This is a genomic window from Mycobacterium gastri (assembly GCF_002102175.1).
Lineage (GTDB): Bacteria > Actinomycetota > Actinomycetes > Mycobacteriales > Mycobacteriaceae > Mycobacterium > Mycobacterium gastri.
Map to the genome: position 1 here is coordinate 1 of NZ_LQOX01000128.1, position 57,671 is coordinate 57,671.

The 57,671-nt window shown below is 65.7% G+C and carries 43 protein-coding genes, 3 tRNA genes and 2 pseudogenes (1 of these 48 running past the window's edge); 34 read left to right on the plus strand and 14 right to left on the minus strand.

Going from position 1 to position 57,671, the window contains the following annotated elements:
• Positions 1-502: 502 nt before the first annotated feature.
• Genes AWC07_RS19510 through AWC07_RS19530 form a run of 5 tightly spaced genes read left to right on the plus strand, consistent with a single transcriptional unit; the run spans position 503 to position 4,654 of the window.
• Complete coding sequence (locus AWC07_RS19510) at positions 503-1,618, plus strand: aromatic ring-hydroxylating oxygenase subunit alpha (protein ID WP_425271262.1); 1,116 nt, start codon at positions 503-505, stop codon at positions 1,616-1,618.
• A 1-nt stretch (position 1,619) separates the two neighbouring features.
• Positions 1,620-3,200: an AMP-binding protein gene (locus tag AWC07_RS19515; RefSeq protein WP_036408993.1), complete on the plus strand. Its 1,581-nt coding sequence runs from the start codon at positions 1,620-1,622 to the stop codon at positions 3,198-3,200.
• A 60-nt stretch (positions 3,201-3,260) separates the two neighbouring features.
• Entirely contained in the window at positions 3,261-3,686 is a 426-nt protein-coding gene (locus tag AWC07_RS19520; protein ID WP_036408995.1) for a nuclear transport factor 2 family protein, read from the plus strand.
• A gap of 57 nt (positions 3,687-3,743) precedes the next feature.
• Entirely contained in the window at positions 3,744-4,217 is a 474-nt protein-coding gene (locus tag AWC07_RS19525) for an FAS1-like dehydratase domain-containing protein (protein ID WP_051507766.1), read from the plus strand.
• Positions 4,214-4,654 carry a MaoC/PaaZ C-terminal domain-containing protein gene (locus AWC07_RS19530; RefSeq protein ID WP_036409000.1) on the plus strand — a complete coding sequence of 147 codons (441 nt, stop codon included), beginning with the start codon at positions 4,214-4,216 and terminating at the stop codon, positions 4,652-4,654. The genes AWC07_RS19525 and AWC07_RS19530 overlap by 4 nt, the downstream gene beginning before the upstream one ends.
• On the opposite strand, the gene AWC07_RS19535 is transcribed toward AWC07_RS19530, so the two are convergent.
• Positions 4,626-6,116 carry an aldehyde dehydrogenase gene (locus tag AWC07_RS19535; protein ID WP_036409003.1) on the minus strand — a complete coding sequence of 497 codons (1,491 nt, stop codon included), beginning with the start codon at positions 6,114-6,116 and terminating at the stop codon, positions 4,626-4,628. The two genes, AWC07_RS19530 and AWC07_RS19535, sit on opposite strands and share 29 nt — an antisense overlap.
• A 90-nt stretch (positions 6,117-6,206) precedes the next feature.
• Here AWC07_RS19535 and AWC07_RS19540 point away from each other — a divergent pair, with 90 nt between their 5' ends.
• Positions 6,207-7,571 carry a secreted hydrolase gene (locus AWC07_RS19540; protein WP_036409007.1) on the plus strand — a complete coding sequence of 455 codons (1,365 nt, stop codon included), beginning with the start codon at positions 6,207-6,209 and terminating at the stop codon, positions 7,569-7,571.
• Between the two features lie 37 nt (positions 7,572-7,608).
• On the opposite strand, the gene AWC07_RS19545 is transcribed toward AWC07_RS19540, so the two are convergent.
• The gene (locus AWC07_RS19545) at positions 7,609-8,757 is read right to left on the minus strand and encodes an aromatic ring-hydroxylating oxygenase subunit alpha (protein ID WP_036409010.1); all 1,149 of its coding nucleotides are present in this window, start codon (positions 8,755-8,757) and stop codon (positions 7,609-7,611) included.
• Positions 8,758-8,922: 165 nt separating this feature from the next.
• Here AWC07_RS19545 and AWC07_RS19550 point away from each other — a divergent pair, with 165 nt between their 5' ends.
• The 3 genes from AWC07_RS19550 (at position 8,923) to acpS (ending at position 19,840) form a co-directional block, all read left to right on the plus strand.
• A complete protein-coding gene (locus AWC07_RS19550) occupies positions 8,923-9,645 on the plus strand; it encodes a DUF1906 domain-containing protein (protein WP_036409013.1) in 723 nt (240 codons plus the stop codon).
• Between the two features lie 525 nt (positions 9,646-10,170).
• Positions 10,171-19,419 (plus strand): type I polyketide synthase, encoded by a 9,249-nt coding sequence (locus AWC07_RS19560; protein ID WP_085105195.1) that lies wholly within the window; start codon positions 10,171-10,173, stop codon positions 19,417-19,419.
• A 28-nt stretch (positions 19,420-19,447) separates the two neighbouring features.
• A complete protein-coding gene (gene acpS, locus AWC07_RS19565) occupies positions 19,448-19,840 on the plus strand; it encodes a holo-ACP synthase AcpS (RefSeq protein WP_036416114.1) in 393 nt (130 codons plus the stop codon).
• A gap of 33 nt (positions 19,841-19,873) precedes the next feature.
• On the opposite strand, the gene AWC07_RS19570 is transcribed toward acpS, so the two are convergent.
• Both AWC07_RS19570 and macS read right to left on the minus strand, forming a co-directional pair.
• A complete protein-coding gene (locus tag AWC07_RS19570; protein WP_036416113.1) occupies positions 19,874-20,530 on the minus strand; it encodes a response regulator in 657 nt (218 codons plus the stop codon).
• A complete protein-coding gene (gene macS / locus AWC07_RS19575; protein WP_036416111.1) occupies positions 20,527-21,669 on the minus strand; it encodes a MacS family sensor histidine kinase in 1,143 nt (380 codons plus the stop codon). The genes AWC07_RS19570 and macS overlap by 4 nt, the downstream gene beginning before the upstream one ends.
• 30 nt (positions 21,670-21,699) lie before the next feature.
• On the opposite strand from macS, the gene AWC07_RS19580 reads away from it, so the two are divergent.
• The gene (locus AWC07_RS19580) at positions 21,700-23,034 is read left to right on the plus strand and encodes a dipeptidase (RefSeq protein ID WP_036416120.1); all 1,335 of its coding nucleotides are present in this window, start codon (positions 21,700-21,702) and stop codon (positions 23,032-23,034) included.
• Here the strand turns inward: AWC07_RS19580 and bcp are convergent, their stop codons facing one another.
• On the minus strand, positions 23,035-23,508 hold the full coding sequence (gene bcp, locus AWC07_RS19585) for a thioredoxin-dependent thiol peroxidase (RefSeq protein ID WP_036416109.1): 474 nt from the start codon (positions 23,506-23,508) through the stop codon (positions 23,035-23,037).
• Positions 23,509-23,599: 91 nt separating this feature from the next.
• Here bcp and AWC07_RS19590 point away from each other — a divergent pair, with 91 nt between their 5' ends.
• Positions 23,600-23,827, plus strand: coding sequence for a DUF3618 domain-containing protein (locus AWC07_RS19590; RefSeq protein ID WP_036416107.1), 228 nt, complete (start codon positions 23,600-23,602; stop codon positions 23,825-23,827).
• Between the two features lie 240 nt (positions 23,828-24,067).
• Here the strand turns inward: AWC07_RS19590 and AWC07_RS19595 are convergent.
• Positions 24,068-24,140, minus strand: a tRNA-Lys gene (locus AWC07_RS19595).
• Between the two features lie 208 nt (positions 24,141-24,348).
• Between AWC07_RS19595 and AWC07_RS19600 the strand changes: the two genes are divergently transcribed.
• Positions 24,349-25,545, plus strand: a complete 1,197-nt coding sequence (locus tag AWC07_RS19600) for a L,D-transpeptidase (protein ID WP_036416106.1) — start codon at positions 24,349-24,351, stop codon at positions 25,543-25,545.
• A gap of 22 nt (positions 25,546-25,567) precedes the next feature.
• Here AWC07_RS19600 and AWC07_RS19605 read toward each other — a convergent pair whose 3' ends face one another.
• Positions 25,568-26,317 carry a YcaO-like family protein gene (locus AWC07_RS19605; RefSeq protein WP_051508113.1) on the minus strand — a complete coding sequence of 250 codons (750 nt, stop codon included), beginning with the start codon at positions 26,315-26,317 and terminating at the stop codon, positions 25,568-25,570.
• On the opposite strand from AWC07_RS19605, the pseudogene AWC07_RS19610 reads away from it, so the two are divergent.
• A pseudogene (locus tag AWC07_RS19610) lies at positions 26,254-26,874 on the plus strand (SAM-dependent methyltransferase); the annotation flags it as partial. The gene AWC07_RS19605 and the pseudogene AWC07_RS19610 sit on opposite strands and share 64 nt — an antisense overlap.
• A 109-nt stretch (positions 26,875-26,983) precedes the next feature.
• Here the strand turns inward: AWC07_RS19610 and AWC07_RS19615 are convergent.
• A tRNA-His gene (locus tag AWC07_RS19615) sits at positions 26,984-27,059 on the minus strand.
• 51 nt (positions 27,060-27,110) lie between these two features.
• A complete protein-coding gene (orn, locus tag AWC07_RS19620; RefSeq protein ID WP_036416104.1) occupies positions 27,111-27,758 on the minus strand; it encodes an oligoribonuclease in 648 nt (215 codons plus the stop codon).
• A 107-nt stretch (positions 27,759-27,865) separates the two neighbouring features.
• Between orn and AWC07_RS19625 the strand changes: the two genes are divergently transcribed.
• A complete protein-coding gene (locus tag AWC07_RS19625; protein ID WP_036416103.1) occupies positions 27,866-29,461 on the plus strand; it encodes a helicase HerA-like domain-containing protein in 1,596 nt (531 codons plus the stop codon).
• A gap of 3 nt (positions 29,462-29,464) precedes the next feature.
• Here AWC07_RS19625 and cmrA read toward each other — a convergent pair whose 3' ends face one another.
• Entirely contained in the window at positions 29,465-30,271 is an 807-nt protein-coding gene (gene cmrA, locus AWC07_RS19630) for a mycolate reductase (protein WP_036416117.1), read from the minus strand.
• Positions 30,272-30,414: 143 nt separating this feature from the next.
• Here cmrA and AWC07_RS19635 point away from each other — a divergent pair, with 143 nt between their 5' ends.
• The gene (locus tag AWC07_RS19635) at positions 30,415-31,755 is read left to right on the plus strand and encodes an MFS transporter (RefSeq protein ID WP_036416102.1); all 1,341 of its coding nucleotides are present in this window, start codon (positions 30,415-30,417) and stop codon (positions 31,753-31,755) included.
• Here AWC07_RS19635 and AWC07_RS19640 read toward each other — a convergent pair.
• A complete protein-coding gene (locus AWC07_RS19640) occupies positions 31,752-32,543 on the minus strand; it encodes an MmpS family transport accessory protein (RefSeq protein WP_036417369.1) in 792 nt (263 codons plus the stop codon). The two genes, AWC07_RS19635 and AWC07_RS19640, sit on opposite strands and share 4 nt — an antisense overlap.
• A 435-nt stretch (positions 32,544-32,978) precedes the next feature.
• Between AWC07_RS19640 and AWC07_RS29875 the strand changes: the two genes are divergently transcribed.
• On the plus strand, positions 32,979-33,458 hold the full coding sequence (locus AWC07_RS29875) for an LLM class flavin-dependent oxidoreductase (RefSeq protein ID WP_425271264.1): 480 nt from the start codon (positions 32,979-32,981) through the stop codon (positions 33,456-33,458).
• Positions 33,379-33,795, plus strand: a complete 417-nt coding sequence (locus AWC07_RS29400) for an LLM class flavin-dependent oxidoreductase (protein WP_279628911.1) — start codon at positions 33,379-33,381, stop codon at positions 33,793-33,795. Before AWC07_RS29875 ends, AWC07_RS29400 begins: the two co-directional genes overlap by 80 nt.
• Here the strand turns inward: AWC07_RS29400 and AWC07_RS19655 are convergent.
• Entirely contained in the window at positions 33,792-34,433 is a 642-nt protein-coding gene (locus AWC07_RS19655) for an SACE_7040 family transcriptional regulator (RefSeq protein WP_036417372.1), read from the minus strand. The genes AWC07_RS29400 and AWC07_RS19655 overlap by 4 nt on opposite strands.
• 108 nt (positions 34,434-34,541) lie before the next feature.
• Between AWC07_RS19655 and AWC07_RS19660 the strand changes: the two genes are divergently transcribed.
• The 11 genes from AWC07_RS19660 to AWC07_RS19710 all read left to right on the plus strand — a co-directional run bounded on the left by AWC07_RS19660 (position 34,542) and on the right by AWC07_RS19710 (position 47,566).
• Positions 34,542-36,185 carry an AMP-binding protein gene (locus AWC07_RS19660; RefSeq protein ID WP_036417363.1) on the plus strand — a complete coding sequence of 548 codons (1,644 nt, stop codon included), beginning with the start codon at positions 34,542-34,544 and terminating at the stop codon, positions 36,183-36,185.
• Between the two features lie 122 nt (positions 36,186-36,307).
• On the plus strand, positions 36,308-37,051 hold the full coding sequence (locus AWC07_RS19665; protein ID WP_036417360.1) for a CoA transferase subunit A: 744 nt from the start codon (positions 36,308-36,310) through the stop codon (positions 37,049-37,051).
• A 101-nt stretch (positions 37,052-37,152) separates the two neighbouring features.
• A complete protein-coding gene (locus tag AWC07_RS19670) occupies positions 37,153-37,800 on the plus strand; it encodes a CoA transferase subunit B (RefSeq protein ID WP_036418339.1) in 648 nt (215 codons plus the stop codon).
• Entirely contained in the window at positions 37,797-39,377 is a 1,581-nt protein-coding gene (locus AWC07_RS19675; RefSeq protein ID WP_036418336.1) for a carboxyl transferase domain-containing protein, read from the plus strand. The genes AWC07_RS19670 and AWC07_RS19675 overlap by 4 nt, the downstream gene beginning before the upstream one ends.
• A gap of 3 nt (positions 39,378-39,380) precedes the next feature.
• Positions 39,381-41,354, plus strand: coding sequence for an acetyl/propionyl/methylcrotonyl-CoA carboxylase subunit alpha (locus AWC07_RS19680; protein ID WP_036418358.1), 1,974 nt, complete (start codon positions 39,381-39,383; stop codon positions 41,352-41,354).
• A complete protein-coding gene (locus AWC07_RS19685) occupies positions 41,351-42,517 on the plus strand; it encodes an acyl-CoA dehydrogenase family protein (RefSeq protein WP_036418333.1) in 1,167 nt (388 codons plus the stop codon). Before AWC07_RS19680 ends, AWC07_RS19685 begins: the two co-directional genes overlap by 4 nt.
• Positions 42,514-43,071, plus strand: a complete 558-nt coding sequence (locus AWC07_RS19690; protein ID WP_139829795.1) for a MaoC family dehydratase — start codon at positions 42,514-42,516, stop codon at positions 43,069-43,071. The genes AWC07_RS19685 and AWC07_RS19690 overlap by 4 nt, the downstream gene beginning before the upstream one ends.
• A complete protein-coding gene (locus AWC07_RS19695; protein WP_036418331.1) occupies positions 43,068-43,889 on the plus strand; it encodes an HpcH/HpaI aldolase/citrate lyase family protein in 822 nt (273 codons plus the stop codon). Before AWC07_RS19690 ends, AWC07_RS19695 begins: the two co-directional genes overlap by 4 nt.
• Positions 43,890-44,207: 318 nt before the next feature.
• Entirely contained in the window at positions 44,208-45,299 is a 1,092-nt protein-coding gene (pdhA, locus tag AWC07_RS19700) for a pyruvate dehydrogenase (acetyl-transferring) E1 component subunit alpha (protein ID WP_036418328.1), read from the plus strand.
• Between the two features lie 9 nt (positions 45,300-45,308).
• The gene (bkdB, locus tag AWC07_RS19705; RefSeq protein ID WP_036418325.1) at positions 45,309-46,364 is read left to right on the plus strand and encodes a 3-methyl-2-oxobutanoate dehydrogenase subunit beta; all 1,056 of its coding nucleotides are present in this window, start codon (positions 45,309-45,311) and stop codon (positions 46,362-46,364) included.
• Entirely contained in the window at positions 46,361-47,566 is a 1,206-nt protein-coding gene (locus AWC07_RS19710) for a dihydrolipoamide acetyltransferase family protein (RefSeq protein WP_036418324.1), read from the plus strand. The genes bkdB and AWC07_RS19710 overlap by 4 nt, the downstream gene beginning before the upstream one ends.
• Before the next feature lie 46 nt (positions 47,567-47,612).
• On the opposite strand, the gene AWC07_RS19715 is transcribed toward AWC07_RS19710, so the two are convergent.
• Positions 47,613-48,884, minus strand: a complete 1,272-nt coding sequence (locus AWC07_RS19715; protein ID WP_036418323.1) for a PPE family protein — start codon at positions 48,882-48,884, stop codon at positions 47,613-47,615.
• Between the two features lie 769 nt (positions 48,885-49,653).
• On the opposite strand from AWC07_RS19715, the pseudogene AWC07_RS29880 reads away from it, so the two are divergent.
• Both AWC07_RS29880 and AWC07_RS19720 read left to right on the plus strand, forming a co-directional pair.
• Positions 49,654-49,728: pseudogene (locus AWC07_RS29880) on the plus strand (hypothetical protein); the annotation flags it as partial.
• A gap of 328 nt (positions 49,729-50,056) precedes the next feature.
• Positions 50,057-51,844 carry a PE family protein gene (locus AWC07_RS19720; protein ID WP_036418321.1) on the plus strand — a complete coding sequence of 596 codons (1,788 nt, stop codon included), beginning with the start codon at positions 50,057-50,059 and terminating at the stop codon, positions 51,842-51,844.
• A gap of 254 nt (positions 51,845-52,098) precedes the next feature.
• On the opposite strand, the gene AWC07_RS19725 is transcribed toward AWC07_RS19720, so the two are convergent.
• A tRNA-Arg gene (locus tag AWC07_RS19725) sits at positions 52,099-52,172 on the minus strand.
• 184 nt (positions 52,173-52,356) lie between these two features.
• Between AWC07_RS19725 and lipQ the strand changes: the two genes are divergently transcribed.
• The 4 genes from lipQ to AWC07_RS19745 form a co-directional block, all read left to right on the plus strand.
• Entirely contained in the window at positions 52,357-53,610 is a 1,254-nt protein-coding gene (gene lipQ / locus AWC07_RS19730) for an esterase LipQ (RefSeq protein WP_036418320.1), read from the plus strand.
• Between the two features lie 214 nt (positions 53,611-53,824).
• Positions 53,825-55,297 (plus strand): WS/DGAT/MGAT family O-acyltransferase, encoded by a 1,473-nt coding sequence (locus AWC07_RS19735; RefSeq protein WP_036418353.1) that lies wholly within the window; start codon positions 53,825-53,827, stop codon positions 55,295-55,297.
• Positions 55,294-57,069: an HAD-IB family hydrolase/lysophospholipid acyltransferase family protein gene (locus tag AWC07_RS19740; protein WP_036418319.1), complete on the plus strand. Its 1,776-nt coding sequence runs from the start codon at positions 55,294-55,296 to the stop codon at positions 57,067-57,069. The genes AWC07_RS19735 and AWC07_RS19740 overlap by 4 nt, the downstream gene beginning before the upstream one ends.
• A protein-coding gene (locus AWC07_RS19745; protein ID WP_036418317.1) for a glycerol-3-phosphate 1-O-acyltransferase crosses the window boundary here: on the plus strand, positions 57,066-57,671 show its 5' portion. It continues 1,785 nt past the right edge of the window; only the first 606 of its 2,391 coding nucleotides appear in the window; its start codon is at positions 57,066-57,068; its stop codon lies beyond the right edge, outside the window. Before AWC07_RS19740 ends, AWC07_RS19745 begins: the two co-directional genes overlap by 4 nt.

The following is a 57,671-nucleotide window of genomic DNA, read 5'->3' on the forward strand; positions in this document are numbered from 1 at the left end:
AAGAGCCGGATGAATCGAGAGGTTCACGTCCGGATCTGTGGGAGCCGGAGGGTGCAATCCCCTCCGGCCACCCGACCTTTGACTGTGCATGTGGGGCGGGAACGCCCGCGATCGGCCGCCCGGACGGCACAGTCGGCGCCCTCAGCGCGCACTCGGTGCCTTCAGCCACCGACCCAACCGCACCAGCACGCGATTTCCATCTCCCACGCCGGGGCGCAGCCCCACGACCGCTTCGAGCGACAAATGCATCGGGCGCGTCTGAGTCCGTGCCGAAGGGGCTCACGCCGCAAATCGGCGAACATGCTTGCCAAGGAAAGTATTGCGCCACAGGGGGAAATCAGAAGATCGATCACGATGTCCGTCAGCGGCACGCCCGCTTTGCCTGGATATTCCCGCACCGCGTTTGACGTTCGATGTCTAAAATAGTAAAAATAGAGGTCAGTCGTCGAACCGCGGGGAGTCAAACGCGGCCTGGTTGCCGCTCGGTCGCGTGGGATACGGAGTGCACGTGACGTATACAGCATCGGCCCAAGATCCGTCGGAACGAGAGTTCGGTTCGAGCGGGATTGCGCTGTCGCCGTACCGGTTCCCGACGGGTTGGTTCATCGTCGCGTTCGCCTCCGACCTGGCTCCCGGCGACGTCAGGCGTGCGCATTATTTCGGCGAGGAGCTGGTGCTCTTCCGCACCGCTTCGGGACAGGTGCACGTGCTGGATGCCTACTGTCAGCACCTCGGCGCCAACCTGGGTGTCGGCGGCAGCGTGGAGGGCGAAAACATCGTCTGCCCGTGGCATGGCTGGCAATGGCGCGGCGACGGCACCAACGCGCTGATTCCCTACAGCAAGATCGGCTGCAAAAACAACGTCCGAATTCGCAGCTACCCGAGCATGGAATGGTACGGCTTCATCTTGGTGTGGCACGAGCGCCACGGCCGGGCGCCGTACTGGCAGCCGCCAGTGCTGCCGGAGCTGGAAACCAACGAGTACTACCCGCTGCACCCGCACAGCCGGATGCTCAACCGGGTCAAGGTGCACCCGCAGATGATCATCGAGAACGCCGCCGACCCCTATCACGTTCAATACGTGCACAAAGCCGCCAGCCCGGCCACCACCGCGTCGTTCGAGGTCTCCGGCTACCACCTGCACGCCACCGTCAACGCCCACTTCGGCGGCGGCAGACCCGCGACCTGGTTGACCCCGAACGGCCCGGTTGACGCCAAGATCGTCTACGACAACTACTCGCTGGGGCTGGGGTTCGTGCGCTTCCCCAGCGAGTTGGTGGGTACCGTCCAGGTCACCGGGCAGACGCCCGTCGACGAGGACTACACCGACTACTTCTACACCCAGGCCTCCATCCGGGAGCCAGGCGACACCGGCGACGTGCCCACCGGCCGCGCCGCCAAATTCCTTGCCTTGCAACAGGAAGTGATCAAACAGGACTTCTTCACCTGGGAGAACATGAAGTACCTGGAGAAGCCGAACCTGGCGCCTGAAGAAGCGCACGACTACGCGGCTCTTCGTCGGTGGGCGCACCGCTTCTACCCGGGTGCACAGCCCGGCGCCAACGATTTCGGTTATACCGCCGACGGCCAGCCCGACCCGGCGGCTGCGAAGGCGTGATGTGAGCAGCCCCCTGGGGCCCTCCGATTTCGGAGTCGATCGCTTCACCGTTGCCGATGTGCTCGACCGTCGCGCAGCACAGCATCCCGATCGGGTGATGCTCACGGTAGCCGGCGTCGACGTCACGTTTGAGGACCTGCGACGGCGGTCGTGCGCAGCGGCGAGCATGCTGACCGACCTCGGTATCGGCCGCGGCGACACCGTGGCGTTGTTCACCGCAACGTGTCCGGAATGGATCTACTTCTGGCTGGGCGCAGCGCGAATCGGTGCGGTCAGCGCGGCGGTGAACGCCGCCAGCAAGGGCGACTTCCTGCTGCATACCTTGCGGCTATCGCAGGCCAAAATGATACTCACCGATCCCGAGCGGCAACATCGGATCGAGGACATCGACGATCGCCTGGACACACTGAATGACATTGTGGTGCTGGGTGATTCGCTGAATGCGGCACTGCGCCGCGATGCCGGCCATCCGCCGCAAGACAGCCGGGGCGCGACGGGGGTGGGATCGCTGTTCTTCACCTCCGGCACCACCGGGACGTCGAAAGCCGTTGCCACCAGCTGGCATTACCTGTTCACGGTGGCCGCCACCGTGGCGTCGGCCTGGCAATTCCGCCCCGGAGAAGTGCTCTGGACCGCGATGCCGCTGTTCCACCTGAGTGCGGCGCCCATCGTGCTGGCCCCGATGCTGGTCGGCGGAACAACAGTGCTCGCCCGCGAATTTCATCCCAGCGAGGTCTGGGACGAGGTGCGCGCACATGGCGCCGTCGGTTTCGTCGGCGCCGGCGCCATGGTGTCCATGCTGCAGAACCTCCCCCCGGATTCACGGGACGCAGAGCTGCCGTTGCGGTTCATCTCCGCGGCACCCATTAGCGCTAACGCGTACCGCGAGATCGAAAGGCGTTACGGCTGCCGCATTGTCACGATGTACGGATTGACCGAGGCGTTTCCCCTCACCGTCAAGGGCGTTGCCGACGACGGGGTTCCGGGAACCTCGGGCAAGCCGAACCCGAATTTCGAGGTGCGCATTGTCGACGACACCGGCAACCCATTACCGGCCGGAAAGATTGGAGAGATTACCTGCCGGTCCCGATATCCGCACGTGATGAGTGAAGGGTATGTAAGCCGAGAGGCACCGGGCTTGCCGGTCGATCCGCATCAGGACTGGTTTCATACCGGCGACCTGGGCAGATTCGACAGCGACCAGAACCTGACCTATGTGGATCGCATCAAGGATTCGTTACGCCGACGCGGCGAGAACATTTCTTCGGTGGAAGTGGAAACCGTCGTGGCAAGCCACCCGGCGGTGCTGGAGGCGGCAGCCATCGGCGTCCCCAGCGACGTGGGCGAGGACGACATCCTGCTGATCGTGACCACGCACCCCGGCACTGCCGTCGATTACGCCGAGTTGCTCGACTTCTGCGCTGCCCGAATGCCGTACTTCTGCGTTCCCCGATTTGTGGAGACGGTCGATGAACTCCCGAAAAACGGAATCGGACGAACACGTAAAGATCTGTTGCGTACCAGGGGTTTAACTCCGGCTGCCTGGGATCGCGAAAGATATGGCTACCAGGTCAGCCGATGAGTTAGCGTAGTGTCACGTCGGTCGGTTCGGTTATCCCCGCGAGTGTGGCTGGAGAGCACAATGACGTTGTCGTATCAAGAACAGCAGATGCTGCACGCTGCGACGGGCCGTGCCGCCATTCTGGATTTGACCGCCCGCCACAATCGGGCCTATTCCGACGGTGACCGCGACGCATGGATCGCCACCTTCCGCCACTCCGGTGCCGGCTATAGCCGTGACGGCGAGCCGTTCGGTGATCCGCGCGCCGCCTTTGACGGCGGCGACGGGCAGCGGCTGGTCACCGTCGACCATGAGATCCACGTCGATGGGGTCAACGCGACGCAGCGCTGTGTCGCGCTGCTCTTTGCCCGCGTGCACGGCGACACCACGCTGCGGGCCACCGGGACGTTCCGTGATCAGCTCATCTACGAGCGGGGCGGTTGGTATTTCACTTCCCGAGCGCTGCAATGGGATTCGGTGCCGAGCCGGCATCCGCTCGTCATGTAACCGGTTGCGCACGTGAACTACCAACTGGCCTTCGGCAGCTATCAGGATGCGCTGCAGATGGTCGGCGCGACAACGGAACCGCGAACCGCAGCGACCGTGGTCAGCGGCGCGCGCATTCAGCTGTTCGCCGCCATGGTCCAGGACGGTAACCGGTCGTATTGGGACGCCGAGTACGCCCGGCGACGATGGGGGGGCTTGCTGGCTCCGCCGGCCCTGTTGATGGGCTGGCTGATTCCGCCGCCGTGGCAGCCCGGGGGCAGGGTGCCGGCAGCGTCGCTGGCGCTGCGGGTGCCGTTGCCTGGTACCACATTCATCAACGCAGCCAACGATGCCGAGTTCCTGCTTCCTATCGTCGAGGGTGATCGGCTGACCGTCGTCGAGGAGCTGGTGTCGGTGTCCCCGCAAAAGCGGACCCGGCTCGGTGTCGGGCATTTCGTCGAAACGCTGGAGACCTACCGCCGCCAGGACGGCGCGGTGGTCGCCACGTCGCGAAATACGTTGTTCCGCTTCACCCCTGGGCCGGGACCGTGACCGATCTGGCTTGGAACGAAATCACCGTTCCGCTCGAGCTGCCCGAGGTCATTGACCAGATCAGCTATCAGCGGGTGGTGGAGAACGCCGGCGCGACGTGGGACTACTTTCCGGGCCACTTCGATCCCGCCTATGCCCAAAGCCAGGGAAACCCAACGATTTTCGTCAACACCATGCACCTTGCGGGATTCGCCGACCGAATCGCGACCAACTGGGCCGGTCCGGGCAGCCGGGTGGTCCGCCGTTCCCTGCGGCTGACCGGCTCGATCTGCGCCGGCGACACCATGGCGGGCCGGGGCCGGGTGGTGGCCAAGCGGTGTGACGACAGTGTCCACCCGCCGCGTTATCTCGTCGACCTCCGGATCGAGGTGACCAATCAGCACGGCGCATTGTGCTGTCCGGTCGAGATCACCCTGCAGCTGCCGGAATTACCTTGAGCGGTGGCATTTTTCCGCTGCACAGCACCGATTGCAGCTCGACGTATTCGGCTAGGCCCTCGGGCCCGAATTCGCGGCCGATACCCGACTTCTTGAAGCCGCCGAACGGCGTGCTGATGTCGAGCATGTACATGTTGATGCCGTAGGTGCCGGTCCGGATCCGTGCGGCGATTTCAAGGCCGTGGGCGGTGTCGGCCGTCCACACCGAACCGGCCAAACCGTAATCGCTGTCATTGGCGATCCGGATCGCGTCCTGCTCGTCGCGGTAGGTGAGAACGGTCAACACCGGTCCGAATATCTCCTCCCGCGCGATGCGCATGTCATTGGTCGCGCCGGTGAACAGCGTTGGCCGCACGTACCAACCACGTTCGGCCGGGCTGTCCTCGCCGCCGACCACAATGCGCGCACCCTGCTGTCGCCCGGACCTGATGTAGTCCTGAACCCGATGCTGTTGGCGCCGGGCGACCAGTGGCCCGATGTCGGACTTTTCGTCAGCGGGGTCGCCGACCCGAAGCGTCGCCATCATGTCGGCCAGGGCGTCGACGACTTCGTCGTGGCGGCGTTCGCTGACCAGGATGCGGGTCTGGGCAACACAGGCCTGGCCGTTGTTCATCAACCCGGCCGTCTTCAACCCGGCGACGGTCTTGGTGAGGTCGGCGTCGTCGAGGATGATCGCCGCCGACTTGCCGCCCAGCTCCAGGCTGACCCGTTTCAATTGCTCCCCGCAGGCTGCGGCGATTCGGCGCCCGGTGGCGCTGGCGCCGGTGAACGCGATCTTGTCCACGCCGGGATGCCGCACCAGCGCCTCGCCGACAGCCGGTCCGCCGGTTAGTACCGAGACGACACCCTCGGGCAGCTCTATTTGCTCGATCATCTCGGCCAACCACAAAGCGTCCAAAGGAGTTTCGGCCGCGGGTTTGACGATGACGGTGCAGCCGGTGATCAGGGCCGGAATCAGCTTCGGCATGATCAGGCATTGCGGCACGTTCCACGGCACGATGGCGCCGACCACGCCGACGGGCTCCCGACGCAGGTGCGCCTCGCCGAGCACGCCCGGCCGGCGTTCCACCCACGGGAAGTCCCGGGCGGTGGCCAGCGCCAGATGGATCATCGACGCCGCACCTGCCGCCTGGCCCAGCCTGCTGAAACTGCGCGGCGAACCCATCTCCGCGGTGATCAGGTCGGCCATCTCGTCGAGGTGGTGTGCGTAAATCGCGGCCAGTCGCTCGATTCTGCTCATCCGCTGGTGCGGATCCCACAGCGGCCACGGACCGTGGTCGAACGCCTGCCGGGCGGCGGCCACCGCCGCCTCGACATCGCCGGGGCCCGCCGCCGGTGCTTCGCCCATCGGCTGCTCCGAGTGCGGGGAAATGACGCAGAGCCGTTCCGGCGTAGTGGGTTTGCGCCAGCGCCCGCCGATGAACAGTTCGTCATACCTGTGATGCGGGGATTCTGCCGTCATCGGGGCACCACCTCGGGGCAGGCGACGGTAACGTCGCTATTGATGCTAACATAGCTAAAAAGCGTGGTCTGGCGCCCGGGAAGGCCCGACATGAGCAGCGACTGGCGCAGTTACCCATTCCAGCTGGTGGCCGGTGGCAGCGCGCTGGAGTTTCCCGCCGCCGAGGGCGCCCACGCCGACCAGGAATCCGATACCTGGTTTCTCGCCGGCCAACTGGACGCAGCCGGCACCTGCCGATCGTTTGCGTTTCTGACCATCGTCAACAAGAACCGGCCCGGCGGTTCGGTGGTCGCCGACTTCTACACGCTGGCGGTGTTCGACCTCGACACCGGCGAGTACGGCACCTACACCGATTACGACATGCCGCCGGCCAGCATGGCACCCGACGCCCGGCCCAAGCTGTCGGCCGCCACCGGGCACCTCGATATCGAATACCGCAGCGGCGCCGGCACCGCGTCGTGGACCACCTGCCGCGATGCCGATGGACAGCTGCTGCCCTACACCTACCGGGTCAGTCTGGCGGGAGCCGATCAGGCCGGTCGCTCGATGCGGCTGGATCTGGCCGTGGCGCCCACGCGCGCGCCCACCCCGGTGGGGGCGTCGGCTTACAACGGAAAGATCGTCTGCTTCGGTCAGGAAGGCACTTACTCCTACTTCCAGACCGGCATGGCGATGACCGGAACACTGCGCTGGGCAGATACGGAAGAACAGGTCTCCGGCACCGCCGGGCACGTTGACCGGCAGTGGTTCCCCAAGTATGCGGGCGCCGGGGGAGACCCGCGGGGCCGGTCGCACGAATGGCGCACCATCCATTTCGACAATGGCGTCGACATGAGCATCTGGCGACAGTTCGACCGCACGAACAGCAATGCGGTGCAACCGTTTACCGGCGTGACGGCAAGTTTCCCCGATCCGGACCGGGCGCCGCAGTGCGCCGAGGACGTCGACGTGACCATCCTCAGCTATGTCCGCTGGCCAGATTCCGTACGGCCGCTGCTGCCGCCGATCTCGCCGGTCCGCTACCTGCCGGACCGCCACCGGATCACCTGCGCCACATTGCAATTGGACTTGATCGGGGAGCCGCTGGTGGCCGCTCCGGCCCACGGCCTGCCGATCGAATACATGGAAGGTCCCTACCGTTACCGCGGCACGCTGCAGGGTGAGCCGGTGACCGCCTTCGCGTTCTACGAGCGGTCACTGGCGTTGTACCGCGACTGGGAGCTGATCGACGTGCTGGCAGCTGCCGTCGCCAACGCTCGGCCACCGGCGCCGGAGCTGGCCGCCCTAGTGGAACGCGTTACGCCAGTGGTGCTTTCGGGCCGGCGCGCGGAGGCCGTGGAGATGTTGCGGACGGCATCAGCTGCGCTTCCCGACGATGGTGACCAGGATTGCAGTGATGTTCTCGAGGCGTTGATCGGCTCGCTGACGCAACAGACTCCCTCGTCGAAACTGTAATTTGGCAGGGCTCTTCTCGACCTTTTGCTGCGAATCTTCAGCCTCGGCGCAACGCGTCGAGCGCGCGCTCCCATGCGAGGTGGCGGTGTTGTAGCCCCGGCTCGTTGCGCCCGAACACCAGTTGCTCCCGCGCGCCCGATTCGAGGTTGGCTTGCAACGACTCCGCCAGTCGATAGTCCTCGTCGCGGACCGTTGCGTGTGCGTACTCGAATACGGCCTGGGCGCCGGCCGCCACGGATTCATCGGAGACGTCCAGCGCTGTGGAGTTCTGGTGGACGGTGACGGACCGTCCCGGTTGCGCACCGGGGTAAACGCGGAACAGCTCGCCGTTGGCGATCGTCACCGATAGCACGATGTTGGGAAACAGCGCGTAGATCACGACCATGTGGAGGAACGGATCCCACTGGTCCTCGGGCGCAGTGTCGAGCTCCATGATGGTGTTCAGCGGAAAGATCAGCCGGTGATGCGGTCCATACGAGTCGAAAACCGTGCAATTGCTGCGGGCGATGGTGGCGAAGGTTTGCTTGTGCACCGTGGCGAAGTGGTAGTTCTCCGAAAAGGTGTCGATCGCCAGCTTCCAGTTGATCCGCGAGTCGAGCACCTTCTCGCCCAGCGGAGACCATTGCCCGATACCCCATGAGTCGAGTTCGTCGGCCAGCGGTCCCAGGTGTGCCGCGATGTTCAGCGTGGCGCCGGGGTCCAGGGAAACCCACAGAAAACCGGCGAACTCGGTGGCCGGAAGCCTGGTCAACGCGTCGTCCCTCAACCTCACCTCGGGAAAGCCCTCCCGGCCCGGCAGTCCGACTAATCGCCCGGTGTTGTCATACGTCCAGGCGTGGTAGGGGCAGCTAAACCGCTTCGCGGTGCCACACCCGGTCACCACCTGCGCCTGCCGATGCAGGCAGACATTGTCGAAGGCCCGCACCGAGCCGTCCGACGTCCTGGTCAGCAGCACCGATCGCCCCATCACCGTCTTGGTGCAGTACGAGCCGGGGCGCGGAAGCTCGGAGACATAGCCGACCAGTTGCGGGCAGGACATCACCATGGCCCGGTCCCGGTCGTGTCGCTCGGGCGAGGTGTACTCCCGCGCGCGGACCGTGTGCTGCCGCGGCGCCAGGTCGGTCGTGTGGTCACGTGCGAGCTTCAGGGCACGGCGGGTGAGGTCGATGAGCTGGTGGTGATCCATCGCGACCCCCGTTGCGATCGAGTGCGGTGTGCTCGCCTCCAACTTTACTAACTTTGCATTGACAGCAAGAATCGGCGGCTGTCCTTCACCAACGTGACATTGTGATGCAGCTGTGACTGGCGAGCTCAATGAGTCAATTGATGCAAGTGTCGTACTCTGTGGCTTGTGGAAGTCTCGCGGCGGGACGTGCTCAAGTACGCGGCGGCGACGCCCGGCCTGCTGGGCCTAGGCGTCGCGGTCGCGTCGTTGCGTGCCGCGCCGGCATCAGCGGGGTCGCTTGGCATCTTGTTGGACTATTCGGCCGGAGTCATCCCCGCCAGTCAGATCAGGGCCGCCGGGGCGGCGGGTGCGATCAGGTACGTATCGGATCGCCGACCCGGCGGTACCTGGATGCTGGGCAAGCCGATCCAGCTCGGTGAGGCCCGCGATCTGAGCAGCAACGGGCTCAAGATCGTTTCGTGTTACCAATTCGGCAAGGCCGGCACGTCCGACTGGCTGGGCGGTGCCGCGGCCGGTGTTCAGCATGCCAAGCGGGGCATGGAGTTGCACGCCGCGGCCGGCGGACCGGCGGGCGCTCCCATCTACGCCTCGATCGACGACGATCCGTCATATGAGCAGTACAAGAACCAGGTCGCGCCGTATCTGCGGTCCTGGGAGTCGGTGATCGGGCATCAGCGCACCGGGGTGTACGCCAACTCCAAGACGATCGACTGGGCGGTGCACGACGGGTTGGGCTCCTATTTCTGGCAGCACAACTGGGGTTCGCCGAAGGGGTTCACGCATCCGGCCGCCAATTTGCACCAGGTCGAGATCGACAAACGCAAAGTCGGGGGAGTCGGGGTGGATATCAACGAGATCCTCAAGCCCCAATTCGGGCAGTGGGCCTAATTTTCTGCTCCGTCAAGGCCGTCGACGGCACCCTCCAGCAAACACTCGTTCGCTTACATCGAAGCGGCGCAAAAAGCGGCGATTGCGCGGCGCCATGGCCGATGCGACGTCACGGGCCGGGCGCAGCACACGATTTCAACATAACGATTTGGTAACAATACTGCCTTGATCAGCACAGTTAGAGCTACCCGACCGTAACCACCTGCACGCAGGACGTTTGTTACGCGCGCCCGCGCCGACGGCGAAGCCCGGTGTTACCCGATGACCTGGTTACCCGCGCGTAGAACTCGCCAGTAACCGATCGGCGTCAAAATAGTGGACTGATCCTTATGACACTCTTATAGAGCCGATGCAGTCCGTCGCGCCGCCCGGTCCATGGGCCGGCCCGCCGACAACGCACCGGTCAGACGTTTTCGGCTGTGATTCGACGCGGAATCGGCCGGAGTTCATCGGGCCCCTGCAAGGGCCGGTTCGGGCCGGCCGAACCAACCGATACGTACAGACGCATACAGGGAGATAAAGACGGTGACGATCCACGAGCACGACCGGGTGTCAGCTGACCACGACGGGACTGGCCCGCATCGCGCCCATGCTCTGGTCGATCGCCTGGCCGCCGGTGAGCTCTTCGCGGTCGCGTTCGGTGGGCAGGGCAGCGCCTGGCTGGAGACTCTCGAAGAATTGGTTTCCTCCGCCGGCATCGAGTCCGAGCTGGCGGCGCTGGCCGGTGAGGTGGAGCTGCTGCTCGAGCCGGTTGCCAAGGAACTGGTCGTGGTGCGCCCAATCGGCTTCGAGCCGCTGCGGTGGGTACGTGCGCTGGCCGCCGAAGACACGGTTCCGTTGGACAAGCACCTGACGTCGTCCGCGGTGTCGGTGCCCGGCGTGCTGCTCACCCAGATCGCGGCCATTCGCGCCCTGGCGCGTCAGGGTATGGATCTCGTTGCCACCCCGCCGGTTGCCCTGGCCGGGCACTCACAGGGCGTGCTGGCGGTTGAGGCCCTCAAGGCCGGGGGCGCCCGCGACGTAGAGCTGCTGGCGTTGGCCCAGCTGATCGGCGCGGCCGGAACACTGGTAGCGCGCCGGCGGGGGATCGCGGTGCTCGGCGATCGTCCGCCGATGGTCGCGGTCACCAACGCCGACCCCGAGCGCATCCAGCGATTGCTCGAGGACTTCGCCGAGGACGTGCGCACGGTGCTGCCGCCGGTGCTGTCCATCCGTAACGGCCGGCGCTCGGTCGTCATCACCGGCACCCCTGAGCAGCTCTCGCGCTTCGAACTGTATTGCCGTCAGATCTCGGAGAAGGAGGAAGCCGACCGCAAGAACAAGGTCCGTGGCGGCGACGTCTTCGCGCCGGTCTTCGAGCCGGTGCGGGTGGAGGTGGGCTTCCACACGCCGCGGCTGGGCGATGGCATCGACATCGTCGGCAGCTGGGCTGAGAAGGTCGGTCTCGATGTCGCGTTGGCCCGGGAGCTGGCCGAGTCCATCCTGGTCCGCAAGGTCGACTGGGTCGACGAGATCACCCGTGTGCATGACGCTGGAGCTCGGTGGATTCTTGACCTGGGTCCCGGGGACATCCTGACCCGGCTGACCGCACCGGTGATCCGCGGCCTGGGTATCGGCATCGTGCCCGCCGCCACGCGCGGCGGTCAGCGCAACCTCTTCACCGTCGGCGCCACGCCCGAGGTGGCCCGGGCCTGGTCGAGTTACGCCCCGACGGTGGTTCGTCTGCCCGACGGCCGGGTCAAGCTCTCGACGAAGTTCACCCGCCTTACCGGACGGTCGCCGATCCTGCTGGCGGGTATGACGCCGACCACCGTCGACGCCAAGATCGTCGCGGCCGCGGCCAACGCCGGGCACTGGGCCGAGCTGGCCGGCGGCGGGCAGGTCACCGAAGAGGTCTTCGGTAACCGAATCCAGGAGATGTCCGGTCTGCTGGAGCCGGGCCGGACCTACCAGTTCAATGCACTCTTCCTCGACCCGTACCTGTGGAAGCTTCAGGTCGGCGGCAAGCGGCTGGTGCAGAAGGCGCGCCAGTCCGGCGCGGCGATCGACGGTGTGGTGATCAGCGCCGGCATCCCGGATCTTGAGGAAGCCGTCGAGTTGATCCACGAGCTCAACGACACCGGGATCAGCCACGTCGTGTTCAAACCCGGAACCATCGAGCAGATCCGCTCGGTGATCCGCATCGCCACCGAGGTGCCCACCAAGCCGGTGATCATGCACGTCGAGGGCGGCCGCGCCGGTGGCCACCATTCCTGGGAGGACCTCGACGACCTGCTGTTGGCGACCTACTCCGAGCTGCGCTCGCGGGCCAACATCACCGTCTGCGTCGGCGGCGGCATCGGCACCCCCGAGCGCGCGGCCGAATACCTGTCCGGGCGCTGGGCGCAGTCCTACGGCTTCCCGTTGATGCCGATCGACGGGATCCTGGTGGGCACCGCGGCGATGGCGACTTTAGAGTCCACCACCTCACCCTCGGTCAAGCGCATGCTGGTGGAAACCCAGGGCACCGGCGAGTGGATCAGCGCCGGAAAGGCCCAGGGCGGCATGGCTTCCAGCCGTAGCCAACTCGGCGCCGACATCCACGAGATCGACAACGCCGCCTCGCGGTGCGGCCGGCTGCTCGACGAGGTGGCCGGCGACGCCGACGCCGTGGCGGAGCGCCGCGACGAGATCATCGCCGCCATGGCCAAGACCGCCAAGCCCTACTTCGGCGACGTCGCGGAGATGACCTACCTGCACTGGCTGCAGCGTTACGTGGAACTGACCATCGGCGAAGGCAATTCAACGGCCGACACCGCCGGGGTTATGGGGCCCGGTAGCCCCTGGCTGGCCGACACCTGGCGCGACCGCTTCGAGCAGATGCTGCAGCGCGCCGAAGCCCGGTTGCATCCAAAGGATTTCGGCCCGATCGAGACCTCATTTTTCGGTTCCACCGGCTCTGCGCTGCTGGACAAGCCCACCGAGGCTATCGCCGCGCTGCTTGCTCGCTACCCGGACGCCGATACCGTCCAGCTGCACCCGGCCGACGTTCCGTTCTTCGTCACCCTGTGCAAGACCCTGGGCAAGCCGGTGAACTTCGTGCCGGTGATCGACAAGGATGTTCGGCGCTGGTGGCGCAGTGACTCGTTGTGGCAGGCCCACGACGCCCGCTATGACGCCGACCAGGTGTGCATCATCCCCGGCCCCGCGGCGGTGGTCGGTATCACCCGCCTGGACGAGCCGGTGGGTGAGCTCCTGGACCGCTTCGAGCAGGCCGCCATCGACGAAGTGCTGGCTGCCGACGGGGACGTCAAGGACGTCACGTCGCGCCGGTTGGGCCGCCCCGACGCCACCGGACCTTTGGCCGTTGTGCTCGACGCACCCGACGTGCTGTGGGCCGGCCGCACCGCGATCAACCCGGTGCACCGGATCGCCGAGCCAACCGATTGGCAGGTGCACGACGGACCCGAAAACCCCCGTGCCACACACTCTTCCACCGGAGCCCGGCTGCAGCTCGATGGCAAGGACGTGGCGGATGTGGTGCTGAGTGTGCCGGTGTCGGGCACCTGGATCGACATCCGGTTCACCCTGCCGCCCAACACCGTCGACGGCGGTATCCCGGTGGTCTCGACCGAGGACGCCGCTACCGCGATGCGCTCGGTGCTGGCGATCGCAGCCGGTGCCGACGGGCCGGAGTTGCTGCCGCCGGTCAGCGACGGGGCGGCCCGGGTTAGTGTCGACTGGGATCCGGAGAAGGTGGCCGACCACACCGGCGTCACCGCGACGTTCGGCGAGCCACTGGCGCCCACCCTCACCACCGTTCCCGACGCGCTGGTCGGTTTGTGCTGGCCGGCCGTTTTCGCGGCGATCGGATCGGCGGTCACCGACGCCGGCGTGCCGGTGGTGGAAGGCCTGCTGAACCTCGTACATCTGGATCATGCGGTCCGCATGGTCGGCACGTTGCCGCCGACGCCGGCCCAATTGTCAGTCGCGGCAACGGCTTCGGATGCCAGCGACACCGAGGTGGGCCGGGTGGTGCCGGTCTCGGTGACGATCGCCGGGCCCGACGGTCAAGCCATTGCCGTCCTCAATGAGCGATTCGCGATCCTGGGCCGCACCGGTGCGGCCGAACTCGCCGACCCGGTTCGGGCCGGTGGTGCGGTGTCGGAGAACGCCACTGACACCCCACGACGGCGTCGTCGTGATGTCAGCTTGACCGCGCCGGTTGATATGCGGCCGTTTGCGGTGGTGTCGGGCGACCACAACCCCATCCACACCGATCGGGCGGCGGCGCTGCTGGCGGGTTTGGAATCGCCCATCGCGCACGGCATGTGGATGTCGGCGGCAGCGCAGCACGTGGTGACCGCCACCGATGGGAAGGCCCGTCCGCCGGCTCGGCTCATCGGTTGGACGGCCCGGTTCTTGGGCATGGTATGTCCCGGCGACGAGGTGGACTTCCGGGTCGAGCGCGTCGGAATCGACCGGGGCGCAGAGATTTTGGAAGTGGCTGCGCGGATCGGCTCGGATCTGGTGATGTCGGCGACCGCGCGACTGGCCGCACCCAAGACGGTCTACGCTTTTCCCGGCCAGGGCATTCAGCACAAGGGCATGGGCATGGAAGTGCGGGCGCGCTCCAAGGCGGCCCGCAAGGTGTGGGACACCGCGGACAGGTTCACCCGCGACACGTTGGGCTTCTCGGTGCTGCACGTGGTCCGGGACAACCCGACCAGCATCATCGCCAGCGGTGTGCACTACCACCACCCCGACGGGGTGTTGTACCTGACGCAGTTCACCCAGGTCGCGATGGCCACCGTGGCGGCCGCGCAGGTGGCCGAGATGCGTGAGCAGGGCGCCTTTGTCGAGGGCGCGATCGCCTGCGGCCACTCGGTTGGCGAGTACACCGCGCTGGCCTGCGTGACCGGCGTCTACGAGCTGGAAGCCTTGCTGGAGATGGTGTTTCACCGCGGATCGAAGATGCACGACATCGTTCAGCGCGACGAATTGGGACGCTCCAACTACCGGTTGGCCGCGATCCGGCCGTCGCAGATCGATCTCGACGACGCCGATGTTCCGGCCTTCGTCGCCGAAATCGCGGCGAATACTGGTGAGTTTCTTGAGATCGTCAACTTCAACCTGCGTGGCTCGCAGTATGCGATTGCCGGCACCGTGCGTGGTCTGGAGGCGCTCGAGGCCGAGGTGGAGCGGCGCCGTGAACTCACCGGTGGGCGGCGTTCCTTCATCCTGGTTCCCGGGATCGACGTTCCGTTCCACTCCCGGGTGTTGCGGGTCGGGGTGGCGGACTTCCGGCGTTCGCTGGACCGCGTGATGCCGCGCGACAAAGACCCGGATGTAATCATCGGACGCTACATCCCCAACCTGGTGCCACGGCTGTTCACCCTGGATCGTGACTTCATCCAGGAGATCCGGGATCTGGTGCCGGCCGAGCCGCTCGACGAGATCCTCGCCGACTACGACACCTGGCGCCGGGAACGGCCGCGCGAGCTGGCCCGCATCGTCCTGATCGAGCTGTTGGCCTGGCAATTCGCCAGCCCGGTGCGCTGGATCGAAACGCAGGATCTGTTGTTCATCGAGGAGGCTGCCGGTGGCCTGGGGGTGGAGCGGTTCGTCGAGATCGGCGTGAAGACCTCGCCGACGGTGGCGGGCCTGGCCACCAACACCCTCAAACTGCCCGAATACGCCCACAGCACAGTGGAAGTGCTCAACGCCGAGCGCGACGCCGCGGTGCTGTTCGCCACCGACACCGACCCCGAGCCGGAGCCGGAGGCCGACGAGCCCGTCGGGGAGTCGACCGAATCCGTCGCGTCGGACGAAACCCCTTCTGCCGCAACGGCTCCCGCGCCTGTGGCACCTTCGGGTGCAGCTCGGCCGGACGACATCGCCTTCGACGCCGCCGACGCCACGCTGGCGCTGATCGCGCTGTCGGCCAAGATGCGCATCGACCAGATCGAAGAGCTCGATTCCATCGAATCCATCACCGACGGGGCGTCGTCTCGGCGCAACCAGCTGCTGGTGGACCTGGGCTCCGAGCTGAACCTGGGCGCCATCGACGGCGCCGCAGAGGCCGACCTGGCCGGGTTGCGGGCGCAGGTCACCAAGCTGGCGCGCACCTACAAGGCCTACGGGCCAGTACTTTCCGACGCGATCAACGATCAGCTGCGCACGGTTCTGGGGCCGTCGGGCAAGCGGCCGGGTGCGATCGCCGAGCGGGTGAAGAAGACCTGGGAACTCGGCGACGGCTGGGCAAAGCACGTCACCGTCGAAGTCGCGCTGGGAACCCGGGAGGGCACCAGCGTCCGCGGCGGCGCGCTGGGCAATCTGCACGAGGGCGCGCTGGCGGACGCGGCGTCGGTCGACAAGGTGATCGACGCAGCGGTCGCAACGGTAGCCGCGCGCCGGGGCGTCGCCGTGGCGCTGCCGTCTGCGGGCGGTGGCGGCGGTGCCACCGTCGACGCGGCCGCGCTGAGCGAATTCACCGATCAGATCACCGGCCCGGACGGAGTGCTCGCCTCGGCGGCTCGCCTGGTACTGGGCCAGCTGGGGCTCGACAACCCGGTCACCGCGTCGCCGGCGGCCACCGACGCCGAGCTGATCGACTTGGTCACCGGCGAACTGGGCGCCGACTGGCCGCGGTTGGTGGCCCCGGTGTTCGATGCCAAGAAAGCCGTCGTCTTCGACGACCGCTGGGCCAGCGCCCGTGAGGATTTGGTCAAGCTGTGGCTGACCGACGAGGGTGACATTGACGCCGACTGGGCGCGGCTGTCCCAGCGTTTCGAGGGCACCGGCCATGTCGTGGCAACCCAGGCCACCTGGTGGCAGGGCAAGTCGCTGGCCGCGGGCCGGCAGATCCACGCGTCGCTGTACGGCCGGATCGCCGCCGGCGCCGAGAACCCGGATCCCGGCCCTTACAGCGACGAAGTGGCTGTGGTGACCGGCGCGTCGAAGGGCTCGATCGCGGCGTCAGTGGTGGCGCGGTTGCTCGACGGCGGCGCCACCGTGATCGCGACCACCTCCAAGCTCGACGAGCAGAGACTGGCGTTCTATCGCACGCTGTATCGCGACCACGCTCGCTACGGCGCGGTGTTGTGGGTGGTCGCGGCCAACATGGCGTCCTACGCGGATATCGACGCGCTGGTCGAATGGGTTGGCACCGAGCAGACCGAAAGCCTTGGCCCGCAGTCGATCCACATCAAGGATGCGCAGACCCCGACGCTGTTGTTCCCGTTCGCGGCACCGCGCGTCGTCGGCGATCTGTCGGAGGCCGGCTCGCGCGCCGAGATGGAAATGAAGGTGCTGCTGTGGGCCGTGCAGCGGCTGATCGGCGGTCTGTCGACCATCGGCGCCGAGCGCGACATCGCGTCACGGTTACACGTGGTGCTGCCCGGCTCGCCCAACCGCGGTATGTTCGGCGGCGACGGCGCCTACGGTGAAGCCAAGTCTGCGCTGGATGCAGTGGTGAGCCGTTGGCACGCCGAATCGTCGTGGGCGGTCCGGGTCAGCCTGGCGCATGCCCTGATCGGCTGGACTCGCGGCACCGGGCTGATGGGCCACAACGACGCCATCGTCACCGCGGTCGAGGAGGCCGGTGTCACCACCTACTCGACCGACGAGATGGCGGCCATGCTGCTTGGCCTGTGCGACGTGGAATCCAAAGTCGCCGCGGCCAGTTCGCCGATCAAGGCGGACCTGACCGGCGGCCTGGCCGAGGCCGATCTCGACATGGCTGAGCTGGCCGCCAAGGCGCGTGAGCAGATGTCGGCGGACGCGTCGGCTGCCGAGGATGAGACAGCACCGGGCATCATCGCCGCGCTGCCGTCGCCGCCGCGCGCGCACACTCCGGCGCCGCCGCCGGACTGGGCCGACCTCGACGTCGATCCCGCCGAGCTGGTGGTGATCGTCAGTGGTGCCGAACTGGGCCCCTGCGGCTCGTCGCGCACCCGCTTCGAGATGGAGGTCGACAACGAACTGTCGGCGGCCGGTGTCCTGGAGCTGGCCTGGACCACCGGATTGATCCGCTGGGAAGACGACCCGCAACCCGGTTGGTACGACACCGAATCGGGTGAGCTGGTCGACGAGGCCGAGCTTGTCGAGCGTTACCACGACGCCGTGGTGGAATGCGTCGGCATCCGCGAGTTTGTCGATGACGGCGCGATCGATCCCGACCACGCCTCGCCGCTGCTGGTGTCGGTGTTCCTGGACAAGGACTTCAGCTTCGTGGTGTCCACCGAGGCCGAGGCCCGCGCGTTCGTGCAGTTCGACCCCGAGCACACCGTCATCCGGCCGGTGCCCAACTCCACCGACTGGCAGGTTATCCGCAAGGCCGGCACCGAAATTCGGGTACCGCGCAAGACCAAGCTGTCGCGGACCGTCGGGGCGCAGATCCCCACCGGGTTCGACCCGACGGTGTGGGGCATCAGCCAGGACATGGCCGCTTCGATCGACCGGGTGGCGCTGTGGAACATCATCGCGACCGTTGATGCGTTCCTGTCCGCCGGCTTCACCCCGGCCGACCTGATGCGCTGGGTGCACCCGAGTCTGGTGGCCAACACCCAGGGCACCGGCATGGGCGGCATGACCTCCATGCAGACCATGTACCACGGCAATCTGCTTGGCCGGAACAAGCCGAACGACATCCTGCAGGAAGTGCTGCCCAATGTCGTTGCCGCGCATGTGGTTCAGTCCTATGTCGGCAGTTACGGCGCGATGATCCACCCGGTCGGCGCCTGCGCGACCGCGGCGGTGTCGGTCGAGGAGGGCGTCGACAAGATCCGGCTGGGCAAGGCCGAGCTGGTGGTGGCCGGCGGGTTCGACGACCTGACCCTGGAGGCCATCATCGGCTTCGGTGACATGGCGGCCACCGCCGACACGGCGATGATGCGGGGCCGGGGCATCGACGACTCGAAGTTCTCCCGGCCCAACGACCGGCGGCGGCTCGGCTTCGTGGAAGCCCAAGGTGGTGGCACCATTCTGCTGGCCCGCGGCGACCTGGCGTTGAAGATGGGTTTGCCGGTGTTGGCCGTGGTGGCCTTCGCCCAGTCCTTCGGAGACGGTGTGCACACCTCCATCCCGGCTCCGGGGATCGGGGCGCTCGGCGCCGGCCGCGGCGGCCGGGATTCGGTGCTGGCGCGTTCGCTGGCCCAGCTGGGCGTCGGTGCCGACGACATCGCGGTGATCTCCAAGCACGACACCTCGACGCTGGCCAACGATCCCAACGAGACCGAACTGCACGAGCGGCTCGCCGACGCGCTGGGCCGCTCCGAAGGAGCCCCGCTGTTCGTGGTGTCGCAGAAGAGCCTCACCGGCCACGCCAAGGGCGGCGCTGCGGTGTTCCAGATGATGGGCCTGTGCCAGATCCTGCGTGACGGTGTCATTCCGCCCAACCGCAGTCTGGATTGCGTCGACGACGAATTGGCCGGCGCTGCTCACTTAGTGTGGGTCCGCGACACCTTGCGGCTGGGCGGTAAATTCCCGCTCAAAGCCGGGCTGGTGACCAGTCTCGGGTTCGGCCACGTGTCCGGTCTGATCGCACTCGTGCACCCGCAGGCCTTCATCTCGTCGCTGGACCCCGAGCAGCGTGCGGACTACCAGCGCCGGGCCGATGCGCGGTTGTTGGCCGGTCGGCGCCGTCTGGCTGCGGCCATCGCCGGCGGTACGCCGATGTACGAGCGTCCCGCGGACCGGCGCTTCGGCCACCATCAGGCGGAGAAGCCGCAGGAGGCGGCGATGTTGCTGAATCCGGCCGCCCGGCTGGGCGACGGCGAGGCATTTATCGGATGATTTCGATCATCGGTTAACGTGGCGACCCATGGGCATCGTCGGTGTGGGGATCGACCTCGTCTCCATTCCTGATTTCGCCGAGCAGGTCGACCAGCCCGGAACGGTGTTCGCGACGACCTTCACCCCCGGTGAGCGGCGGGACGCTTCGGACAAGAGTTCGTCGGCGGCCCGGCACCTGGCGGCCCGCTGGGCCGCCAAGGAAGCGGTGATCAAGGCCTGGTCCGGCTCGCGGTTCGCGCAACGGCCAGTGCTGCCGGAGGACATCCACCGCGACATCGAGGTGGTCACCGACATGTGGGGCCGGCCACGGGTGCGGCTAACCGGCGAGATCGCCAAGCATCTGGCCGATGTGACGATCCATGTGTCGCTGACCCACGAAGGGGATACCGCCGCCGCGGTGGCCATTCTGGAGACCGGCTAGCCGCCTGCTGGGTCTCGGTGACCAGTGGTATGGCTACTCGTCGAGCCCGTGCTCGATGGCGTAGCGGGTCAGCTCCACCCGGTTGGCGACCTGTAACTTGCGAAACGTCGCCTGGACGTGGTTTTCGACGGTGCGGTGGCTCAGCGAGAGCTTTTCGGCAATCTGCTTGGCGGACAATCCTTTTGCCACATATCGCAGTACTTCGGTCTCCCGCTCGGTGAGGCTGGGACGAGCCGGCCCCGAGTCGGGGCTCTTGGCGATGCGCCGGTATTCTCCCAGCACCAGTCCGGCCAGGCTCGGGGTGAAGACGGCCCGCCCGGCGGCGGTGGCTCGCACGGCATCACTCAATTCCGCCTTGGAGGCGCTCTTGACCAGGTATCCCGTCGCCCCGGCTTTGACCGCTTCCAAGACGTCCTCGCGTTCGTCCGAGGCCGACAGGACCAGCACCCTGGTCGCCGGGGACACCTCGAGCACCTCCGTCGTCGCCTGCACGCCGTCGCCGTCGGCCAGCCGCATGTCCATGAGCACCACGTCCGGCTTGACGACCGCGGCCCGTCGTCGCGCCGCTGCCACGCCGTCGGCGGTGGCGACCACGTTAAAGCCGTCATCGGCAAGGTCGCGCGCCACCGCGTCGCGCCAGATCGGATGGTCATCGACGACCATCACGGTCGGGGATTGCCGTTCACTCATGAGGGTCCTTCCCTGCGCGGCACCGTCAGTTCCCACTCGGTGCCCTCGCCCGTGTTCGTGCTCAGCTGCGCGGTGCCGCCCAGCGCCGCCATCCGCCCGACGATCGACCTCGAGACCCCAAGCCGACCCTGGCCGGCGGCCTCATCGAGGCGCCCCGCGGCAATGCCGACACCGTCGTCGCGAACGCTCACCGTCACCGCATCGCCCATATCTTCCAGCAGCACATAGGCGCGGGCGTTCGGCCCGGCATGCAAGCGAACATTGTCCAGGGCATTGCCCACCGCCGCGTCCAGCTCGGAGGCCACCCCACGCGCCAGCGGCACCGGTGTTCCCGGCAAGCTCATGGACACTTGGTCGGACGCCCGGCGCCGCAACAGGGCTCCGAGGTCGACCGTCTGGTTGTCACCGTCGTGCTCGGTGTCGGTGGAGATCACCCAACGGCGCAGCGCGCCTTCTTGTTCGCCGGCCAGTTCCGCTAATTCGGCTGCGTCACCGCCTATTTCGTGGCCCCGCTTGGCTACCAGAGCCAACACCTGGATGACACCGTCGTGAACTTGCCGGGACAGCCGTTCCCGCTCGTGTAGTGCGGCCGACAATTCGGCGGCTCGTTGCAGTTCGTCGTGGGCACGCCGGGCGGTCCGAGCGGCCATACCCACCGCGAGGCCGACTGCCAGCTCGATGACAATGGTCGCGCTGCGACCGAGGTTGACGCTGACATAACCCTTGACGGCTTCGTTGGCGGCCGTCACCGCCACGCCGGTCAACATGCCGCCGGCCGGGCCGAACAGCAGGGCCGCCGAAATGGTGGCGTTGCTGGCCCACAGGGTTGTCGGCCAGGTTTGGTTATCCAGTGCCCATAGGCTGGTGGCTACCACCTTGGTGGACAGCATCAGCAGCACCACGACGGCGATCTCGGCGATCACCCAGGCAGGCCGTCGGCCGAAGCCGCGGAGGTAGGCGAGCGCGCAGGCCGCGCTCCAGCCGATCAGCACCGCGAAGAGCGCCCAGCCCAACGCCGGCAGCCTTAGGTCGGAGTTGACCGCGATCTGAAAACCCAGGGCGTAAACGCAGCTCAACAGCCGGAACAGCTGCGCCGCCCGCCAGAGCGGCGCCGTCGGGTCGGGGCCGCGCGTCGCCATATCGGGCTCAGCATAGCTAGCCTCGTGATCGTGACAGATCTGGTTGAGCGGGTTCGGGCGGTGTTGCCGTCGGTGCGTCGTGATCTCGAAGACCTGGTGCGCATCGAATCCGTGTGGGCCGATCCGGCGCGACACGATCAGGTGCACCGCAGCGCACAGGCGGTGGCGGATCTCTTGTCGCAGGCGGGTTTTGACGATGCGCGGATCATCAGCGAAGGCGGTGCGCCGGCGGTCATCGCGCGGTATCCGGCGCCACCGGGTGCGCCGACCGTGCTGCTGTATGCCCACCATGACGTGCAGCCCGAGGGTGACCGCGACCAGTGGGCGTCGCCGCCTTTCGAGCCCACAGAACGCGACGGACGACTGTACGGGCGCGGCACCGCCGACGACAAGGCTGGCATTGCAACGCATTTGGCCGCATTCCGGGCCCACGGCGGCCGGCCGCCGGTGGGTGTGACCGTCTTCGTCGAGGGCGAAGAAGAATCCGGATCTCCGTCACTGGGCCGATTGCTCGCCGCCCACCGCGACGCGCTGGCCGCCGACGTGATCGTCATCGCCGACTCGGACAATTGGAGCACCGACGTCCCCGCGCTGACGGTGTCGCTACGCGGATTGGCCGACTGCGTGGTGGAGGTCGCCACGCTCGACCACGGGCTGCACTCCGGCCTGTGGGGCGGTGTGGTTCCCGACGCGATGAGCGTGCTGGTGCGGCTGCTGGCCAGCCTGCACGACGACGACGGCAACGTGGCCGTAGCCGGTCTGCACGAAACCGACATTACGGCCCTGCATTTCCCCGACTACCCGCCCGAGCGGGTGCGCGCAGACGCGGGTCTGCTCGACGGGGTATCGGAAATCGGCTCCGGTTCGGTGCCCCAGCGGCTTTGGGCCAAGCCGGCGATCACGGTGATCGGCATCGACACCACATCGGTTGCCGCAGCGTCGAATACGTTGATTCCGCGGGCCCGGGCCAAGATCAGTCTGCGGGTTGCGCCCGGCGGCGATGCCGTGGCGCATCTGGACGCCCTGGAGGCCCATCTGCGGCGGCACGCACCATGGGGTGCACAGGTCAGCGTGCAGCGCGGCGAGGTTGGCCAGCCGTATGCTATCGAGGCCAGCGGCCCGGTCTATGACGCCGCCCGGGCGGCGTTCCGGCGAGCATGGGGCAACGATCCCATCGACATGGGCATGGGCGGGTCGATACCGTTCATCGCCGAGTTCGCCCGGGCGTTCCCTGCGGCGAAAATTCTGGTCACCGGTGTCGAGGATCCCGCGACGCAGGCGCACAGTGTCAACGAAAGCCTGCACCTGGGGGTGTTGGAGCGGGCCGCGCTCGCCGAAGCTTTGTTGCTGGCCAACCTGACTTGATCAAACCGACAGGTCGCGGCGGAGTTTGGCGACGTGTCCGGTGGCCTTGACGTTGTATTGCGCGAGGGCGATCTTGCCGTTCTCGTCGACGACGAATGTGGACCGGATCACACCCTGGACGGTCTTGCCGTACATCTTCTTTTCGCCGTAGGCGCCCCAGGCCGTCAACACCGTGCGATCGGGATCGGACAGCAGCGGAAACGTCAGTGCCTCGGCGTCACGGAACTTGGCCAGCTTGGCGGGCGGGTCGGGGGAGATTCCCACCACGTCCAGGCCGGCGTCGTTGAGATCGCGGAGGTTGTCGCGGAAATCGCAGGCCTCTTTGGTGCATCCCGGTGTGGAGGCGGCCGGGTAGAAGTACACGACGACGCGCCGTCCCCGGTAGTCGGCCAGCGACACGGTGTTGCCGTCGGCGTCGGGCAGGGCGAACGCGGGTGCTTTGTCGCCGGGCGCCAGGCGGGTGGACTCGCTCAACGTAGGTCCCTTTCTGTTCACCGGAGCGTGGGGACTCGCAACGGCTCATCTAGGGTAGTTCGTCAGGTGCACCTACTTGGAGGACAGACACGTGGCGGACCGTGATCCCGAGACCATCAAGCAGGAGATCGACTTTGCCCGCGACCAGCTGGCGGCGACGGTCGACTCGCTTGTTGAGCGTGCCAATCCCCGCCGCCTCGCCGACGACGTCAAGGCCAAGGTGATCGAATTCGTCACCAAACCCGCGGTGACCGTGACCCTGGTGGGCGTCGGGTCTGTCGTCGTCATCGTGGTGATCCGCAACATCAAGAATCGGTGAGCGCCGCGACGGCCCGCACTCGCCGCGTGGATGACACGCAACCTTCAGGCCCCGCAAGGCATCTGCCGAAAGCTTGACCCGCAGCGTTACTGGGCGGCCGGCCGGAACCAGTGCAGTTCGGCGGTAGATTCCCTACCGAATTCCGTTGTGCGGGTGATCTTCCCGCGTTGCGCCGGTATCTATCACAGCGCCGCCCCGAGGTGCCCGGTCAACCCGGCGGCCAGGCGAGGCGGGGAGATGTGCGCCGTCAGGGTTTCGAACCCCGGACCCGCTGATTAAGAGTCAGCTGCTCTACCAACTGAGCTAACGGCGCCGTGGACGGCCAGAGACCGCGTACGCGACAATAACAGGCATCGTGGCGCAGTGGGAAATCTCCAGATCAGGACGGGGTGAGGTGCGACACTCAACGACGGCGACAAGCCGACAAATTCTGTCGCGTCCGCCGTCAGACACTACAATACAGGGAACAATCCAGGGTCAGCGGTGACCGAAGTAAGCGAGAGTATCTGGAAGGTCACTTGATGACGCCTTTGCGCAGAAGTCGATCGTGGCTGGCTGCGATCATGGTCCCGGTCGCTGTTCTCGCCGTGGCATGCAGCAGCGGCAGTGCGACCGCGCCGGTCAAAGTCATCGTCAACAAGGGCACACCGTTCGCCGACCTGCTGGTGCCCAAGCTGACCGCGTCGGTGACCGACGGAGCCGTCGGAGTCACCGTGGATGCGCCCGTCACCGTCGGCGTTGCCGACGGTGTGCTGGCGGCGGTCACCATGGTGAACGAAAACGGCAAGTCGATCAGCGGCCAGCTCAGCCCTGATGGACTGCACTGGTCGACCACCGACCAACTCGGCTACAACCGGCGCTACACGCTCAGCGCGAAGGCGCTCGGCCTGGGCGGCGCGGCGACTCGCCAGATGACATTCCAAACCAGCTCGCCGGCCCACCTGACGATGCCCTATGTGAATCCGGGCGACGGCGAGGTCGTGGGGATCGGCGAGCCGGTGGCGATTCGGTTCGACGAGAACATCGCCGACCGGGTCGCTGCGGAGAAGGCCATCAAGATCACCACCAACCCGCCCGTCGAAGGCGCCTTCTACTGGCTGAACAACCGCGAGGTGCGTTGGCGCCCAGAATATTTCTGGAAGCCCGGCACCGTCGTCGACGTGGCGGTCAACACCTATGGTGTGGATCTCGGTGAGGGAATGTTCGGCGAGGACAACGTCAGGACGCACTTCACGATTGGCGATGAGGTCGTCGCGACCGCAGACGACAACACCAAGGTACTGACGATTCGGGTCAACGGTGAGGTCGTCAAGACCATGCCGACCTCGATGGGTAAGGACAGCACGCCGACCGCCAACGGCGTCTACATCGTGGGCGCGCGGTTCAAGCACATCATCATGGACTCGTCGACCTATGGCGTTCCGGTGAACTCGCCCAACGGATATCGCACCGATGTCGACTGGGCCACCCAGATTTCCTACAGCGGCGTCTTCGTGCATTCCGCGCCGTGGTCGGTGGGCGCTCAAGGCCACACCAACACCAGCCACGGGTGCCTGAACGTGAGCCCGAGCAATGCCCAGTGGTTCTACGACCACATCAAGAGTGGTGACATCGTCGAAGTCGTCAACACCGTGGGAGGCACGCTGTCCGGCACGGATGGCCTCGGGGACTGGAACATTCCCTGGGATCAGTGGCGCGCCGGTAACGCCAAGGCCTGAGCCTGGACGGTGGGCCCGATCGTCACACCGGACAGGCGGGGGCGGTCACATCGACGGCGGCGATTCCCCGGCGTCCCGGCACGACGGCGGCCGGACCGTCCACGATCATGTGAAAGCGCTCCAATCCCGGGATGTGCACGTGTACGGCGGTAATTCCGTTGGACAGGCGGTGCGCTTCGTTGAGGTAGACCGTGAATCCCCGGTTGGCAAGTTGCGACAGCAGCTGGCTCAAGTGCTCAGCGGGTGATGAGGGTGCCGCGGTCTCGACGTATGGCACCAGCCGGGCCGAAGCGGCCAGTGGCCGCAGGTCGACCTCGGCGCAGGCCTGCAGCACCGGTTGGTCCTTTAGCAGCTCGATGCATTCCAAGCGCTCGGCCACCTTGCGGTCGGTGAGCTGAACCTCGAGCAGCTCCGTCAAAGCTCGATAGACGCTGTAGCGCCGCGATAGCGACGCGCCGTACCCGCGCAGGTATCGGCCGCGCGGGCCAGGCGAATACGCCAACGTGCTCAGCACTTCGAGGTCGGTGGTGACGTCGATCAGCCACACCTCCCGCCCGATCCGGGCCTGAACCTGCTCGAGCAGCGTGCGTAGTTCAGTGGGAAGGGTCTCGGGATCCAGAAACGCCGGCGCGGTCGGTGTGGCCGCGACGATGGAGCGAATCAGGAGTAGCGACGTAGCGTCGCGTTCGATGGCCTCGTTGATCGCATGTGGTGATTCTGGCCTCCGGATTGGACACGCGCGCCTACCGGTTACCGTGGCCGGGCGGAACAACGGTGTATGAGATCGATCAACCGCAGGTCGTCGAATTCAAGACGAAAGCCCTGGCAGCACTGGGTGCCGCTACGACCGCTGAGCACCGCGCGGTGGGCATCGACCTTCGCCACGACTGGCCGGGCAAACTGCGTGACACAGGTTTCGACACGAGCCGACCGGCGGCGTGGAGCGCCGAGGGTTTTCTCCCCTTCCTTCCAACCGATGCCCAGGATCGACTGTTGGACAGCGTGACCGCTCTGAGCGCAGTCGGTAGCCGGTTTGTCGGGGAGACCCTGGGGCCTTCCGGGGAGCTGCATGCAATGATGCACACCCGCACCAGGGCGGCCGTCGATCGTTGGCGCCAGCACGGTTTCGATATCGACTTGACCGAGCTGGGATACGTGGGCGAACGCAACGATGCCGCCGCCTACCTGCAAAGCCGCGGCTGGACGACGGCTTCGACCAAGGTGGCCGACTTGTTTGTCGAGAATGGGCTGAGGTTGCCGGTCGATGAGGCGGCCGAGCAGGCACTGATGTCCGAATCGTTCACCTACTTCACCGCAACCCGGATATAACGCGTCGGGGCGCGGAAACCGCCGGCGTCGACAGGTGGCCGTCATGGTGCCGGCCGGGTGCAGTTGCCGGGTGGTTGCTGGCCAGCATCGCACAGCCACCTCTGACCTGTGGGGTGAGTGACGGGACTCGAACCCGCGACACCCAGGATCACAACCTGGTGCTCTACCAACTGAACTACACTCACCATGGCCGCCTGCCGGTCCTCCCGGAGGGCTAACGAGCGGCGACGTCGATATTAGCCGGTCGGAGGCTCCTCGACCGAATCGATTATCCCCGGTGCGTCGGCTCCGTCTTGGAGATCGGCGACCACCGCGGCGATTTCGCTGGTAGGCGGCCCCGGCGGAGGGACGAACGCGGTACGGCGGTAGTAGCGCAGTTCGCGGATGGATTCGTGAATGTCGGCCAGCGCCCGGTGCGCCAGGCCTTTGGGCGGCTGGCCGAAGTAGATGCGCGGGTACCAGCGCCGGCAGAGCTCCTTGATCGAGCTGACGTCGATCATCCGGTAGTGCAGAAACGCGTCCAACGCGGGCATGTCGCGGGCGATGAAGGACCGGTCGGTGGCGATGGAGTTCCCCGCCAGCGGCGCCGTCTTGGGTTGCTTGACGTGTTCGTTGATGTAGTCGAGCACCATCGTTTCGGCCGTCGCCAGGTCGACGGTGGACGCCTTGACTTCCTCGATCAGTCCCGAGCGCGTGTGCATCTCGGCAACCACGTCGATCATCGACGACAGCGCGTCGTCGTCGGCGTGGATCACCACGTCCACGCCGTCGCCGAGAATGTTCAGGTCGGCGTCGGTGACCAGCACGGCGATCTCGATCAACTTGTCCGAAGCTATATTCAGCCCGGTCATCTCGCAGTCGATCCACACCAGTTCGTCACGCACAGCGCTCAAGAGTAGGCCCATTGCCGCGGTCGTAACCGCCACACCCGGACAAGTAGTGTGATTGCTTTGCTGAGCGGTACGGGTAACGACCGGGAAGAGGTGGCACGATGAGCACCGAAGCGGCAGCCGGCGGGCACGGCGGACCCGCGCAGCGGATCGCGGCCGGTTACGCCGTGGCAGGCCAGGCGCTCGAATTGGGTACCGTCGTCGTCGACGGCGACGCCGACCCTACTGCGCAAATTCGCATTCCACTGGCCACCATCAACCGGCACGGTTTGGTAGCCGGTGCCACCGGAACCGGCAAAACCAAGACGCTGCAGCTCATCGCCGAGCAGCTCAGCGCCGCGGGCGTGGCGGTGCTCATGGCCGACGTGAAGGGAGACCTGTCCGGCCTATCCCGGGCGGGTGAGGCTAACGACAAGGCGGCCGCACGGGCAAAAGATACCGGCGACAATTGGACGCCCACGGCCTTCCCGGTGGAGTTTCTGTCGCTGGGCACCAGTGGAGTCGGTGTCCCGGTGCGTGCGACCATCTCCAGCTTCGGACCTATTCTGTTGTCAAAGGTGTTGGGGCTCAACGCTACCCAGGAATCAACACTGGGGCTGATTTTCCACTGGGCCGACCAGCGGGGACTTCCGTTGTTGGACTTGAAAGATCTGCGTACCGTGATCAGCCATCTGACCAGCGACGAGGGTAAGGCGGAGCTGAAAGCCCTTGGCGCCGTTTCGCCGACGACTGCCGGCGTCATCTTGCGGGCGTTGGTCAACCTCGAAGCCGAAGGTGCTGACACCTTCTTCGGCGAGCCGGAACTGAGACCTGACGACCTGATACGCGTCGACAGCCAGGGCCGCGGCATCATCTCGCTGCTGGAGTTCAGCGGTCAGTCATTGCGCCCCGTGCTGTTCTCCACTTTCTTGATGTGGGTGCTGGCCGACCTGTTCAGCTATCTGCCCGAGGTGGGGGATCTGGACAAGCCCAAGCTGGTCTTCTTTTTCGACGAGGCGCACTTGCTGTTCACCGACGCCTCCAAGGCTTTCCTGGAGCAGGTCGAGCAGACGGTCAAGCTCATTCGTTCCAAGGGTGTCGGGGTGTTCTTCTGCACCCAGTTGCCGACGGATCTGCCCAACACGGTGCTGTCCCAACTCGGGGCGCGGATCCAGCATGCGTTACGGGCGTTCACACCCGACGACCAAAAGGCGCTCAGCAAGACTGTTCGCACGTATCCGAAAACCGATGTCTACGACCTGGAATCGACGCTGACGTCGCTGGGCATCGGTGAGGCCGTCGTGACCGTGCTCTCCGAGAAGGGCGCGCCGACCCCGGTGGCCTGGACCCGCATGCGGGTTCCCCGGTCGCTGATGGGCACGATCGGCACCGACGCCGTTGCCGCGGCGGCCCAGGCAAGCCCGCTGCAGGCCGTATATGGCCAGACCATAGACCGGGTGTCCGCCCACGAGATGCTGGACGCCAAGTATGCGCCGGTACCGGATGCGCCACCGGAACAGCCGCCGCGGGGAAAGTACGATCCGCTGCCGTGGCCCGACGATATCCAGGTGCCGCCCATGCCTGCGCCGGTTGAATCCAGGGGGCCCGGCATGTGGGAAGAGATTCTGAAGAACCCGACCGTGAAGAGCGCCATCAACACCGGGGTGCGCGAAATTACCCGCAGCATCTTCGGTACGGGGCGGCGCGGCCGCAAGTAACGACTAGCCCCCCCCGAGCTTCTTGTAGAAGCTGCCGACGATCGGCGCGACGATGGCACGCGGCGCATACTGACTTGCCACCGACATGGCCTTCGACGTCAGGCCGGGAACCACGCGCATCTTGTTGCGCTCCAAGGCATCCAGCGATAGCCGGGCGGTGTGCTCCGTCGAGATCCACAAAAACTCCGGCACCAGCCTTTCGACCAGCGACGCCTCGGCCTCATCGGGTAAATCGGTACGCACTGGTCCTGGTGCCAGCAGCGTGACATGCACACCGGACCCGCGTAGTTCGCCGCGCAACGATTCGCTGAAGGTGTTCGCGAAGGCTTTGGTGGCGGCATAGGTCGCGTTGTACGGGATGGGCGAATTTCCTGCTGCCGAGCCGGAAATCAAAATGCCGCCGGCCTTGCGCTCGATCATGCCGGGCAGCACCGCCAAGGTGAGGTCGTGCACCGCAACGGCATTCAGCTGTACTTGAGCTTTTTCGCCCGCCGGGTCGAGCGACGCGAGCGGACCGAACGTCCCCGTACCCGCATTGGCGCACAGGATCGAGATGTGGCGTGCCGCTAGTTCGTCGCACAGCTTCGTCCGCTCTTCCGGATCGGCGAGATCGGCCGGCCGTACCTCGACAGCGACGCGATACTTGTCGGTCAGGCGGGCTGCGAGTTCGGTCAGCAAGGCCTCGCGGCGTGCGGTGACGATCAGACTGTGTCCGCGTGCGGCCAACTCGGTGGCCAGCGCCTCGCCGATATTCTGCGAAGCTCCGGTGACAACGGCGCGGGCGTCGGGACTCGGAGCGGGTATCGGCATGCGCCAATCGTAGACAAGCAGCACGCGACGCAGTCGGGCGCAGCGGGTCGCTGCCAACACGAATCAAATCGGCGGCGATCGCAAGCGCGACGCAGTCGTGCGCAGCGGGTCGCTGCCAACACGAATCAAATAGAGTGCCGGACATGACCAACCGGGGTTTGGGCACGTATGTGCGATCTCGGGTAGTGGCCTGGGCGCTGTGGGACTGTGGTTCTACCGGGCTGAACGCGATCGTGACCACCTTCGTGTTCTCGGTGTATCTGACCAGCACCGTGGGGGAGGGCATGCCCGGTGGTAGCTCGCCGGCGAGTTGGCTGGGTCGGGCCGGGGCCACCGCCGGGGTGACCATCGCCCTGCTGGCTCCGGTCGTGGGCGTGTGGGTCGAGTCGCCGCATCGGCGGCGGGTGGCGCTGGGCGTGCTGACGGGTCTGGCGGCGGGGCTGACCGCTGCGATGTTCCTGATCCGCGATAGCCCCGGTTACCTATGGCCTGGGCTGGCGTTGTTGGCGGCGACGGCCGCATGCAGCGACCTGGCCAGCGTTCCGTACAACGCGATGCTGCGCCAGCTCTCGACACCGCAGACGGCCGGCCGGATTTCCGGCTTCGGGTGGGCCGCGGGTTATGTCGGGAGTGTCCTGCTGCTGTTGCTGGTCTATGGGGGTTTCATGGCCGGCAGCGGTGACGTTCGTGGATTGCTGCACCTGCCCGCCCACGACGGATTCAACGTCCGGGCGGCGATGCTGCTAGCGGCGGCGTGGCTGGCTTTACTGGCTCTGCCACTGGTGTTCGTCGCGCATCGACTGCCCGATTCCGTTGCAATGCCTCGCCCGAATACGCGCATGCTGGGTGCCTATCGAAAGCTGTGGGCGGACATCACCGCTGAATGGCGCCGCGACCGCAATCTGGTCTACTTCCTTGTGGCCAGCGCGATCTTCCGCGACGGGCTGGCGGCCATGTTTGCTTTCGGCGCGGTACTGGGTGTCAACGTGTACGGCCTTACGCAGGCCGACGTACTGGTGTTCGGGGTAGCCGGAAGTGTGGTGGCTGCGGTCGGCGCGGTGCTGGGCGGATTGGTTGACCACCGGCTCGGCTCCAAGCCGGTCATCGTCGCGTCGCTGGCAGCGATCCTGGCTGCGGCCCTGACTTTGATGGCGCTGTCCGGCGCGGTGGCCTTCTGGGTATGCGGACTGCTGCTGTGTCTTTTCATCGGACCGTCGCAGTCGTCGGCGCGCGCGTTGTTGTTGCGCATGGCTCAGCATGGCAAGGAGGGGGTTGCTTTCGGGCTGTACACGATGACGGGCCGGGCGGTGGCGTTCCTGGGACCGTGGTTGTTTTCGGTATTCGTTGACGTGTTCGGCGCGGTCCGCGCCGGGTTGGGCGGCATCTGTCTGGTGTTGCTGGTGGGCCTGCTGGCCATGCTGGCCGTGCGCGTTCCACGCCGCAGGGTCGTCATAGCCACCGAAGCGGTAACCGAGTCGAGTTAGCCGGAGGCGTCGCAGATGGTGAGGCCCACCCCGGTGCGCTGGCGTACCTGAACCCCGGCCACCGTTACCGAGCAGGTCACGTTGTGGCCGATGTTGATAATGGTGACGCTGGCGGGGTGAAGCGACGACTTGGGCAGGCTCACCTCTTTGCTCCACGGCAGCGCGACGTTGAACTCGGTCTGTATGACGTCACCGGTATCGGTATAGGTCACGCTGATCGCGCGGCCCTCGCCGGTGACGTTGTAGACGACGGTCTGCATCGCGCCAGGGGTGGGCGTCTCGGTAGGCGTGCCGGAGCCTCCCGTCGTTGTGGGCGCCGGCACGATGCTGGGTGTTGATGTCGGTGTTCGTGTCGTCGGCGGCTTGAGTGTGGAGCTCGGGGTGGGCATCGGCGGCAGGGGCTCGACAGCCGTCTGGTTCTTGACCGACATGTTCGCGATCACCAGCGCGATGACCAACCCGACAACAAGCAGGACGGCCGCGCCGGCAGCGACCCACAACCATCGCGGCGTGCTCGGACCGTGCGGCGGTGGCGGGCCCTCGTACAGCATCTCGCCCGGATGCGGCTGGTCTTGTTGCCAGTACTGCGGCGGCAGTTGTTGGGTGGGATCGGGTTCCTGCGCGCCGGGCGCCCACTGGGGAATGTGGCCGCTGTACGTGGGGGCGTACGGAGCCTGGCCGGCGTAGGCCGGGTCGACGGGCGGCGGATTTACCGGACCCGGCGGCCACGTCGGTGCAGGTCCCGGTTGCGGGGGACCATACCGCTGGGGTCGGCGTGGATCGTTCATGCCCACCTCATGGTTTGAAGGGTACCTAAGAGTTGGGCGGCCGTGCCGCCGCACCGCTGCTGCGGCACGGATGTGCCGGCCGCAGCCCTACTCGCGTCCGCTCACGCAGCCAGCGCCACATTCTTCAGCAACCGTTGGTGTCTGGGTGCGAACCGAGTGTCGCATTCTTCAACAATTGCTGAAAAACGCTTCGCATGTGTGTCGCCATTTTCGCGCGGCGGTGACAGGAACGGGGGCGAACGGCGTGCAATTCGGCATCGACTACCGACGTGTCTGTCCGGGATGGCCTATCCGGTCCCGTTCGCCACGGCCGACAAGGTGATTCGGATCGCCGTCGAGGCCGAGGCACTCGGCTTTCACCAAGTCGCCGGCAATGACCATCTGAGCACCCAACGGGCCTGATCGGTCCCACCGGACTACTTTGAGCCGCTGATGATGCTGGTGACGATCGCGGCCAAGACATCGGTGGTGCGGCTGGCTACCGGGATCCTCGTCTGGCCGATGCGTGAGCCGGTGCTGCTGGCCAACCAGGTCGCCACACTGGATCAGATAAGCGGCGGGCGCGTCACATTGGCGGTAGCAGCCGGCGGGTACCGAGACGAATTCGAAGCGGTAGCACCGGATTTGGCCGACGCGTCGCGCACCCGGCTGATGGCCGTGGGCATCGAGGCGTTGCGCATTCTGTTTGGGCAGCGTCGGTCGACCTACGCGGGCCGGTACCGCCGATTCTGCGATGTCGAGTCGTATCTAAGCCGGTGCAGTCGCCGTTGCCGATCTTTTCCGGCGGCAATGCCAAGGGCGCCATTCGCCGGGCGGGGGAGCAATTCAGGGTTGGCTGCCGGCCAAGCTTGGCGCGGACGAAATTGTCTCTGGCCGAGACGAAGTCGCGAAATTCGCCCGAGCCACGGGCCGTGATCCCGCCGAGGTGATGGTCGGATTGCAGACGGTGGTATGCCTGGCTTCGACGGCTGAGAAAGCTCGTGAGCGCCTGGAGCGGTCGACGTTCGAGCTGTTCCGGACCTCCCCGCGGGACACCATGATGAAAGGCGTGAGCCTGGATAAGTACGTGGCCGACAATCTCATCGGCACGCCGGATCAGGTGTGCGCCAAGGTAGCTGCGTTCGAGCGCGCCGGGCTGGACGGCTTCTATGCCACCTTGTTCGTCGCCAACACCGTGAGCGAAATGCTGGAACAGATGCGGCTTTTCGCCAAGTATGTGATTCAGGCCTTCCCGGCGGGCTCAGCCAGCTAGCAGTCGGTGACCCGCAGCGCCGCCACGGTCATGGCACGCATGATGGTGCGGGAACGCTGTACCCGCGTCGATCTGGTATCGGCCGACTTCATGCTGTGCGGGGTGGAGTTCAGCAGTCCGAACACGGCGTGCGCCATCAGCCGCGCATCTGCTTCGGCCAGGTCGGGATCACGCCGGCGCAGCACCCCCACCCAGACCTCCACGTACTGACGCTGCGCTTTGCGCACCTGTCGCTCGGCGGCTGGCGGCAGATGTGCAAGGTCACGGTCCTGGATTCGGATGAGGTCCGGTTCACCCAGCGCAAAGTCGAGGTGAAAATCAATGAGCCCATCCAACGCGGCGACCGGATCCGGACCCCGGGCCGTCACATCGCGGGCGCCGGCGAGGAGCCGGGAACTGATGCCCACCAGCAACTCGACGAGCAGCGACTCTTTGTTGGGGAAGTGCCGATAGATCGCGGGACCGCTGATGCCCGCCGCAGCGCCAATGTCCTCCAATCGCACTGCGAGAAAACCGCGTTCGGCGAATAGCCGTTCAGCAGCCGACAACAGCTGCAGACGCCGGTCCGACTTCAACTGACTGCGACGACTCGGGGATTCAGGTTGAGCGGGCCGGCCGTCCGGAGCGGACGCTGTCATGACGGCCTCCGTGGAAAACTCGTCCTGGACACTTCGGTTAATCGCCACTAACGTAGCACGAGTTAGTCGATGTTAACCCGTGCGCGGTAAGCGGCAGGCGGAGGAACCGTGGCGGCCAACACGGCTGCAGACCACAGCGCCCTTTCTTATGAGCGCGGTCCCAACGCGCCCGCCCTGCTGGAGACCACCATCGGCGGCAATCTCGCCGCGACTGCCTCCCGGTACGGACAGCGGGACGCACTGGTCGACGTGCATGCCGGGCGGCGCTGGAGTTACGCCGAATTCGTGCGCGACGTGCGGAGATTGGCAACGGGACTGGTGCGCGCGGGCATCAGGGTGGGTGACCGAGTAGGAATTTGGGCCCCGAATCGGTGGGAGTGGGTACTGGTTCAGTACGCGACCGCAGAGATCGGCGCCATCCTGGTGACCGTGAACCCGGCCTACCGTTCCAGCGAGTTGCGTTATGCGCTAAGGCAATCCGGGGTCTCCATGATCATCGCCGCGCCGGGCTTCAAGGATGCGGATTACCGGACGATATTGGCCGAAGTGGCACCTGATTGCCCGGATCTGCGGGAATCGGTGTTCATGGACAGCGATCGCTGGGACGAGCTGGCCGGTGCACAGGCCGACTTGGCTGTGCTGCAGCAGATCGCGGCGACACTGACCGGCAGCGACCCCGTCAACATCCAATACACCTCTGGCACAACGGGTTATCCGAAAGGCGTCACGCTGAGCCACCGCAACATCCTCAACAACGGTTATTTCGTGGGCGAGCTACTCGACTACACCGCCGACGATCGGATCTGTGTGCCAGCGCCGTTTTATCACTGCTTCGGAATGGTGCTGGGCAATCTGGCGGCCACCAGCCATGGTGCCGCCGTGGTGATCCCGGCACCCGGGTTCGACGCCGCCGCCACCCTGCGGGCCGTCGAGGCCGAACGGTGCACCAGCCTCTATGGCGTGCCGACCATGTTCATCGCCGAACTCGGACTGCCCGACTTCGCCGGCTACGACCTCACCAGCCTGCGAACCGGGATCATGGCCGGCTCGACATGCCCGGTCGAGGTGATGCGAACGGTAATGGAACAGATGCACATGCCCGCGATCTCGATCTGCTATGGCATGACGGAAACCTCTCCGGTGTCCACCCAGACCCGTACCGATGATTCCCCGGAGCGGCGGGTAAGCACGGTCGGCCGGGTGGGGCCGCATTTGGAGATCCAGGTGGTGGACCCGGTAACCGGTGAGATTGTGCCCCGTGGCCTCCCCGGTGAGTTTTGCACCCGCGGTTATTCGGTGATGGCCGGTTATTGGAATGACCCCGAACGGACCGCAGAAGTGATCGACGCCGACGGCTGGATGCATACCGGAGACCTGGCCGCCATGGACCCATGCGGGTACGTGCAGATCACCGGCCGGATCAAGGACATCGTCATCCGCGGCGGTGAGAACATTTCGCCCCGCGAGATCGAGGAGTTCCTGCACACCCACCCCGACGTCGTCGATGCCCACGTCATCGGCGTGCCCGACGAACGCGTGGGCGAAGAGCTGATGGCGGTGGTCAAGCTGCGGGACGGCGCGCCGCAGTTGACCGTCGCGCGGCTCCACGAATTCTGTGCCGGCCGAATCGCCAGGTTCAAGATTCCGCGGTATCTGCGGATCGTCGACGAGTTCCCCATGACCGTCACCGGCAAGATCCGCAAAGTCGAATTGCGTCAACAGGCAATCGACTACCTGCAAGGTCGGGGGTGAGGAACCGGATGCTGGTTACCGTCCCTTTACCCGCCGCGCGGGCGATGGTATTGTCATGCCTCGGTTAATGAAGATTAACTGAAGAAGCCAGCCGGCCGGACAGCGAGGAGACTCTGCGGGCAATGGACAAGGTGGTGGCTACCGCCGCCGAAGCGGTAGCGGACATAACCGACGGGTCCTCCCTGGCGGTCGGCGGGTTCGGGCTGTGCGGCATCCCGGATGCGTTGATCTCGGCGCTGGTGGACAGCGGTGTAACTGACCTGGAAACGGTGTCGAACAACTGCGGAATCGACGGGGTCGGGCTGGGAGTATTGTTGGAACACAAGAGGATTCGTCGGACTATCTCGTCGTATGTGGGGGAGAACAGGGAGTTCGCTCGTCAATTCCTGGCCGGCGAACTCGAGGTGGAACTCACCCCGCAGGGCACGCTCGCCGAGCGGCTGCGTGCCGGCGGAATGGGGATCCCGGCCTTCTACACGCCGGCCGGCGTGGGCACCCAGATCGCCGACGGCGGGCTGCCGTGGCGCTACGACGCGTCGGGGGCGGTTGCGGCGGTCTCTCCTCCCAAGGAGACTCGTGAGTTCGACGGCGTCACATACGTTTTGGAGCGGGGAATCCGCACCGACTTCGCACTGGTGCATGCCTGGAAAGGGGACCGGCACGGCAACCTGGTGTACCGCTACGCCGCCGCCAACTTCAACCCCGAGTGCGCGCCCGCGGGGAGGATCACGATTGCCGAGGTGGAACACCTCGTCGAACCGGGTGAGATCGACCCGGCGATGGTGCACACCCCTGGTGTGTTCGTGCAGCGGGTGGTACACGTGCCCAATCCCGCCAAGCGGATCGAGAAGGAGACGGTGCGCTAGATGACTTCGCCGACGACGATGCAGTGGGGGCACCGCCCGCTTGCGGGGGACGCAGCGATGCAGTGCGGACACTTCCCGCTTGCGGGGGAGAGTGACGCCAAATGACCTGGAGCAGAGACGGGATGGCCGCACGGGTCGCCGCCGAATTCCGGGACGGCCAGTACGTCAACCTCGGCATCGGAATGCCTACCTTGATTCCCAACCACATTCCCCAGGGCGTGACCGTTGTCCTGCACTCCGAGAACGGGATCCTGGGCGTCGGGCCATATCCCAAGCCCGAGGACCTCGATGCCGACCTGATCAACGCCGGCAAGGAGACGGTGACCACGCTGCCGGGCGCGGCGTTCTTCGGCTCGTCGACATCGTTCGGCATCATCCGCGGCGGCCATCTCGACGTCGCGGTGCTTGGCGCCATGCAGGTTTCGGTCACCGGCGACCTAGCCAACTGGATGATCCCGGGCAAGATGGTCAAGGGCATGGGCGGCGCGATGGACCTGGTGCACGGCGCCCGCAAGGTGATCGTGATGATGGAGCATGCGGCCAAAGACGGCAGTCCCAAGATCGTCGAGCAGTGTACGTTGCCGTTGACCGGTGTGGGCTGCGTGGACCGCATCGTCACGGAGTTCGCGGTCATCGATGTCTGCGACGACGGCCTGCATTTGATCGAGACCGCGCCCGACGTGACGGTCGACGAGGTCGTAGCGAGAACCGAACCACGGCTCATATTGCGGGATCTGGTGACCCCGTGACCGCACTCGCCGCGCCATCCTTCGCCGACGAGCACCGCCGGCTGGTGGCCGAATTGAACACCAGGCTCGCCGCAGCTGCATTGGGCGGCAACGAACGCGCCCGAGAGCGTCACGTCAGCCGTGGCAAGCTGCTGCCCCGGGAACGGGTGGATCGGTTGCTCGATCCGGGCAGCCCGTTCCTGGAGTTGGCTCCCTTGGCCGCCAACGGGATGTACGACGACGAGTCGCCGGGCGCGGGGATCATCACCGGAATCGGCCGGGTATCCGGGCGCGAGTGCGTGATCGTCGCCAACGACGCGACGGTCAAGGGCGGCACCTACTATCCGATCACGGTCAAGAAGCACCTGCGCGCCCAGGAGATCGCGCTGCAGAATCGACTGCCGTGCATTTACCTGGTTGACTCCGGCGGCGCTTTCCTGCCACGCCAGGACGAGGTGTTTCCCGACCGCGAGCATTTCGGGCGGATCTTCTACAACCAGGCGACCATGAGCGCCAAGGGAATTCCGCAAGTGGCGGCAGTGCTGGGCTCCTGCACGGCCGGTGGCGCCTATGTGCCGGCGATGAGCGACGAGGCCGTCATCGTCCGTGACCAGGGCACCATCTTTCTGGGCGGTCCGCCACTGGTCAAAGCCGCCACCGGCGAGATCGTCACGGCCGAGGAGCTCGGCGGCGGCGCCTTGCACTCGCGAATATCGGGTGTCACCGACCATCTCGCCGACGACGACGAGCATGCGTTGCGGATGGTGCGCTCCATCGCGGCCACCTTCGCGCCGCGTGATCCGGCTCAGTGGGATGTGGCGCGTGCGGTGGACCCCAAATATCCGCAGGCCGAACTCTACGACGTGGTACCCCCCGACCCGAGGGTGCCCTACGACGTGCACGAGGTCCTCCTGCGACTGGTCGACGGTGGCGAATTCACCGAGTTCAAGGCGCTTTACGGCAAGACGCTGGTCACCGCCTTCGCCCGCATCCACGGACACCCAGTCGGCATCGTCGCCAACAACGGCGTCTTGTTCAGCGAATCCGCGCTCAAAGGAGCACATTTCATCGAGTTGTGCGACAAGCGCAAGATCCCGCTGCTGTTCCTGCAGAACATCGCCGGGTTCATGGTCGGCCGTGACTACGAGGCCGGTGGCATTGCCAAGCACGGCGCCAAAATGGTCACCGCCGTGGCCTGTGCCCGGGTGCCGAAGCTGACCGTGGTGATCGGCGGATCCTATGGCGCCGGCAACTATTCGATGTGCGGGCGGGCGTACTCGCCGCGCTTCTTGTGGATGTGGCCGAACGCGCGGATCTCGGTGATGGGCGGCGAGCAGGCGGCCTCGGTGCTGGCTACCGTGCGCGGCGAGCAGCTGTCCGCGGCGGGCACTGCCTGGTCTACTGACGATGAAGAGGCGTTCAAGGCGCCGATCCGTGAGCAGTACGAGCGCCAAGGCAACCCCTACTATTCGACCGCCCGCCTGTGGGACGACGGCATCATCGACCCGGCTGACACCAGAACGGTTGTTGGGCTTGCCCTTTCGGTGTGTGCCCACGCACCGCTGGAACCGGTCTCCTACGGCGTCTTCCGGATGTGAGTGATGTTTGACACCGTGTTAGTGGCCAACCGCGGCGAGATTGCGGTGCGGGTGATCCGGACCCTGCGCCGGCTGGGCATCCGCTCGGTGGCCGTCTACAGCGACCCCGACGCCGGAGCGCGGCATGTGCTGGAAGCCGACCAGGCGGTACTGCTGGGGCCCGCCGCGGCGCGCGAGAGCTACCTGGACATCGACAAGGTGCTCGATGCCGCCGCGCGCACTGGATCGCAGGCGATCCACCCCGGTTACGGGTTCCTTGCCGAGAACGCCGATTTCGCGGCGGCCTGTGAGCGCGCCGGGGTCGTCTTCCTCGGGCCGCCGGCACGGGCGATCGAGGTGATGGGCGACAAGATCACCGCAAAGAACGCGGTCGCCGCCTTCGACGTGCCCGTGGTACCCGGCGTTGCGAAGCCGGGGCTGAGCGACGACGATCTGGTTGCGGCGGCCGACGAGGTCGGCTATCCGGTGCTGATCAAGCCGTCCGCGGGTGGCGGCGGCAAGGGCATGCGTCTGGTGGAAGACCCGGCCCGGTTGCGCGAAGCGTTGGTTAGCGCCCGACGGGAGGCAGCGTCGTCGTTCGGTGACGACACACTGTTCTTGGAGCGATTCGTATTGCGGCCCAGGCATATCGAGGTGCAGGTGCTCGCCGACACCCACGGCAACGTGGTGCATCTGGGCGAACGGGAATGCAGCCTGCAGCGGCGCCACCAGAAGGTCATCGAGGAAGCGCCGTCGCCGCTGCTCGACATTCAGACGCGGGCGCGAATCGGCACTGCCGCCTGTAACACCGCCCTTAGCGTCGACTACGTCGGGGCGGGAACGGTGGAATTCATCGTCTCCGCCGAGCGTCCCGACGAGTTCTACTTCATGGAGATGAACACCAGGCTGCAAGTGGAACACCCGGTCACCGAGGCGGTCACCGGGCTGGATCTGGTCGAGTGGCAACTCCGGGTGGCTGCGGGCGAGAAGCTGGGGTTCGCCCAGGACGACATCGAACTCAGCGGACACGCGATCGAGGCCCGGGTGTACGCCGAGGATCCCGCGCGGGGGTTCTTACCTACCGGAGGACGGGTGCTGCAGGTGTCCGAACCGTCCGGCCCCGGTGTGCGCGTGGACTCGTCGCTGTTGGCGGGCACGGTGGTCGGCAGCGACTACGACCCGATGCTGAGCAAGGTGATCGCGCACGGGGCCGACCGCGAGCAGGCGTTGAAACGGCTCGATCGCGCGCTGGCGCAGACCGCCATCCTGGGTGTGCAGACCAACGTGGAGTTCCTGCGGTTTCTGCTCGCCGACGAACGGGTGCGGGCCGGTGATCTGGACACCGCCCTGCTGGACGAGCGGCTGGCGTGGTTCGTACCGCTGCCGGCGCCCGATGACGTGTTCGCCGCGGGTGGCCTCTATCGTCAATGGGCTTTGGCCCGTCGCGCTGCGAGCAATCTATGGGCACAGCCGACCGGATGGCGGGTCGGATGGGGCGTGGAGCCGGTCCGCACCGAGGTGCGCACCCCGCTGCGCACCGAGACGGTATCGGTGTGGGGGCTGCCCGACGGAGCGGGCGTGCAGGTCGGCGATGACAAGGTCCGTCCGGCGAGCGTTCAGCTCACGGATGCGCGAATGACCGTGACGTTGGACGGACTGCGCCGCGAGTATCACTGGGCCGAGGCCGACCGCCACCTCTGGATCGCCGACGAGCGCGGGACCTGGCACCTGCGCGAGGCCGAGGAACACAAGATTCATCGCGCGGTGGGCGAGCGGCAAGCCGAAGTCGTCAGCCCCATGCCCGGCAACGTCATCGCGGTGCGATCCGCTTCCGGCTCAGAGGTTGCCGAAGGCGACGTGGTGGTGGTGGTCGAGGCGATGAAGATGGAACATGGCCTTACCGCACCGGTTTCGGGGCAGCTGGAGGTGCTCGTGTCCGTCGGGGAACAGGTGAAGGTCGACCAGGTGTTGGCCCGGATCAAGGATCAAGGATCATGACGACAATGATTACCGCGGGAACGCTGCCCAAGGAATATCAAGACCTTCGCGACACGGTGGCAGACTTCGCGCGCACTGTGGTCGCACCGGTATCGGCCAAACACGATGAGGAGCATAGCTTCCCGTACGAAGTCGTCGCGAAGATGGGCGAGATGGGACTGTTCGGCCTGCCGTTCCCCGAGGACTACGGCGGCATGGGCGGCGACTATTTCGCGTTGGCGCTGGCGCTGGAAGAACTCGGCAAGGTCGACCAGTCGGTGGCCATCACTCTGGAGGCCGCGGTGGGCCTGGGCGCGATGCCGATCTACCGGTTCGGCACCGAAGAGCAGAAGCGCAAGTGGTTACCGGATCTGACCGCCGGCCGTGCGCTGGCCGGTTTCGGACTGACCGAGCCCGGTGCGGGTTCGGACGCCGGCAGCACCCGCACTACCGCTCGCCTCGAGGGGGACGAGTGGGTCATCAACGGCAGCAAGCAGTTCATCACCAACTCGGGCACCGACATTACCTCGCTGGTCACCGTCACGGCGGTCACCGGAAGCGTGGCGGACGGCAAGAAGGAGATCTCGACGATCATCGTGCCCAGCGGCACACCGGGATTCACCGTCGAGCCGGTCTACAACAAGGTCGGCTGGAATGCGTCGGACACCCACCCGCTGACGTTCACCGATGCCCGCGTGCCGGCCGAAAACCTGCTGGGCGCCCAGGGAACGGGTTATGCCAACTTCTTGTCCATTCTCGACGAGGGCCGTATCGCAATTGCCGCGCTGGCGACCGGGGCGGCGCAGGGCTGCGTCGACGAGAGCGTCAAGTACGCCAAGGAGCGTCAGTCGTTCGGCCAGCCGATCGGTTCCTATCAGGCGATCAGCTTCAAGATTGCCCGGATGGAAGCACGGGCCCACGTCGCCCGCACGGCGTACTACGAGGCCGCCGCAAAGATGTTGGCCGGCAAGCCTTTCAAGAAGGAGGCGGCGATCGCCAAAATGGTCTCCTCGGAAGCGGCAATGGACAATGCGCGCGACGCCACCCAGATCCATGGCGGCTACGGCTTCATGAACGAGTACCCGGTGGCGCGTCACTACCGCGACAGCAAAGTCCTCGAAATCGGTGAGGGCACCACCGAGGTGCAGCTGATGCTGATCGCACGATCACTGGGGCTGTCGTGACCGGACCGGCCGGCGAGCGTGAACCTGGCGACGCCGCATCGGCGAGTCGCGTCGCAGAATCCACAGTCGGCGCAAGGATCGTTCAAAGAGGCTTGTGGTTCGAAGAATTCGAGATCGGCACCACCTACCTGCACCGGCCCGGACGCACCGTCACCGAGGCCGACAACGTCGTGTTCACCACGCTGACGATGAACACCCAGTCGCTGCATCTCGACGCCGCCTGGGCGGCGAAGCAGCCGGGATTTCGCGGTGAGCGGCTGGTGAACTCGATGTTCACCCTCTCCGCACTGGTCGGGCTGTCGGTGTCGCAATTGACGCTGGGCACCATCGTGGCCAACCTCGGCTTCTCGGAGGTGTCGTTTCCCAAGCCGGTCTTCCACGGTGACACCCTCTACGCCGAGACGGTGTGCACCGGCAAGCGAGAGTCCAAAAGCCGTCCCGGCGAAGGCATTGTCACCCTGGAGCACACCGCCCGTAACCAGCACGGCGAGATAGTCGCGCGCGCGGTGCGCACCACGCTGGTCCAAAAACGGCCGGTCGAGGAGGCGCAATGAACCTGCGCGCCTCCGGCCCGGGGTGGCTGTTCTGCCCGGCCGACCGCCCGGAGCGCTTCACCAAGGCCGCCGCTGCCGCCGACGTGGTGATCCTCGATCTCGAAGACGGTGTGGCCCAAGCGGAGAAGAGCGCTGCGCGTCAAGCGCTGCGCGACAACCCGCTGGACCCCGAACGCACCGTGGTGCGCATCAACGCGGCCGGTACCGATGAGCAGGCCCGTGACTTAGAGGCGTTGGCCGCCACCGCGTACCCGACGGTGATGCTGCCCAAGGCCGAGTCGGCCGCACAGGTGGCCGCACTCGCACCGCGCGACGTCATCGCGCTGGTGGAGACGGCGCGCGGTGCGGTATTTGCCGCCGACATCGCCGCCGCCGACGGCACCGTGGGAATGATGTGGGGGGCCGAGGACCTGATCGCCAGCCTGGGCGGTAGTTCCAGCCGGCGCGCGGACGGCGCCTACCGGGACGTGGCGCGCCACGTGCGCTCGACGATCCTGCTCGCGGCGTCGGCGTTCGGCCGCCTGGCCCTGGATGCCGTGCATCTGGATATCCGCGACGTCGAGGGCTTGCAGCAGGAGGCGATCGACGCCGCCACCGTGGGTTTCGACGCGACCGTGTGCATTCACCCAAGCCAGGTCCCGGTGGTGCGCAAGGCGTATCGACCCGGCGACGAGAAGCTGGCCTGGGCCCGGCGAGTGCTGGCCGCTTCGCGAAACGAGCGTGGGGTGTTCGCGTTCGAGGGGCAGATGGTCGACTCGCCGGTGCTGCGGCACGCGGAAATGCTGTTGCGGCGGGCGGGGGAATCCGCGCTCGGGTGACGATGCCTTTGCTGTCAGCGGTCCCGGGGCACGGCCGTCGGGCCGCGCGGCCGCCTCGTCTGACCAATTGGGGTGCTCCCGACACGTCTGCACCGGCGCAGCCGATCAGCCCGGTGTCATCGGATTCGGGAGCATAATGGGAGAAGCGCCAGTGTTGCGGCGATCTGAGCCGAATGTTGAGCCAGTGGCTGACTATGGCTCGCAAGCAGCTGCTGGCTCAGCTTTGCTACTGACCCGCCGCACCACGCGCGCCGACGCGAAGATGTGGCCTGCCCGGAGGCATCTTCACTACGGCGTGACCTGAGCTGAGGAGGCGGTATGGCTGGGGATTGTCGGGCATCGATGACGGTCGACCTCGAGCCGGTGCAACTCGTCGGCCGGGACGGCACACCGACTACAGAAGAGCGTTACAGCCGTGAGCTGTCCGCGGAAACACTGTGCTGGCTCTACGAAATGATGGTGGTCACGCGGGAGCTGGACAACGAGTTCGTCAACCTGCAGCGCCAGGGCGAATTGGCGCTGTACACGCCCTGCCGCGGCCAGGAGGCCGCGCAGGTGGGTGCGGCTGCATGCCTGCGCGCGACGGACTGGCTGTTTCCGCAATACCGCGAGTTAGGCGTGTACCTGGTGCGCGGCATCCCGCCCGGACACGTGGGTGCTGCGTGGCGTGGAAGCTGGCATGGCGGGCTGGAATTCACAACGAAATGTTGCGCCCCGATGTCCGTTCCGGTCGGCACCCAGACGTTGCATGCCGTCGGCGCCGCGATGGCCGCCCAACGCCTAGGAGAGGACTCGGTGACTGTTGCCTTCCTGGGCGACGGCGCCACCAGCGAGGGCGACGTCCACGAGGCGCTGAATCTCGCGGGCGTATTCCGGGTGCCGTGCCTGTTCTACGTGCAGAACAACCAGTGGGCGATATCGACGCCAGTCCGAAAGCAGACGGCCGCTGTTTCCATCGCCCACAAGGCAATCGGGTATGGCATGGCGGGCATCCGGGTAGACGGCAACGATGTGCTGGCGTGCTACGCGGTGATGGCCGAGGCCGCGGCGCGGGCCCGAGCCGGTGACGGTCCCACCCTGATTGAGGCGGTTACCTATCGCCTGGGTCCACATACCACTGCCGACGACCCAACGCGCTATCGCGACCAGCAGGAGGTGGATAGGTGGCTGAGTCTGGACCCGATTCCGCGTTTCCGGCGCTATCTGCAGGGCCGGGGACTGTGGTCGCAGAGTCTGGAGGACCGGGTCGCCGCCCGGTCGGCGGGGCAGCGGGCCGAACTGCGCGATGCCGTGTTTGACGCGCCCGATATCGACGTCGACGAACTCTTTACCGCGGTGTACGCCGACATCACGCCGGAGTTGGAAGCGCAGCGCCGGCAGTTGCGCGCCGAATTGGCGCGGACCGACTAGGAGGCGTCCATGACTCAGATTGCCGATCGCCCCACCGCCTCGGCGGAAAAGCTGCCGCAGTTGGCTGAACCGCTGGGGGTGGAGCCGCAGCCGATGACCATGGTGCAAGCGATCAACCGCGCCCTGCATGATGCGATGGTTGCCGACGAGCGGGTCCTGGTCTTCGGTGAGGACGTCGCGACCCAGGGTGGGGTGTTCCGGGTGACCGAGGGACTGGCTGAAGCATTCGGCGAATCCCGTTGTTTCGACACGCCACTGGCGGAGTCCGCGGTGATCGGGATCGCCGTGGGGTTGGCGTTGCGTGGGTTTGTGCCGGTGCCCGAGATTCAGTTCGACGGCTTCACCTACCCGGCGTTCGACCAGGTGGTCAGCCATCTGGCGAAGTATCGCTTCCGCACCCGCGGTCAGGTGGACATGGCGGTCACGGTCCGGATTCCGTCGTTCGGCGGTATCGGTGCGGCCGAACATCATTCGGAATCCACCGAAACTTACTGGGCGCACACGGCGGGCTTGAAGGTGGTGGTTCCCTCGGAGCCGTCGGATGCCTACTGGTTGTTGCGGCATGCCATCGCGTGCCCGGACCCGGTGATGTACCTGGAGCCGAAGCGCCGGTATTGGGCTCGCGGGGTCGTCGATACCAGCCGGCCGGGGGCTCCGATCGGGCGGGCTGTCGTGCGGCGGGCCGGTGGCGATGTCAGCGTGTTGACCTACGGTGGCTTGGTGGGTACCGCGTTGGCTGCCGCGGATCTTGCCGAGCGCCAACGGGGTTGGAGCCTGGAGATTGTTGATCTGCGTTCGTTGGTTCCGTTGGACTTCCACACGATCGCGGAATCAGTCCGTCGTACTGGGCGGTGTGTGGTGATGCACGAAGGGCCGCGAAATGTGGGCTATGGTGCGGAGCTGGCCGCTCGTATCCAGGAAGAGTTGTTCTACGACTTGGAGGCACCGGTGCTGCGCGCCTGCGGCTTCGACACGCCGTACCCGCCGGCACGTCTGGAGAAGGCGTGGCTTCCCGGCCCGGATCGCTTGCTGGACTGCGCGGAGCGGGTGTTGGGGCAGCCGTGAACCCGCAACCGCAGCGCATCAGGGACTTCCTGGTTCCCGACCTCGGAGAGGGACTCGACGAAGTCACGGTGACGTGCTGGAACGTCTCGGTGGGCGATGATGTGGAGCTCAACCAGACGCTGTGTTCGGTAGAGACCGCCAAGGCGCAGGTAGAGATTCCCAGCCCCTACGCTGGGCGGATCGTCGAGATCGGTGGCGCCGAAGGCGATGTCCTCGTGGTGGGCGCGATGCTGGTGCGCATCGACACCACGCCCGACCGGGCAATGGCGGCGGCGTCGGTTGGCGATGGCGAGGCCGGTGCGCCGATGCTGGTGGGGTATGGGGCCGACGCGGATTTCGACAGCAGCAGACGAGCCACACGGGCGCCGCGGCCGCGCGCAGTGCCGTCGGCACGCAAGCTGGCCAAGGACTCGGGGGTCGATCTGGCCGCACTGCAGCGTGGGCCCGGGGACAGCGGGGTGATCACTCGCGCGGAGGTGCTTGCCGCAGCTCAAGTGTCTGGGCTTGATGCGGACGTACGACCGGTGCGTGGTGTGCAGGCCCGGATGGCTGAGCGGATGATTTTGTCTCACAAGGAAATCCCCGGCGCACTAGCCAGCGTGCAGGTTGACTGCAGCGGTTTGCTGCGGCTGTCTGAGACGCTTCCCGGTGGCCGCGGGGGAGAGGTCACGCCATTTGTGCTGTCATTGCGGTTTGTCGTTATCGCCTTGACCCATCACATGATTCTCAATTCGAGGTGGGTCGACTCGGCTGCCGGCCCGCAGGTGAATGTCTACCGTCGTGTGCATTTGGGATTTGCCGTGGCCACCGATCGGGGACTGCTGGTCCCGGTCATCAACGACGCGCAGCAACTGACTACCCGCGAACTTGCCTGCCGCACGGCTGAATTGATCAGCGGTGCGCGCGAAGGCACGCTCAGCCCAGCCGAGTTGGGTGGTTCGACGTTTACCGTGTCGAACTTCGGCTCGTTGGGCGTCGACGACGGTGTGCCGGTGATCAACCATCCCGAATCGGCCATCCTGGGGATGGGAGCCATCAAGGCGCGGCCGGTGGTCGTCGACAACGAGATCGTCGCCCGACCGACGATGACGTTGACATGTGTTTTCGACCACCGTGTGGCGGACGGCGCCCAGGTGGCCCGCTTCCTGTGCGAACTACGTGACCTGATCGAGTCGCCAGCAACTGCTTTGTTGGACCTGTAACGACAAGTCGGGGTGCGCGTTATTTCATGATCGAACCCAAATTGGCTCAGCAAACCACATTCGGATTCCAACACGCCGGCAACATCGGCACTTGCGGCGGCTCACCCAACCCGCCACCTCCAACCGTTGCCAAGCCAGCAGCCTGCGTAACGACCCCCTTGGAGACGGTTCCGGCAAAACCCAACGTGCCGACACCTCGCTCAGAAGCCGCCGGCAGCGGTCCCGGAGAATCTCCCAACACCGAGACCACACGCGCTTCCGGCAACGTCGCTGACGCGACCGCCGACGGCGCCACGCCACCGACGGCCGCGCCCGTCACAGGCGTGAGAATGGCACCCGACACGGTGCTCGCGTTCGTAGTGGCACCTGCAGCCCACACTGTCGCCCCTGCCGCCAACGGACTCGCCAGCGTCGAAACGATCCCAGCGCTTAGGTGGGTGATCCAGTAGATCACCGCGTTTGCGATGTCGTAACCCAGCACAAAGGGAATCATCATGAAGCCGAGGGCCATGATACCGATTGCAAACCACGTGTAACTCAAATACTGTAAAATGTTTGCGGCAAAAGCCGAATAGCCAAGCAATTCCGCTAAGGCGGCCGCAAATAGCCATAACGGCGATAGAATTATCACCGCAATCACAAAGAGCGTGAAAAATGGCACACCGATAATCTCTATCAACATCGTTTCCACCAACCCCCACAGCAAAGTCCATAGTGGAAACGGGTCATAGCCGATGGCCTGGCCGATTGCCGCGATGTCGCTGGCCTCGCCGGTGCGGAATTTGATGATCACTGGTGCTGGCGGGGTGTGTGGCGTCGAGGTCAGCGCTGCGGTACTGAATCCCTCATAGACACTCATCGTGGTGGCGGCTTGGATCCACATCCGAACGTAATCGGCCTCGTTAAGCGCGATCGGGATGGTGTTGATGCCGAAGAAATTCGTCGTGACCAGCACAGCATGGGCCGCGTGGTTGGCAGCCAATTCGCCCAATGTCGGCATCGCGGCCAACGCCGTAGCGTGGGCGCCAGCCGCAGACTCGTGCGCAGCGGCAGCGGTGGCGCTATCGGTACTGGCCTGCATCAACCACGCCGCATACGGCGCATAGGCGCCCACGCATATCTCGGCGCTCGGCCCCTGCCACGCCTCTGCGTGCACGGCGCCCAACACCGTCGAGAGCTCTTCGGCCACCGAAGCATACGCAGCACTCAGCGACGACCACCCGCCAGCAGCCGCCAACAGCGAACTCGGACCTGGACCGGCGCTCAGCAACGCCGAATGTACCTCCGGTGGCGACGCCAACCAGATCGGCGCGGTCATGACAAACCGCCATGAACCCCGTACCCGGCCAGTGCCCACTCATCACCGTCAGGGTCGCTTGCTCGGGTCTGACTCACATTAACCGCCGAGCGCGCCAAGCCTTCGGCGCGTTGGGGCGCCACCCGAATTGCCACCGCGGCGCCGGCAGCGGCCCAAGGCTCTGGCGGCATGCTCAACAACACAGCCGCCATGCTTTCCGAAGGCATGCCGCTCACCAACACCCTCCGGTGAGGACAGGGATCTAACCGGCACATGACATACCCCGCCAATGGGTCGCTGTTCTTCTCAAGGTGTGCGGTGGCGTTCTCAAGGTGTGCTGTGGCGTTCGCCAGGGCGATTCAGTGCACCTGAGTGCCAGTGCTGCCAATGCCACCCCGGACGTGTATCTGCGGCGCCGCGATGTGGGCGGTCGGCTGGCGATCAAGGTCGGGTCGAAGTGAGTTGCGACGGCTCGGGCGCCGGTCTTGTGGCTGTGATCGTCTAGATGGTCGTCTAGAAACATGTGCTCGCAACCTTTCGGTGGGACCGCGGTCACCCGGCCGCAAGTGTGTCGCTATGTGTGCTTGCCGGACAACGCTGGGTGCCGCGTGGCCAGGGCCTAACCCAGCCGATACATAGGACCTGTCGACAATACAAATGAATGGTAATGTGCGTCCATGATGAGCGGCTTGACCGCGGCGCAACCATCCCCCGAATGGGGGAAAATCAAACCCCCCCGGATGGGGGGCGGTACGTCCGCTGACAGGGGGACATCGGACGCCCTTGCGCTGCCCAAGTAGCTCAGTTCCGCTGCGAACTGCGTGATCTGATTGAATCGCCCGAAACCGCCCTGATGGACCTATAGCAAAATCGGAGCTCACCGCCGCCGGGCTGGCTGGCGTAGCAGACCTCGCTCACCGTCGGATCGTCGCCGGCTTGGCGCCGGGAGGCGGGCCTCGTCGGCAGCGATTACCTATCTCCTCGCGCGACCAGCGCATTTCATGATTGACGAATCGTTGCCGAAGCGGTGGCAGGCACCGTTGGTGACGAAATGTCCGTCACGGTCGATTCGCCCTTTGGATTAGCAGCGCGTCAAGCTCTTGAGCGCCCGCGATGGGCGATGGAGTCGATCAGCGGGTGCGAGCGGGTTTCCGCGGCGAGGCCTCGAGTACGCGGGTAGTCGGAGGAAAAGCATGTCCATCGTGACCACGACGCCAGTGCTGATGGCCTCCGCGGCAACGGATTTAACGGCTCTTGGGTTAAGCGTCGATACGGCCAATGGCGCCGCGGCTGCCGCGACCACAGGGGTGCTAGCCCCAGCGGCTGACGAGGTATCGACGGCGATCGCCGAGTTGCTGAGCGCGCACGCTCGAAGCTATCAAGCCGTGGCCGCTCAAGCCGCGACGTTTCTTGATGAATTCGTGGAAACCCTGACTGCGGGTGCTCGGGCCTACGCATGTGCTGAGGCCGCCATTGCGTCGTCGCTGCAAGATCTAGTCAGCGGAGCGAACGCGTCCACCCAGGCGTTCGGGCGCTCGCTGATTGCCGGCGGCTCCGGCCTGGCGGCCATCGGCGGCAGTGCGGCAACGTCGATGCCCCAGGTGGCGGCCGCTCTGGCGCAAGACACAGCGCTGATTATGGGCGGAAGTGGGACCCCGATCCCTGGTCAAAGTTATCTCGACAGCGTTTATCAGGCCTTCATCAAGCCGCACGCTCCGTGGGCGGTGCCGCAGGGCCTCGCCACCCCGGCAGCGCTATATCCCTACACCGGTGTCATGGACCTGATGTTTGACACGTCGGTGGCTCGTGGCGTCGCGATCCTGCACGAGGCGATTACTCAGCAGATCGCCGCCGGAAACCACGTCACCGTATTCGGGTACTCGCAGAGTGCCACCATATCGTCGTTGGAAATGCAGGCCTTGGCCGCCCTGGGGCCGAACGCGCCCACTCCAGATCAGCTGTCTTTTGTGCTGTTCGGCAATCCCAACAATCCCAACGGCGGCCTCTTTTCGCGCTTCAGTGGCCTATTCGTGCCGAGCATTGGTCTGACATTTGGCGATGCAACCCCGGCCGATCTCTATCCGACCACTGTTTACACCGTGGAATACGACGGAATTGCTGATTTTCCGCGGTACCCACTGAATTTGCTGGCAGATCTGAACGCCTTAGCCGGTATTTACTATCTGCACGGCACCATCCCGAGTCTCACCCCTGAGCAGCTCAGCGGGGCGATCCAACTGCCGACCGACGGCGCGACGATGACCACCTACTACCTGGTTCAAACTCCGGATCTGCCGCTGTTGTACCCGCTGCGATCAATCCCGCTCATCGGCAATCCGCTGGCTGACCTCCTCCAGCCAAACTTGACCACGCTGGTGAACCTGGGTTACGGGGACCCGCGTTATGGCTATTCGACCACGCCGGCGAACGTGCCGACTCCGTTCGGGTTGTTTCCCGACGTCAGCCCGCTGACCGTGCTCGACTTGCTCGTTGCCGGGACACATCAGGGTATTGCCGATGCCACGCCCGAGCTGATGTCAACAGGTTTGCCAAGCCTTTCCCTGTCGGCCCCGACCGATGCGATGGCATTCAATTTGCCGATGGCGTTTGATACGTGGGCTACGCATGCCGGGACGTCCGGCGGCTTCCGGACGTATATCGATCTCGCCGAATTGTATGCGGCGAATATCTATTTTGCCGACACCCTCGGCAGGGTGGCCGCTACGGGCTACGCCACGCTTCGTGCCACGGCCGATATGACGAGCGCCCTGGCGATCACGCTCCCGTCGTATAATCTCAACCTTTTCTTGGACGGGATTGAGCAATTCGTCGCGGGTGACTCTTTCGGGTTGGTTAACGCGGTTGGCTACCCGTTAGCGGCCAGCACCGGGCTGTTCGTGCTCGGCGCCGGTGTCGAACTATTGGTCATTGTGAATGCGGCCGAAACGATCGCTTCCGAGTTCTCTGGGTCGGCGGCGTGAGTAGTCGGGGCGCTTTGCGACCGCTGGTGGACGCCGGACGGCGGCGCTTGGCCAGATGGCGACCTGGTTGTCCGTATCGGGCTAGCAAACATCTGAGCGGTCAGGCCAGCAAACACTCAGCTGCCTGGCGCACCGGCACCGTTGGTCTGAGGCGGAGTCGACAGCAAACGAAATCACCGGAGGTGCACGATGGCGTCGAGCCGACCGCCAACTCAAGTCACGCCTGACACAAGAACAACAAAGGTCACTCCTAGTGCCCCCGGCACGACTCGAACGTGCGACCTAGGGATTAGAAGGCCCTTGCTCTATCCACCTGAGCTACGGAGGCAATGCGCAGGTCAGTCTATCCAAACCGGGATTCAAGATCAGTCCCGGCGACACGAGGAACCTGAAAAGCCTTCCGCTATGCCGAAAATCGGTTATGGTGTGAGCCTCGACACACGTACAACACCGGCCGGTAAGCGGCCGTTAACCGCAACGACGCGTGTGCCTGACGTCGAGGGGTGGGCTTTATGTGCATGGCCAGTGTGACTTCGCGGTGCTCACGTGCTGGTGCCGAGGCGCTGCGGCAGGGAGCGCAGCTCGCGGCTGACGCCAAAGACACCATCCGGTCCGCTGCCGTGCTGCTTCGGGGTTCGCCGTTCGCGCTCGGTTGGGTCGCGGGTTGGGTGTCCACAGAGTTTCCCCTGCACGTATTGACCGGACATGCGCTGTCTCGGGTGTCGCCCCGGGCGATCGGCCGATTCGGCACCGCCTGGGCGGCGCAGCGAGCGGACCTGGCGCTCACCGCGGCTCTCGAGGAGTCTTTTGGTCCGGACTTCCGTGACAGGGTGTCGCACCCGAGCAGGGATCCTTCCGCGTTCACCAGGCGGGGCAGCCTGCTGCCGTCGGGGCCTCGCCGCCGCTACGCGGCCCAGACCTCCGATATTTCGTACGGACCCGGTGGTCAGGCGCATCTGCTCGACATCTGGCGGCGTCCCGATCTGGCGCCGGGGCGCCGTGCGCCGGTGCTGATCCAGGTTCCCGGGGGTGCGTGGGCGGTCAACGGCAAACGTCCGCAGGCGTACACGTTGATGAGCCGGATGGTGGAACTGGGTTGGATCTGTGTGTCGATCAACTACAGCAAAAGCCCGCGTTGCAGTTTCCCCGCACACGTTATCGACGTCAAAAGGGCGATCGCCTGGGTCCGGGAGAACATCGGTGACTACGGTGGCGACTCCGACTTCATCGCCCTCACCGGCGGGTCAGCCGGCGCGCACCTGGCTTCCCTGGCGGCGCTCACTCCCAACGATCCGATGTTTCAGCCCGGGTTTGAAAACGCCGACACGACAGTTCAGGCGGTCGCGCCATACTACGGCGTGTACGACTTCACCGACTTCGACAACTCTCACGAGATGATGCGGCCGTTCCTCGAGCATTTCGTGATGAAGACCCGCTATGCCGACGACCCCCAGCGATTCAGGGAGGCTTCGCCGATTTCTTATGTGCACCGGGACGCGCCGCCCTTCTTCGTCCTGCACGGCGACAAAGATCCACTGGCGCCGTGCGCGCAAGCACGGGCCTTCTGCGCGGCATTGCGCGGGGCGGGAGCTGCCACGGTGGCCTACGCCGAGCTCGCCAATGCCCATCACGCTTTCGACATCACCCCGACGGTCCGATCCCGGCTGGCGGCCAACGCCGTCGCTGATTTCCTCGGGGTTGTGTACGGTCGGCGGGCCAGCTCGTTGCTGAGTACGTTGGCCCTGCAGGCGACTCCAGCCAGCTGAACTCACCGGACGTAAGCCGAACTCGCGCGCCGCCGGAGCTCTGGTCACAGCGGCTCTCCGGGCACCCGCGCGTACGTGTGGATCCTCACTTTCACCGCCGCTGCAACCGGACTAGCGTTGTGTCTGCATTTCGGTTGACGGTTCGACGCAGGAGGCTTGATGGCGGTGACAGGGTTGGCGCGTCGAGTTATCCGGTCCTGGTTGGGTCGTGATCATGGCTGAGCCCGTCGAGACCGCTGCATTGTCCGACGAGCTCGGACCGGTTGACTATTTGTTGCATCGGGGCGAGGCCAATCCGCGCACCCGTTCGGGGATCATGGCGCTGGAACTACTCGACACCACGCCGGACTGGGACCGTTTCCGGACCCGCTTCGAAAATGCCTCCCGACGCGTGTTGCGGTTGCGGCAAAAGGTCGTCGTTCCGACGCTGCCGACCGCGTCGCCGCGTTGGGTGGTCGATCCCGACTTCAACCTCGACTTCCATGTGCGCCGGGTGCGCGTCGCCGAACCCGGCACGCTGCGCCAAGTATTCGATCTCGCCGAGGTGATTCTGCAGTCGCCGCTGGACATTTCACGGCCGCTGTGGACAGCCACACTGGTCGAAGGCTTGGCCGATGGCAAGGCCGCGATGCTTCTACATGTCAGCCACGCCGTCACCGACGGTGTCGGCGGTGTCGAGATGTTCGCCCAAATCTACGACTTGGAGCGGGAACCACCACCGAGGCCGACGCCACCACAACCCATTCCGCAGGATCTTTCGCCTAACGACTTGATGCGCGAGGGCATCAACCATATGCCCATGGCCATTGTCGGCGGCCTTCTGGGCGCGCTGTCCGGGGCGGTGTCGGTGGCCGGGCGAGCGGTTCTGGATCCCGTCTCCACGGTGTCAGGAATCGTGAGCTACGCGATGTCGGGCGTTCGGGTGTTGAACCGCGCCGCCGAGCCCTCGCCGCTGCTGCGGCGGCGTAGCCTGACCACCCGCACCGAGGCGATCGACATCCGGCTCTCCGAACTGCACCGGGCCGCCAAGGCGGGTGGCGGGTCGATCAACGACGCCTACCTCGCGGGTCTGTGCGGCGCGCTGCGGCGTTACCACGAGGCCCACGGCCTGCCGATCAGCACCTTGCCGATGGCGGTGCCGGTGAACCTGCGGGCCGAAGGCGCTGCGGCCGGCGGCAATCAGTTCACCGGAGTCAACTTGGCGGCCCCGGTCGGCACCATCGATCCGGTGACCCGGATGAAGAAGATCCGGGCCCAGATGACGCAGCGCCGCGACGAGCCCGCGATGAACATCGTCGGTTCCATCGCACCGGTGCTGAGTATCCTGCCCACAGCCGTCCTCGAAGGGATTACCGGTTCGGTAGTGGGCTCGGACGTGCAAGCCAGCAATGTCCCGGTCTACCCCGGCGACACCTTCGTCGCCGGCGCAAAGATATTGCGGCAGTACGGTATCGGCCCGCTACCGGGTGTGGCCATGATGGTGGTGCTGATATCGCGAGGCGGGTGGTGCACCATCACTGCGCGCTACGATCGGGCATCGGTGCGAAACGATGAGTTGTTTGCCCAGTGCCTGCTCGAGGCTTTCGACGAGATCCTGGCGCTGGCCGGTGAGCCGGCACCGCGCGCGATCCCGGCTTCCTTCGCCGCCCCGGCCGGTATGGCGTCTCGTTCGGTGTCGGGCTCATGAGCACCTCACAAGAGCAAGACGAACAGCGCAAGACCGGCAAGCCGGGCGGCGACCTGAGGTTGCCCGGGTCGGTGGCCGAGATCATGGCCAGCGCTCCCGGGCCGAAGGTCGGCGCGTTTTTCGATCTCGACGGGACGTTGGTCGCGGGCTTTACCGCCGTCATCCTCACCCAAGAGCGGCTGCGGCGCCGCGATATGGGTGTCGGTGAGCTGCTCAGCATGGTCCAGGCCGGTCTGAACCATACGCTGGGACGCATCGAGTTCGAGGATCTCATCATCAAGGCGTCTTCGGCGCTGCGGGGACGGCAGTTGAGCGATTTGGAGGAGATCGGCGAGCGGCTGTTTCACCAGCGGATAGAGCCCCGGATCTATCCGGAAATGCGCGAACTGGTTCGGGCCCATATGGCTCGTGGGCATACGGTGGTGCTCAGCTCGTCGGCGCTGACCATCCAGGTCGAACCGGTGGCCCGCTTCCTGGGCATCACCAATATGCTCACCAATAAGTTCCAGGTCAATGAAGATGGCTTACTCACCGGCGATGTGGTGCGGCCGATCTTGTGGGGGCCCGGCAAAGCCGCAGCGGTACAGCGTTTTGCGGCCGAGCGCGGCATCGACCTCAAGGACAGCTACTTCTACGCCGACGGGGACGAAGACGTCGCCCTGATGTACCTGGTCGGCAATCCGCGGCCGACCAACCCCGAAGGCAAGATGGCCGCCGTCGCCAAACGCCGCGGCTGGCCGATTCTGAAGTTCAACAGCCGCGGCGGTGTGGGTCTGCGACGGCAGTTGCGAACACTCGCCGGTTTCAGCACGATGTTCCCGGTCGCGGCCGGGGCGGTGGGTCTCGGTGTGCTGACCGGTAGCCGGCGGCGTGGGGTGAACTTCTTCACCTCCAACTTCTCCCAGTTGTTGCTCGCCACCAGTGGTGTACACCTGAATGTGATCGGGAAGGAAAACCTGACCGCGCAGCGTCCAGCGGTCTTTATCTTCAATCACCGCAACCAGGTTGACCCGGTTATCGCCGGAGCGCTGGTGCGCGACAACTGGGTTGGCGTGGGCAAGAAGGAACTGCAGAACGACCCGATCATGGGCACCCTCGGCAAGCTACTGGACGGAGTGTTCGTCGACCGCGACGACTCGGCGGCCGCGGTGGAGACGCTGCACACCGTCGAGGATCGCGCCAGAAAGGGGTTGTCAATCGTGATCGCCCCCGAGGGCACCCGGTTGGACACCACCGAAGTCGGGCCCTTCAAGAAGGGGCCCTTCCGGATCGCGATGGCGGTTGGGATCCCCATCGTGCCCATCGTGATTCGCAATGCCGAGATCGTCGCCTCCCGAAACTCCACGACGATCAATCCGGGCACGGTCGATGTCGCGGTATTTCCGCCGATCCCGGTCGACGGCTGGTCTCTCGACACACTCCCGGACCGCATTGCCGAGGTGCGCCAGCTGTATCTGGACACCCTGAAGAACTGGCCGGTCGACGAGCTGCCCGAAGTGGACTTGTTCGCAGAGCAAAAAGCGGCGAAGAAAGCACAGGCCGCGAAGAAGCAACCGGCCAAGAAGGCCCCGGCCAGAAGCGCGGCGAAGAAGCAACCAGCCAGGAAGGCTCCGGCCAAGAGCGCTGCCAAGAAGGCCGCGAAGACGACATCGGTCAAGGTGAATCCCCGCGAGTCGAAAGTCGCCGTCACCGATGGTGAGGTTCAACCGCCGAGCACCGACCAAGCCGATACGCCCGAATCGCCGAACTCTGGGCCCAAAGGACTGCCGTGACCAAACCGGTCGCCGACGCCAGCGCAGTCCTCACTGCTGAAGACACGCTGGTGCTGGCTTCGATGGAGTCACCGGTGGAAATGCAGTTGATCATGCGTTGGCTGGATGAACAGCGGACCCGTAATCCCGAGGCGAAATTCGACGTTCTGAGGCTGCCGCCCCGCAATGCTTCACCGGCTGCGCTGACCGCACTTGCCGAGCAGCTCGGGTGCGGGCCCGAAGCTGACTCCGAATGTCTCGAGGACCGGTCGATTGTGCCGGTGCGGGTGTTCTGGCTGCCGCCACCGGATCGCAGCAGAGTGGCCAAGGTGGCAGGGCTGCTTCCCGGCCGGGATCCCTATCACCCCAACCCGCGTCAGCAGCGCCGCATTCTGCGCTCCGACCCGCGGCGGGCCAGGGTGGTGGCCGGGGAGGCCGCGACGGTCACCGAATTGCGCCAGCAGTGGCGCGATACCACCGTCGGCGAGAACAAGCGCGATTTCGCCCAGTTCGTCACCCGAAGGGCAATCCTGGCGTTGGCACGTGCCGAATACCGGATCCTCGGACCGCAATACAAGTCTCCCCGGCTGATGAAGCCAGAGATGTTGGCGTCAGCGCGGTTT

Bases quoted from the DNA above. Each gene is read 5' to 3' on its own strand.
- AWC07_RS19635 (WP_036416102.1), top strand. From the start codon at position 30,415: ATGACCAACCGGGGTTTGGGCACGTATGTGCGATCTCGGGTAGTGGCC.
- AWC07_RS19545 (WP_036409010.1), bottom strand. From the start codon at position 8,757: ATGGATCACCACCAGCTCATCGACCTCACCCGCCGTGCCCTGAAGCTC.
- AWC07_RS19665 (WP_036417360.1), top strand. From the start codon at position 36,308: ATGGACAAGGTGGTGGCTACCGCCGCCGAAGCGGTAGCGGACATAACC.
- AWC07_RS19525 (WP_051507766.1), top strand. From the start codon at position 3,744: ATGGTCGGCGCGACAACGGAACCGCGAACCGCAGCGACCGTGGTCAGC.
- AWC07_RS19715 (WP_036418323.1), bottom strand. From the start codon at position 48,884: ATGACCGCGCCGATCTGGTTGGCGTCGCCACCGGAGGTACATTCGGCG.
- AWC07_RS19600 (WP_036416106.1), top strand. From the start codon at position 24,349: ATGACGCCTTTGCGCAGAAGTCGATCGTGGCTGGCTGCGATCATGGTC.
- AWC07_RS19670 (WP_036418339.1), top strand. From the start codon at position 37,153: ATGACCTGGAGCAGAGACGGGATGGCCGCACGGGTCGCCGCCGAATTC.
- AWC07_RS19625 (WP_036416103.1), top strand. From the start codon at position 27,866: ATGAGCACCGAAGCGGCAGCCGGCGGGCACGGCGGACCCGCGCAGCGG.
- pdhA (WP_036418328.1), top strand. From the start codon at position 44,208: ATGGCTGGGGATTGTCGGGCATCGATGACGGTCGACCTCGAGCCGGTG.
- AWC07_RS19685 (WP_036418333.1), top strand. From the start codon at position 41,351: ATGACGACAATGATTACCGCGGGAACGCTGCCCAAGGAATATCAAGAC.
- AWC07_RS19570 (WP_036416113.1), bottom strand. From the start codon at position 20,530: ATGAGTGAACGGCAATCCCCGACCGTGATGGTCGTCGATGACCATCCG.
- acpS (WP_036416114.1), top strand. From the start codon at position 19,448: ATGGGCATCGTCGGTGTGGGGATCGACCTCGTCTCCATTCCTGATTTC.
- AWC07_RS19680 (WP_036418358.1), top strand. From the start codon at position 39,381: ATGTTTGACACCGTGTTAGTGGCCAACCGCGGCGAGATTGCGGTGCGG.
- AWC07_RS19535 (WP_036409003.1), bottom strand. From the start codon at position 6,116: ATGACGGCAGAATCCCCGCATCACAGGTATGACGAACTGTTCATCGGC.
- AWC07_RS19720 (WP_036418321.1), top strand. From the start codon at position 50,057: ATGTCCATCGTGACCACGACGCCAGTGCTGATGGCCTCCGCGGCAACG.
- AWC07_RS19735 (WP_036418353.1), top strand. From the start codon at position 53,825: ATGGCTGAGCCCGTCGAGACCGCTGCATTGTCCGACGAGCTCGGACCG.
- AWC07_RS19695 (WP_036418331.1), top strand. From the start codon at position 43,068: ATGAACCTGCGCGCCTCCGGCCCGGGGTGGCTGTTCTGCCCGGCCGAC.
- lipQ (WP_036418320.1), top strand. From the start codon at position 52,357: ATGTGCATGGCCAGTGTGACTTCGCGGTGCTCACGTGCTGGTGCCGAG.
- macS (WP_036416111.1), bottom strand. From the start codon at position 21,669: ATGGCGACGCGCGGCCCCGACCCGACGGCGCCGCTCTGGCGGGCGGCG.
- cmrA (WP_036416117.1), bottom strand. From the start codon at position 30,271: ATGCCGATACCCGCTCCGAGTCCCGACGCCCGCGCCGTTGTCACCGGA.
- AWC07_RS19520 (WP_036408995.1), top strand. From the start codon at position 3,261: ATGACGTTGTCGTATCAAGAACAGCAGATGCTGCACGCTGCGACGGGC.
- AWC07_RS19740 (WP_036418319.1), top strand. From the start codon at position 55,294: ATGAGCACCTCACAAGAGCAAGACGAACAGCGCAAGACCGGCAAGCCG.
- bkdB (WP_036418325.1), top strand. From the start codon at position 45,309: ATGACTCAGATTGCCGATCGCCCCACCGCCTCGGCGGAAAAGCTGCCG.
- AWC07_RS19640 (WP_036417369.1), bottom strand. From the start codon at position 32,543: ATGAACGATCCACGCCGACCCCAGCGGTATGGTCCCCCGCAACCGGGA.
- AWC07_RS29875 (WP_425271264.1), top strand. From the start codon at position 32,979: ATGCTGGTGACGATCGCGGCCAAGACATCGGTGGTGCGGCTGGCTACC.
- AWC07_RS19540 (WP_036409007.1), top strand. From the start codon at position 6,207: ATGAGCAGCGACTGGCGCAGTTACCCATTCCAGCTGGTGGCCGGTGGC.
- AWC07_RS19655 (WP_036417372.1), bottom strand. From the start codon at position 34,433: ATGACAGCGTCCGCTCCGGACGGCCGGCCCGCTCAACCTGAATCCCCG.